At 63.9% G+C, this 52,453-nt stretch carries 49 protein-coding genes; 15 read left to right on the top strand and 34 right to left on the bottom strand.

The genetic code is table 11. The features are described 5' to 3' along the window. Positions 1-126: 126 nt before the first annotated feature. The 5 genes from ACK4TE_RS09870 to ACK4TE_RS09890 form a co-directional block, all read right to left on the bottom strand. Positions 127-897, bottom strand: a complete 771-nt coding sequence (locus ACK4TE_RS09870; protein ID WP_409911339.1) for a hypothetical protein — start codon at positions 895-897, stop codon at positions 127-129. 80 nt (positions 898-977) lie between these two features. Continuing rightward, positions 978-2,561, bottom strand: coding sequence for a bifunctional phosphoribosylaminoimidazolecarboxamide formyltransferase/IMP cyclohydrolase (gene purH / locus ACK4TE_RS09875; RefSeq protein WP_409911340.1), 1,584 nt, complete (start codon positions 2,559-2,561; stop codon positions 978-980). Between the two features lie 53 nt (positions 2,562-2,614). After that, on the bottom strand, positions 2,615-4,360 hold the full coding sequence (locus ACK4TE_RS09880; RefSeq protein WP_409911341.1) for a heparinase II/III family protein: 1,746 nt from the start codon (positions 4,358-4,360) through the stop codon (positions 2,615-2,617). A 6-nt stretch (positions 4,361-4,366) separates the two neighbouring features. Next, entirely contained in the window at positions 4,367-5,035 is a 669-nt protein-coding gene (gene rpe, locus ACK4TE_RS09885; protein WP_409911342.1) for a ribulose-phosphate 3-epimerase, read from the bottom strand. A gap of 67 nt (positions 5,036-5,102) precedes the next feature. After that, positions 5,103-6,011: an AraC family transcriptional regulator gene (locus ACK4TE_RS09890; RefSeq protein WP_409911343.1), complete on the bottom strand. Its 909-nt coding sequence runs from the start codon at positions 6,009-6,011 to the stop codon at positions 5,103-5,105. Positions 6,012-6,112: 101 nt separating this feature from the next. Between ACK4TE_RS09890 and ACK4TE_RS09895 the strand changes: the two genes are divergently transcribed. Then, positions 6,113-6,856 carry an SDR family oxidoreductase gene (locus ACK4TE_RS09895; protein ID WP_409911344.1) on the top strand — a complete coding sequence of 248 codons (744 nt, stop codon included), beginning with the start codon at positions 6,113-6,115 and terminating at the stop codon, positions 6,854-6,856. A 66-nt stretch (positions 6,857-6,922) separates the two neighbouring features. Here the strand turns inward: ACK4TE_RS09895 and ACK4TE_RS09900 are convergent, their stop codons facing one another. The 3 genes from ACK4TE_RS09900 to htpX all read right to left on the bottom strand — a co-directional run bounded on the left by ACK4TE_RS09900 (position 6,923) and on the right by htpX (position 9,717). Beyond that, complete coding sequence (locus ACK4TE_RS09900) at positions 6,923-7,411, bottom strand: glycine zipper 2TM domain-containing protein (protein WP_409911345.1); 489 nt, start codon at positions 7,409-7,411, stop codon at positions 6,923-6,925. A 97-nt stretch (positions 7,412-7,508) separates the two neighbouring features. After that, a complete protein-coding gene (locus ACK4TE_RS09905; RefSeq protein ID WP_409911346.1) occupies positions 7,509-8,789 on the bottom strand; it encodes an RsmB/NOP family class I SAM-dependent RNA methyltransferase in 1,281 nt (426 codons plus the stop codon). Positions 8,790-8,805: 16 nt separating this feature from the next. After that, positions 8,806-9,717 carry a zinc metalloprotease HtpX gene (htpX, locus tag ACK4TE_RS09910; protein ID WP_409911347.1) on the bottom strand — a complete coding sequence of 304 codons (912 nt, stop codon included), beginning with the start codon at positions 9,715-9,717 and terminating at the stop codon, positions 8,806-8,808. Positions 9,718-9,819: 102 nt separating this feature from the next. Here htpX and ACK4TE_RS09915 point away from each other — a divergent pair, with 102 nt between their 5' ends. Continuing rightward, on the top strand, positions 9,820-10,035 hold the full coding sequence (locus tag ACK4TE_RS09915; RefSeq protein ID WP_409911348.1) for a DUF1674 domain-containing protein: 216 nt from the start codon (positions 9,820-9,822) through the stop codon (positions 10,033-10,035). A gap of 64 nt (positions 10,036-10,099) precedes the next feature. Here the strand turns inward: ACK4TE_RS09915 and ACK4TE_RS09920 are convergent, their stop codons facing one another. After that, entirely contained in the window at positions 10,100-10,930 is an 831-nt protein-coding gene (locus tag ACK4TE_RS09920; RefSeq protein ID WP_409911384.1) for an alpha/beta fold hydrolase, read from the bottom strand. Between the two features lie 252 nt (positions 10,931-11,182). Between ACK4TE_RS09920 and ACK4TE_RS09925 the strand changes: the two genes are divergently transcribed. Beyond that, the gene (locus ACK4TE_RS09925; protein ID WP_409911349.1) at positions 11,183-11,653 is read left to right on the top strand and encodes a MarR family winged helix-turn-helix transcriptional regulator; all 471 of its coding nucleotides are present in this window, start codon (positions 11,183-11,185) and stop codon (positions 11,651-11,653) included. A 4-nt stretch (positions 11,654-11,657) separates the two neighbouring features. Here the strand turns inward: ACK4TE_RS09925 and ACK4TE_RS09930 are convergent, their stop codons facing one another. Then, complete coding sequence (locus ACK4TE_RS09930) at positions 11,658-12,680, bottom strand: SDR family oxidoreductase (protein WP_409911350.1); 1,023 nt, start codon at positions 12,678-12,680, stop codon at positions 11,658-11,660. A gap of 553 nt (positions 12,681-13,233) precedes the next feature. Beyond that, positions 13,234-14,190 carry a DMT family transporter gene (locus ACK4TE_RS09935; protein WP_409911351.1) on the bottom strand — a complete coding sequence of 319 codons (957 nt, stop codon included), beginning with the start codon at positions 14,188-14,190 and terminating at the stop codon, positions 13,234-13,236. Here ACK4TE_RS09935 and ACK4TE_RS09940 point away from each other — a divergent pair. Beyond that, complete coding sequence (locus ACK4TE_RS09940) at positions 14,189-14,473, top strand: hypothetical protein (RefSeq protein ID WP_409911385.1); 285 nt, start codon at positions 14,189-14,191, stop codon at positions 14,471-14,473. The genes ACK4TE_RS09935 and ACK4TE_RS09940 overlap by 2 nt on opposite strands. Here ACK4TE_RS09940 and ACK4TE_RS09945 read toward each other — a convergent pair. The 8 genes from ACK4TE_RS09945 to ykgO form a co-directional block, all read right to left on the bottom strand. Then, positions 14,470-15,354: an SDR family NAD(P)-dependent oxidoreductase gene (locus tag ACK4TE_RS09945; RefSeq protein ID WP_409911352.1), complete on the bottom strand. Its 885-nt coding sequence runs from the start codon at positions 15,352-15,354 to the stop codon at positions 14,470-14,472. The genes ACK4TE_RS09940 and ACK4TE_RS09945 overlap by 4 nt on opposite strands. 75 nt (positions 15,355-15,429) lie before the next feature. Continuing rightward, entirely contained in the window at positions 15,430-16,314 is an 885-nt protein-coding gene (locus ACK4TE_RS09950) for an SDR family NAD(P)-dependent oxidoreductase (protein WP_409911353.1), read from the bottom strand. A gap of 26 nt (positions 16,315-16,340) precedes the next feature. After that, positions 16,341-16,826: a hypothetical protein gene (locus tag ACK4TE_RS09955; protein ID WP_409911354.1), complete on the bottom strand. Its 486-nt coding sequence runs from the start codon at positions 16,824-16,826 to the stop codon at positions 16,341-16,343. Between the two features lie 38 nt (positions 16,827-16,864). Beyond that, complete coding sequence (locus tag ACK4TE_RS09960; protein WP_409911355.1) at positions 16,865-17,128, bottom strand: DUF2312 domain-containing protein; 264 nt, start codon at positions 17,126-17,128, stop codon at positions 16,865-16,867. 42 nt (positions 17,129-17,170) lie between these two features. After that, the gene (locus tag ACK4TE_RS09965; RefSeq protein ID WP_409911356.1) at positions 17,171-18,112 is read right to left on the bottom strand and encodes an alpha/beta fold hydrolase; all 942 of its coding nucleotides are present in this window, start codon (positions 18,110-18,112) and stop codon (positions 17,171-17,173) included. Positions 18,113-18,117: 5 nt separating this feature from the next. Further along, positions 18,118-18,651 (bottom strand): hypothetical protein, encoded by a 534-nt coding sequence (locus ACK4TE_RS09970; RefSeq protein ID WP_409911357.1) that lies wholly within the window; start codon positions 18,649-18,651, stop codon positions 18,118-18,120. Positions 18,652-18,698: 47 nt separating this feature from the next. Continuing rightward, entirely contained in the window at positions 18,699-19,307 is a 609-nt protein-coding gene (locus tag ACK4TE_RS09975; protein ID WP_409911358.1) for an HAD family hydrolase, read from the bottom strand. A 31-nt stretch (positions 19,308-19,338) separates the two neighbouring features. Then, positions 19,339-19,464 carry a type B 50S ribosomal protein L36 gene (gene ykgO, locus ACK4TE_RS09980; protein ID WP_011648318.1) on the bottom strand — a complete coding sequence of 42 codons (126 nt, stop codon included), beginning with the start codon at positions 19,462-19,464 and terminating at the stop codon, positions 19,339-19,341. 111 nt (positions 19,465-19,575) lie between these two features. Here ykgO and ACK4TE_RS09985 point away from each other — a divergent pair, with 111 nt between their 5' ends. Both ACK4TE_RS09985 and ACK4TE_RS09990 read left to right on the top strand, forming a co-directional pair. Beyond that, on the top strand, positions 19,576-20,913 hold the full coding sequence (locus ACK4TE_RS09985) for a lytic murein transglycosylase (protein WP_409911359.1): 1,338 nt from the start codon (positions 19,576-19,578) through the stop codon (positions 20,911-20,913). Positions 20,914-21,039: 126 nt separating this feature from the next. After that, positions 21,040-21,573: a DUF1232 domain-containing protein gene (locus tag ACK4TE_RS09990; protein ID WP_409911360.1), complete on the top strand. Its 534-nt coding sequence runs from the start codon at positions 21,040-21,042 to the stop codon at positions 21,571-21,573. A gap of 16 nt (positions 21,574-21,589) precedes the next feature. Here the strand turns inward: ACK4TE_RS09990 and ACK4TE_RS09995 are convergent, their stop codons facing one another. Next, on the bottom strand, positions 21,590-22,864 hold the full coding sequence (locus ACK4TE_RS09995; RefSeq protein ID WP_409911361.1) for an MFS transporter: 1,275 nt from the start codon (positions 22,862-22,864) through the stop codon (positions 21,590-21,592). A 245-nt stretch (positions 22,865-23,109) separates the two neighbouring features. Between ACK4TE_RS09995 and ACK4TE_RS10000 the strand changes: the two genes are divergently transcribed. Genes ACK4TE_RS10000 through ACK4TE_RS10010 form a run of 3 tightly spaced genes read left to right on the top strand, consistent with a single transcriptional unit; the run spans position 23,110 to position 25,045 of the window. Next, the gene (locus ACK4TE_RS10000) at positions 23,110-23,970 is read left to right on the top strand and encodes a motility-associated protein (protein WP_409911362.1); all 861 of its coding nucleotides are present in this window, start codon (positions 23,110-23,112) and stop codon (positions 23,968-23,970) included. Positions 23,971-24,027: 57 nt separating this feature from the next. Beyond that, positions 24,028-24,429, top strand: coding sequence for a hypothetical protein (locus tag ACK4TE_RS10005; RefSeq protein ID WP_409911363.1), 402 nt, complete (start codon positions 24,028-24,030; stop codon positions 24,427-24,429). A gap of 58 nt (positions 24,430-24,487) precedes the next feature. Beyond that, positions 24,488-25,045 carry a hypothetical protein gene (locus ACK4TE_RS10010; protein ID WP_409911364.1) on the top strand — a complete coding sequence of 186 codons (558 nt, stop codon included), beginning with the start codon at positions 24,488-24,490 and terminating at the stop codon, positions 25,043-25,045. A 90-nt stretch (positions 25,046-25,135) separates the two neighbouring features. On the opposite strand, the gene ACK4TE_RS10015 is transcribed toward ACK4TE_RS10010, so the two are convergent. Then, a complete protein-coding gene (locus ACK4TE_RS10015; RefSeq protein WP_409911365.1) occupies positions 25,136-25,855 on the bottom strand; it encodes a M48 family metallopeptidase in 720 nt (239 codons plus the stop codon). Positions 25,856-25,906: 51 nt separating this feature from the next. Here ACK4TE_RS10015 and ACK4TE_RS10020 point away from each other — a divergent pair, with 51 nt between their 5' ends. Next, the gene (locus ACK4TE_RS10020) at positions 25,907-27,670 is read left to right on the top strand and encodes a hypothetical protein (protein WP_409911366.1); all 1,764 of its coding nucleotides are present in this window, start codon (positions 25,907-25,909) and stop codon (positions 27,668-27,670) included. Positions 27,671-27,760: 90 nt separating this feature from the next. After that, positions 27,761-28,579, top strand: a complete 819-nt coding sequence (locus ACK4TE_RS10025) for a YmdB family metallophosphoesterase (RefSeq protein ID WP_409911367.1) — start codon at positions 27,761-27,763, stop codon at positions 28,577-28,579. Between the two features lie 95 nt (positions 28,580-28,674). On the opposite strand, the gene ACK4TE_RS10030 is transcribed toward ACK4TE_RS10025, so the two are convergent. Continuing rightward, the gene (locus tag ACK4TE_RS10030) at positions 28,675-29,388 is read right to left on the bottom strand and encodes a hypothetical protein (RefSeq protein ID WP_409911368.1); all 714 of its coding nucleotides are present in this window, start codon (positions 29,386-29,388) and stop codon (positions 28,675-28,677) included. Between the two features lie 301 nt (positions 29,389-29,689). Beyond that, on the bottom strand, positions 29,690-31,609 hold the full coding sequence (locus tag ACK4TE_RS10035; protein WP_409911369.1) for a flavin-containing monooxygenase: 1,920 nt from the start codon (positions 31,607-31,609) through the stop codon (positions 29,690-29,692). 181 nt (positions 31,610-31,790) lie between these two features. On the opposite strand from ACK4TE_RS10035, the gene ACK4TE_RS10040 reads away from it, so the two are divergent. The 3 genes from ACK4TE_RS10040 (at position 31,791) to ACK4TE_RS10050 (ending at position 33,767) form a co-directional block, all read left to right on the top strand. Continuing rightward, positions 31,791-32,546 carry a YebC/PmpR family DNA-binding transcriptional regulator gene (locus ACK4TE_RS10040; protein ID WP_409911370.1) on the top strand — a complete coding sequence of 252 codons (756 nt, stop codon included), beginning with the start codon at positions 31,791-31,793 and terminating at the stop codon, positions 32,544-32,546. A 146-nt stretch (positions 32,547-32,692) separates the two neighbouring features. Beyond that, positions 32,693-33,130, top strand: coding sequence for a ribose 5-phosphate isomerase B (gene rpiB, locus ACK4TE_RS10045; RefSeq protein WP_409911371.1), 438 nt, complete (start codon positions 32,693-32,695; stop codon positions 33,128-33,130). Positions 33,131-33,464: 334 nt separating this feature from the next. Then, complete coding sequence (locus tag ACK4TE_RS10050) at positions 33,465-33,767, top strand: HNH endonuclease (RefSeq protein ID WP_409911386.1); 303 nt, start codon at positions 33,465-33,467, stop codon at positions 33,765-33,767. 85 nt (positions 33,768-33,852) lie between these two features. Here the strand turns inward: ACK4TE_RS10050 and ACK4TE_RS10055 are convergent, their stop codons facing one another. Then, positions 33,853-35,022: a CaiB/BaiF CoA transferase family protein gene (locus tag ACK4TE_RS10055; RefSeq protein ID WP_409911372.1), complete on the bottom strand. Its 1,170-nt coding sequence runs from the start codon at positions 35,020-35,022 to the stop codon at positions 33,853-33,855. Positions 35,023-35,091: 69 nt separating this feature from the next. Continuing rightward, positions 35,092-36,528, bottom strand: coding sequence for a protein adenylyltransferase SelO family protein (locus tag ACK4TE_RS10060; RefSeq protein ID WP_409911373.1), 1,437 nt, complete (start codon positions 36,526-36,528; stop codon positions 35,092-35,094). 177 nt (positions 36,529-36,705) lie between these two features. On the opposite strand from ACK4TE_RS10060, the gene ACK4TE_RS10065 reads away from it, so the two are divergent. Beyond that, the gene (locus ACK4TE_RS10065; RefSeq protein WP_409911374.1) at positions 36,706-39,663 is read left to right on the top strand and encodes a TonB-dependent receptor domain-containing protein; all 2,958 of its coding nucleotides are present in this window, start codon (positions 36,706-36,708) and stop codon (positions 39,661-39,663) included. A 127-nt stretch (positions 39,664-39,790) separates the two neighbouring features. Here ACK4TE_RS10065 and ACK4TE_RS10070 read toward each other — a convergent pair whose 3' ends face one another. The 9 genes from ACK4TE_RS10070 to ACK4TE_RS10110 all read right to left on the bottom strand — a co-directional run bounded on the left by ACK4TE_RS10070 (position 39,791) and on the right by ACK4TE_RS10110 (position 52,364). Continuing rightward, positions 39,791-42,130: a TonB-dependent receptor gene (locus ACK4TE_RS10070; RefSeq protein WP_409911375.1), complete on the bottom strand. Its 2,340-nt coding sequence runs from the start codon at positions 42,128-42,130 to the stop codon at positions 39,791-39,793. Positions 42,131-42,324: 194 nt separating this feature from the next. Beyond that, entirely contained in the window at positions 42,325-43,284 is a 960-nt protein-coding gene (locus ACK4TE_RS10075; protein ID WP_409911376.1) for an alpha/beta hydrolase, read from the bottom strand. An 80-nt stretch (positions 43,285-43,364) separates the two neighbouring features. Then, complete coding sequence (locus ACK4TE_RS10080) at positions 43,365-45,224, bottom strand: AMP-binding protein (protein ID WP_409911377.1); 1,860 nt, start codon at positions 45,222-45,224, stop codon at positions 43,365-43,367. An 84-nt stretch (positions 45,225-45,308) separates the two neighbouring features. After that, the gene (glmM, locus tag ACK4TE_RS10085) at positions 45,309-46,649 is read right to left on the bottom strand and encodes a phosphoglucosamine mutase (protein WP_409911378.1); all 1,341 of its coding nucleotides are present in this window, start codon (positions 46,647-46,649) and stop codon (positions 45,309-45,311) included. Between the two features lie 17 nt (positions 46,650-46,666). Then, positions 46,667-47,455, bottom strand: a complete 789-nt coding sequence (gene cysQ, locus ACK4TE_RS10090; RefSeq protein ID WP_409911379.1) for a 3'(2'),5'-bisphosphate nucleotidase CysQ — start codon at positions 47,453-47,455, stop codon at positions 46,667-46,669. A 5-nt stretch (positions 47,456-47,460) separates the two neighbouring features. Next, positions 47,461-48,423, bottom strand: a complete 963-nt coding sequence (locus ACK4TE_RS10095; protein ID WP_409911380.1) for an FKBP-type peptidyl-prolyl cis-trans isomerase — start codon at positions 48,421-48,423, stop codon at positions 47,461-47,463. A 29-nt stretch (positions 48,424-48,452) separates the two neighbouring features. Further along, complete coding sequence (locus ACK4TE_RS10100) at positions 48,453-49,679, bottom strand: threonine ammonia-lyase (protein WP_409911381.1); 1,227 nt, start codon at positions 49,677-49,679, stop codon at positions 48,453-48,455. A 48-nt stretch (positions 49,680-49,727) separates the two neighbouring features. Further along, a complete protein-coding gene (locus tag ACK4TE_RS10105; protein WP_409911382.1) occupies positions 49,728-51,563 on the bottom strand; it encodes a dipeptide ABC transporter ATP-binding protein in 1,836 nt (611 codons plus the stop codon). 120 nt (positions 51,564-51,683) lie between these two features. Next, positions 51,684-52,364 carry an OmpW/AlkL family protein gene (locus ACK4TE_RS10110; RefSeq protein ID WP_409911383.1) on the bottom strand — a complete coding sequence of 227 codons (681 nt, stop codon included), beginning with the start codon at positions 52,362-52,364 and terminating at the stop codon, positions 51,684-51,686. Positions 52,365-52,453 lie beyond the last annotated feature (89 nt).

Below are 52,453 nucleotides of genomic sequence, written 5' to 3' on the forward strand. Positions count from 1 at the left end.
GAGGTGGATCGCTGCGAAGCAGCGAGACGGAGGGGGCTTGGTCTACACTGCGCACCCGATCCCTGTAGGGCGGTATTTATCCCGCCATCAAACCCGTGCGGCCTGAATGGCGGGATAAATCCCGCCCTACGAATCCGCTAATTTCTCTTGCGCGATTGGCGAGGGCTGGTCCCAATCGTCCTCAAACTCAAACTCCATTCCTGGCACCCGCTCGATTAGGAGAGCTCCCAGAATACAAGCCCAACAGACTATTTTCATTATCCAGCCCACGATGTCCGTGGGGATAAACACGATGGTGAGGTAAAGTTCGGCTGCATAAATCGCCAAGAACAATAACGCCCAAATCGAAACTACATATTGGAGCGTGTATTTTGTCACTGCCTCACCAAACTTTTTGAAGCGAAGCGTGTCTTTGTCGTAAATGTTGAACCGATCACGGAGCGTTTTGAGAAACAGAAATTGCGTCTGATGGGCAGCCTTAAGAAGGTCGGGATCGACGGATTTCTGATTTGATCTTTCAATGATGAATTGATCGATCAAGCCATCATATGCTTGCTCCGTATCTAGAAGAACGAAAACTTGGAGCAACGACACACAAGATAGACATGTTAGAAGTCCGATGAGGTGGTTCTTATACTCGATATTGATCTGGAAGCTTGGAATCGAAACCGAAAACCCTAGAGCCAGCGCATAAGCGAAGAGCAGGGGAATGATGGTGCTGCGTGTCATTACATCGCGCTGCTTTGAAGCGTCTGACTTTCGTTCAACCAGCTTCTTCAACACTTCGTCGTCGAACAAGCGAGGCTGGCTTCCAGAATCAACCATAAGCTCGCGTGCAAACAAAAGCCTTGCTTTGACGTGCGCAGAAATCTTTGGCTTTTTGAGAGGTTTCAACACGAAGAACTCCTCGGCGGCAATCATCAACCGCCGGTAGAGTAACTGATTCTCCAAAGCATGCCGACAGCTTACTAAGACACCTAATGCCTGAAATGCCTCATCCCCGTGAACACCATGGCCAATCCTGCTTCGTCCGCCGCCGCGATCACTTCGTCGTCGCGGATGGAGCCGCCGGGTTGGATGATGGCGGTGGCGCCGGCGCTGGCGGCCTGGATTAGTCCGTCTGCGAACGGAAAGAAGGCGTCGGAGGCGGCGACGCAGCCGCGCGTTTTCGGCTCCGGCCAGCCGGCGGTTTCGGCGGCGTCTTCGGCCTTGCGGGCAGCGATGCGGGCGCTGTCGATGCGGCTCATCTGGCCGGCGCCGATGCCCACGGTGACGCCGTCTTTCGCGTAGAGGATCGTGTTGGATTTCACGTGCTTGGCGACGCGCCAGGCGAAGAGGAGATCGGCGAGTTCCTGTTCGGTGGGCGCGCGTCTGGTGACCACTTTCAGATCCGCGCGCGTGATGCGGCCGGCGTCGCGGTCCTGCAGCAGGAAGCCGCCCGCCACGGTTTTCAGGAACAGGCCGGGCGCGGCAGGGTCCGGCAGGCCGTCGGTGATCAGCAGGCGGAGGTTTTTCTTCTTCGCGAACACGGCCTCGGCGGCGGCGTCTGCGCCCGGCGCGATGACGACTTCGGTGAAGATGTCGGTGATCACTTTCGCCGTCTCTTCATCCAGCTTGCGGTTCAGCGCGACGATGCCGCCGAAGGCGGAGGTCGGGTCGCACGCGAGCGCGGCGCGGTAGGCGTCGATAATGGTTGCGCCGAGGGCGACGCCGCAGGGGTTAGCATGCTTGATGATGGCGACGGCGGGCGTTTCGCTGCCGAGCTCGCCGATCAGCTCATAGGCGGCGTCGGTGTCGTTGATGTTGTTGTAGGACAGCTCCTTGCCCTGCAGCTGGCGCGCGGTGGCAACGCCCGGGCGTTTCTCGCCGGTGACATAGAAGGCGGCTTTCTGGTGCGGGTTTTCGCCATAGCGCAGCGGCTGGGCAAGGCGTCCGCCGAGGGCCGCCCAGTCCGGCGCGTCCTCGCCGTTCTGCCGGGCGTACCAGCTGGAGATGGCGGCGTCATAGGCGGCGGTGCGCGCATAGGTTTTCGCGGCGAGGCGGCGCAGCAGGGCGTGGCTGACCTCGCCATTGGCGTCCAGTTCGGCGAGCACGGCCTCGACATCGGACGTGTCGGTGCACACCGCCACGAAGGCATAGTTCTTGGCCGCAGCGCGCAGCATGGCGGGGCCGCCGATGTCGATATTCTCGATACAGGTTTCGAAGTCGGCGCCGGAGGCGACGGTGGCCTCGAAGGGGTAGAGGTTCACATAGATCAGGTCGATCGGGGCGATGCCGTGGGTGCGCGCATCGGCGACATGCTGGTCATTGTCGCGCAGGAAGAGGAGGCCGCCATGCACCATCGGGTGCAGCGTCTTCACGCGCCCGTCCATCATTTCGGGAAAGCCGGTCAGCTCGGCCACGTCCATCACGGGGATGGCCGCGTCTTTCAGTGCCTTGGCCGTGCCGCCGGTGGAGATCAGGTCTGCCCCGTGGCTGCGCAGGCGGGTGGCCTGATCGATCAGCCCGGTCTTGTCGGACACGGAAATCAGCGCGCGGCGGATTTTCAGGGGGGCGGACATGGCGGTTCTCCTCGCGGGCTGTCGCGCGCGGGGTATCACCTCCTAGAACAGGGTCAAGACTCGCGGATGAACGCCCAGCGTACGCAGTTGGGCGGCTGGCTGCCATCGCCGTTGGGGTCGGCAAAGCCGGAGAGCACGATCTGCTCCGGCTGCTCGACGATGCCGCGCGCGAGGTAGACCGTCTTTTCGAGGCGCGCGCCCTCATGGCTCGTGCGGAAGCGCCAGACATGGCCGTTGTCCAGCATCAGGCGGATCGCGTCCTTGCCCATCATCGCGGTCACGGTGGGGTGGAGATGGAAGCGGATCTCGAAGGGGATATGTTTCTTCTCCTCCGCCTCGGCCTGCGCGACGGGGCGGACGAGCGAGTCCTCGCCCGTCAGCCGGTCGCCCTCACCGGAGATGAAGATGCGCCGGCGGTGCAGCAGGCCGTAGGCGGCCTTGTAGCCGGCATGCTGCGCGTCGAGCCAGATTTCGGCGGCCTCCTCCAGCCGCTTCGCCGCAATGCCTTCCGGCCCGATCAGCGCGCGCAGGCGGGTTGCGTCGTTCAGCTCGAAGCTGGCGGAATCGCGCCCGGCGATGATCAGCGTCGAATGCGCGCTGGTGCGCCGCACGGCGGCTTGCCAGTCGACATTCACTTCCGGGCTGTAGCCGCAGGAGGTGATGATGCGCGCGGGCCCGTCGGAGAGTTCGAAGCTGAGCGCGCCGGCGCGGGCATGGTCGCCGAACGGGCGGGGCGGGGCCTCGCCGCAATCCAGCACCAGGCGGATGGAGCCTTTCTCCACTTTCTGGAAGCCCGACTTCGGCGCAAACATGAACTTGCGCGGCGGCGCCGGCAGGCGCGCGAGGGCGGCGTTGATCACTTCGGCGCGCGACTCGTCGCCGTCATTGAACGTGTTGAGCGCGCCGTCCGCGGTCTGGAAAAATGCCAGCATCGCGCCCATGCGCGGAATCCATTTCTCCATCCAGTCCGGCACGGGCCGTCCGGCCGCCGCAATGGCACGCGCCAGCGTCTGCAGGTGGATGAGGGAGGAGAGCACATGCGCCGGGCTGCGCGAGACATGCCCGCCATCCGGCAATATCTGCGCGGTCGTCTCCGCTTCCAGCCGTTCCAGCGCGTCGCCAAGCCCGGCGCCGGCGCGCAGGCACAGCGCTTTGGCCACCAGCACGACCGCGCCGAGCCAGCGCGATTTCGGATCATGCGCAGACCCGATGGTTTCCTGAATATAACGCAGCTGGCGCGCGAGCGCGTCGATGCGCGCATGGCGCACTGCGTCGTCGCCCGCTTCCAGGAGGGCAGGGCCGCAGCGCAGCCAGTTCCAGCACCGGCTCGCCGTCGGCTCCAGCCGCCAGGCAAAGCCGTGGAACTTGCCGAACTTGGCAACCCAGTCATCTGTCAGCGCCACCGCTTTCGCCGTGCCTTCCGGCCCCTGCGCCATCAGGTCGGCGAGCCAGCCGAAACGGTGCACGCGGTCGGCAAAATGGCGCGAGGGCATTTCGATGGACCAGGGCGACTGGCCGGGTTGCAGCACGATGCGCTGCTGTCCGATGCGCCAGATGTCGCGCATCAGCGCGTCGCCGCGCCGATCATCCGGGGGCAGAAGATTTTCAAGGTGCAGGCTGAACGTATCGGGGCCGTGGCCGGTGAGTTTCAGTTTTTGAAGTGCGGAGACTTTTGCGTCTTCCCCGGCGATACCGCGAAACCGGCGCCACAGGGCGGCGTCATCGCTGCTCGTCCGTGTACGGTCAGCCTGAAACGCATCGCCGGTTTCGTCTGGCAGATTCCGGTCTTCCCCGCTCACGCCGGATCACACCCTGACTTTCGGGCGCAGCGCCAGGATATTCTCCGCATAGGCCGAAGGCCCGCCCTGGAACACCGCCGAGCCTGCGACGATGGCTGTCACGCCGGCGGCAATCGCCTTCGGCGCCGTCTCGGCATTCAGGCCGCCATCGATTTCGAGAATGATGTCGCGCCCGGTTGCATCGATCATGCGGCGGAGTTCTTCCACCTTGCGCAGCTGGCTGGTGATGAAACTCTGCCCGCCGAAACCGGGGTTCACCGACATGACGAGGACGAGATCGATATCGTCGATCACGGGCTCGATCACGCTCGCCGGCGTGCCGGGGTTCAGCGCCACGCCGGGGCGCATGCCGGCGGCGCGGATTGCCTGCAGTGTGCGGTGAAGGTGCGGGCCCGCTTCCGGGTGCACGGTCAGGATATCGGCGCCCGCCTTGGCGAAAGCGGCAATGAACGGGTCCACCGGCGCGATCATCAGGTGCACGTCGAACGGCTTCTTCGTATGCGGACGAAGCTTCTCGATCACCGGCGGGCCGAAGGTGAGGTTCGGCACAAAATGGCCATCCATGACATCGACATGGATCATGTCGGCGCCGGCCTTGTCGATGGCGCGGATTTCCTCGCCAAGGCTTGCAAAGTCAGCGGACAGAATCGAAGGGGAAATCAGGACCGGGGGCATGAGCAGTTCCTAGAGGCAAACGGGAGCTTTGTGAAACGTCATTTTCCCGCAGGGGGGGAGGGATTTGTCACAGGCCCGTATGGGCCAGACGGGCGAATCGTCCGGGCGCCAGCCCGGCATGCCGGCTGAAAGCGGTGCTGAACGTGCTGGCGGAGCCATATCCGACACGTTCGGCTACCTCATCAAGGGACAGGTTGCCCCGGCGCAGGAGATCCTTGGCGAGAGCCATGCGCCAGGCGGCAACATACTCCATAGGCCGAAGACCTACGACGCGGGTAAACCGGTCAAAGAAGGCGGAACGCGACATACCGGTATTGCGGCCAAGTTCTTCAGCGGTCCAGCCATGCCCGGGGTCGCTGTGAATCTGGCGCAGAGCGCCGGAGATGCGCTCATCGGCGAGGCCGCGCAGGAGACCGGGCGGCGCGTTGCTCACATCGGCGGAGCGCAGGGATTCCACCAGCAACACCTCCGCCAGGCGTGCGAGGATGAGATCTCGGCCCGAGCGCTGAGCGCGCGCTTCCTCGCCAAACAGGCTGACCAGCGCTGCGAGGCGGGCATCTCCCTGAATGTGCAGGAGGGTGGGCAGCAGGGACAAAATCAGCGCGGCGTCCGGCGAATCCAACACGAAATAGCCGCCCTGCAGGCGGACGTCCGGCGGCCCTTCCTTGCGCCCATGCCGGACCTCTGCGGCCGTGGCAGCGCCCGGCTGCGGGACGAGGCGTTTGGGTGTGGCCGGTTCCAGTCCCGACATCGTGAAAGCCGGCGTGGCAGGCAGGAGGACGAAATCGCCAGCGCTGAGCAGGGTGGGGGCTGTCCCATCAACCGAGAGCCGGCATTGTCCTTCCAGAACCGCGCAGAAGCCGGGATGGCCGAAGGCGGAATAGCTGACGGCCCAGCGCCCGGCGCCGGTAATGCCTTTTGAGAACAGCGCCTTCGGGCGGAGGAGTTCGATCACCTGGGCGAGCGGGTCTGCCATTTTCCGGACTCTCGCAAACAAAAACAGGACTTCAAGTCGATGATCGTCCAGTCTCGCGCCCTTATTCTCTCCCTGTCAATCGAAAAGGAAAGGCTAAGGCAATGAGCACTGTGATGATTACCGGCAGTTCGTCCGGGTACGGACTGGAGACGGCAAGGCATTTTCTGGCGCAGGGTTGGAAGGTGATTGCGACGATGCGCACCCCGCGCGCGGATATTCTGCCGAAGTCAGAGGCGCTGCGTGTGATTGCGTTGGATGTGACGTGTGCGGACAGTATTGCAGCGGCGCTGGAGGCGGCAGGTCCGGTGGATGTGCTGGTCAACAATGCGGGGATCGGTGTGGTCGGCGCCTTTGAGGCTACCCCGATGGCGCATGTCCGAAAGGTATTCGAGACCAACACGTTCGGCGTGATGGCGATGACGCAGGCGGTGATCCCGCAGATGCGGATTCGGCGCACGGGTGTTATCATCAACGTCACATCCAGCGTGACCCTGGCGCCGATGCCTCTGGCGGCGGCCTACACGGCGAGCAAGCAGGCGATTGAAGGCTTCACCGGGTCATTGGCGCATGAGCTGGCCTGTTTCGGCGTGCGGGCGAAACTGGTGGAGCCAGGCTACGCGCCGACAACCCGGTTTGCGCAGAATACGGAAGTTAAAGTCGAAGACCTGATCCCGCCAACGTATGCCGGATTTGCTTCGCCGATTTTCGAAGGCTTTGCCCAACCCGCACTGACGACGAAGGAGACCGATGTGGCCACTGCAGTCTGGCGCGCGGCGAATGATACCAGCGGGCAGCTTCGCTTTCCGGCAGGGGCAGACGCCGAGGCGCTGGCGCAGGCCGTTTGAGGCCCAAAAGAAACAGCCGGCTACACAAGGCAGCCGGCTGTCTGATCTGGGGCAGATTCCGCCGCGTTAGCGGGGGATCAGCTTCCATCCATCGGCGCCCGCAATCGCGTTCACCGGGGTGCCGGGCTGGATATAGAGGTCCGCGCCCTGGATGATCTCTTTCACTTCGCCATTGTCGAAGCGCACGATGTAGGCATAGCCGCGCTGGGTGCCGACCGCCTTGCCGGCTGCGTTACCGGCGATACCGCCGATCACCGCGCCGCCGATGGCGCCGGCCGTCTGGGCCTTGTCGCCGCCGCCGAGTTCCGAACCGGCAATGCCGCCGAGAACCGCGCCAGTGGCCGTGCCGATGACCGAACGGTCGGGCCGGATCACAACTTCACGAGCCGAGGTGACGACGCCGGTGTAAACTGTCGAAGCCTGCCCCATGGAGCGGGTCGAAGCCTGGCCGACCCCGCCGGAGCTGGCGCAGCCTGCGACCGCCAGGGTCAGGGCCGCGAGGGCGCCGGCAAGGGCCTTCCGCGAGGCCGAGTGAGCAGAAAGCTGCATGAACATAGAATTCTTCCTTTCGCATTGCATACCTGCGATGGGGCCATATAGCCGGGTTCGGCCTGAATAGGACATGAATTTCAGGTAGGAAAACTGTTCAGGATCAGGCCGCAGGCCCGGCCGGGGCCAGCCGGGCGATATAGAAGGCATCACAAGCCTGTGAGGGCCCCGGCAGGGTCAGGAGATCGCCGGAAGTTGTCAGCGCATGTTCGAATCCGGGACATTCCGCCGCCGCGACCGGCCGGCGCACATAATCGCCCCGGGCAATCGCCGCTTCGACGATCTCACGCCCTTCCGAGGGCAGGGGCGTGCAGACGCAGTAAATCAGCGTTCCGCCGGGGGCCAGCATCTGCCGGGCGGCGGCAAGGATGCGCGCCTGCACCGCCGGAAAACGCCCGACATCGGCAATCGACTTGATCCACGCCCCTTCCGGATGGCGCGCCAGCGTGCCCAGCGCGGAACAGGGCGCATCCACCAGAATCTTTCCGAACTTCTCAGGCGGCTGCCAGGTTTCGGCATCCGCGACGATGATCTCGGCGGAAAGCCGCGTGCGCTCCAGATTCTCCTGCAGCCGTTTCAGACGGTTGGCGGAGCGGTCAATGGCCGTCACCCGCGCCCCGCTGGCCGCAAGTTGCAGTGTCTTGCCTCCGGGCGCCGCGCAGAGGTCGAGCACCCGTTCGTCCGCCTGCGGATCAAGCAGCTTTGCCGGTAGCGCTGCGGCGGCATCCTGCACCCACCAGTCGCCGGTCTCGTATCCGGGCAGGGTTTCGACTGCGCCTGTGCTGAGCGTAATCGTGCCAGAAGGCTGCAAGGCCCCGCCCGTCATCGCTGCCACAGCTGCCGGATCGCTCCGCGCCGTCAGGTGCAGTTCGGGCTCAACCAGTTGCGCGCTTGCAAGCTGCCGTGCCCGCGCATCACCAAGGCCGCCGGCAAAGGCAAGGCGCAGCCAGTCCGGCCAGATGTCCTCCGGCGGCAGAGTGGTTGCGGGCGAGGGCGTCTCGCTCACCCGGCGCAGCGCCGCGTTGAGAAAACTGCCGCCCGAGCGTGCGCCCGGCCACAGCCTCGCTGCGTCAACCGTTTCGGAAACTGCCGCATGCGGTGCCACATCCATGAACCAGATCTGCGCCGCGCCTGCCCGGATCAGCGCGCGGATTTCCGGGCTCGTTGCCGCCAGTGGGCGCGAGATCAGCGGCTGCACGGTGCGGTCAATCCAGCCGAGATGGCGCAGCGCCGCCGAGGCAATTGCCCGAGCAAAGCTTCGGTCCGAGCCTTCAAGCGCGCGGAACGGGTCTGATGCCGCCATGGCCTCGTCCAGCGTCCGTTTCCGGTCGAGTGTCAGATGCAGGAGGTCGCCGGCGGCGCGCCGGGCGGCTGCGCCGCTCATCGGAAGAAGCCTGTGCTCAACCCCACGGGCCGGCCGTGCGGCGGGGTGTTTCGGCAGGGCGGATCGACGACACGCCCATCTCGCCGGCCATCCGGCGCAGCGCCTCGACCCGGTTGGCGGTCGACGGGTGGGTGGAGAAGAGGTTGTCCGGCCCGCGCCCGTTCAGCGGGTTGGAGATATACATATGCGCCATCGCAGGGGCACGCTCCGCATACGGATTGATCTGCGCGCGCGCGCCGCGCTCGATCTTCTCCAGCGCTGACGCCAGCCAGAGCGGGTTGCCGCAGATTTCCGCGCCGCGCGCATCTGCCTCATACTCGCGCGAGCGGCTGATCGCCATCTGCACGAGGCCGGCAGCCAGCGGCGCCAGGATCATGATCGCAATTCCGAGGATCGGATTGGACCGCCCCTCCGAATCGCGCGGCCCGAAGAACAGCGCAAAGTTCGCCAGCATGCCGATGGCACCGGCCAGTGTCGCGGTCACTGTCATGGTCAGCGTGTCGCGGTTCTGCACATGCGCCAGCTCGTGCGCCATCACGCCCGCCGTTTCCTCGCGCGTCAGCACGTTGAGCAGGCCCGTCGTTGCGGCCACGGCGGCGTTCTGCGGATTGCGCCCGGTGGCGAAGGCGTTCGGCTGCGGCGTGTCGATGATATAGACTTTCGGCTGCGGCAGGCCTGCGCGGTCAGCCAGGCGCGCCACATCCTGCCGGAAGGCGCGCAGCATCGGGTTCGTCGTATCCTCCGGCACTTCCTTCGCGCCCTGCATGCGCAGCACGATCTTGTCGGAGTTCCACCAGGCAAACACGTTCATGCCGGCGGCCACGACAAAGGCGATGATCATGCCGGCGCTGCCGCCGACAAGGTATCCAATGGCGACAAACATCGCGGTCATCGCCGCGAGAAGGATAAAGGTCTTGGCTGTGCCCATCAGTGGGGAAACTCCGGTCACGCAAAGAAATCAACAGGCGGGCGGACAATCCGCCTCGCGCAGCCTATATGGGGGAAGGTAAACACAACGGGAAGACCGCGAATGACCGCAGAGCCTGCAGAATCGCACCTGCTCTCCGAAGAAGAGCGCGCCCGGCGCGCCGCATTGCCGGAAGCCGCCCGCCGCGCGCTGGAAGAGGCCGACGCCCGCAAGCGCGCCGACGCGGCCCTCCCGCCAGACGAACGCGGCGGTCCCAAGACTATCGAACCCACCCGCTACGGCGACTGGGAACGCAAAGGCATCACCTACGATTTCTGATCGGAACAAATAAGCCGGGCCGCCTTTCGGGGCGGCCCGGCGAGTTTGAAGGTCTGGTATCTGCTTACTTCCGGACGAAGGCCAGGAGGTCGGCGTTGATCAGGTCCGGATGCGTGGCGAACAGGCCGTGCGAGAGGCCGTCATAGACCTTCAGCGATCCGTTCGGCAGCAGGGCGGCTGCCCGGCGTGCTGTCTCGTCCACCGGAACGATCTGATCGTCGCCGCCATGCATCACCAGCACAGGAACAGTGATCGATTTCAGGTCTTCCGTGAAATCCGTTTCGGCGAAGGCCTTGATCGTGTCGAGCTGGGCTTTCGCACTGCCGGTCATGCCCTGGCGCCACCAGTTCTCGATCAGGCCCTGGCTGACCTCGGCGCCTTCACGGTTGAAGCCATAGAAGGGACCCGAGGGGATTTCGCGGTAGAACTCGGCGCGGTTTTTCGCTAGGGCGACCTTGAAGCCTTCGAACACTTCCAGCGGCACGCCGGTCGGGTTGCTCTCCGTCTGGCCAAGGATCGGCGTGATGGCGCCGATCAGCACGGCTTTCGACACACGGCCGGGTTCAGCGCCGGCCACATAGCGGGCGACAACACCGCCACCGGTGGAGTGGCCGATATGCACGGCGTTCTTCAGGTCCAGTGCGGCGACAAGGTCAGCCGTGTCGGAGGCGAACGTGTCCATGTCGTGGCCGATATCCGTCTGGGTGGAGCGGCCCTGGCCGCGGCGATCGAAGGCGACGACGCGGTAGCCTTCGGACAGGAAGAACAGCATCTGCGCGTCCCAGTCGTCGGCGGTCAGCGGCCAGCCATGGTGGAACACGATAGGCTGGGCGTCTTTCGGGCCCCAGTCCTTGTAGTAGATCTGGGCGCCGTCTTTGGTGGTGATGGTCGACATCTGAATTTCTCCTTGAGCAGTGGTCTTGAGGGCAGGGTTGGTTGCGGGAATCTGGCAGGCCGCGAGCGTGGTGAGGGCGACCGCAGAAAGAAGGGACTTGATCACGGGTGTTCTCCTATTTGCTATCGCCATAATCATTATCGCGATAGGTATCAGATAGGGGATTGCGATTATTCCGTCAAGCACTATTTTTATCGCGATAGGTAATTTCGCGATAAGTAACCCGGTTGCCCCTGAATCATGGAGAGAGAGATGTCCGACACAGACCCGAAGCTGGATTTTCCCCCGCCGCTCAGCGAGCATCTCTGCCATTGGATCTACGGCACCAACCTCGCGATCCAGCGTATCCACAAGACCGTGCTGGACGAGCTTGGCATCACCTATCCGCAATACTTGGTGCTCAATCTACTATGGGAGTGTGACAACCAGCCCGTCGGCGAACTTGCGAGCCAGCTCCGGCTGGAGGCGAGCACGCTGACGCCCCTGCTGAAACGGCTTGAGGCCGGCGGCTTCGTCACCCGTGTCCGCAATCCGAAGGATGAACGTCAGGTGCTGATTGGCCTGCTCGACAAGGGAAGGGATCTGCGCAGCTGCGCCGGCCGCCTCGGCGTCAATCTTGGTGCACGGATCAAAATGTCTGTAGACGAACTAAAGCAGCTGAGCGACGGCATCCGAAAGCTGCATGAACAGCTGGTTGAAGCAGCGCCGGAACAAGAGGCCTAAAGCCTCACACCACCTTGAAGTCGATCAGGCTCTTCGCGCCGGAGGTGATGGCTTCTTCCGCGCTGCGGTGTTGCCATCCGAGAACACGCTTCGCCTTCTCGCTGGAGATATGCCGCTCGCGGCCGATCTCGGGGATGATCTGCTTGGCGGGCGGATTGACCATCGCGATCAGTTTCACCATCCAGCCGGGCAGCTCTTTTGCGGGCACCTTCTTCCGGTAGTCCGGGAACTGCTCGCGCAGCACGGCGGCGACTTCCGAGAACCACATGAACCGGTCGCCGACAAGGAAGCGCTCGCCCGCGGCGGCCGGGTTCGTCATCGCCAGCACATGCGCAGCGGCGACATCGCGCACATCCACGATCACGAAGCCGACCCGCGGCGTACCCGGCAGCTTGCCGGACATCAGCTGCGTCAGGATCTCGACGGACGCCGAAAAATCTCCGCTCATCACAGGGCCGAGCACGGCCGACGGATTGACCGTTGCTAGTTCGAGGCCCTTGCCCTCACCACTCACATAATCCCAGGCGGCGCGCTCCGCGATCGTCTTGGAGCGGGTATAAGGCGTCGTGTCATTCACCGCGCCTTCCTGCGACCAGTGTTCCTCGGTCACCGGGTTCGGCCGCTTGTCGCCCCAGCCATAGGCGCAGGCCGCCATGGAGGAGGTCATCACCACTCGCTTCACGCCCGCCGCCTTCGCCGCCTTCAGCACGCGCAGAGCGCCGTCGCGGGCGGGGATGATCAGCTCATCGGCATCCTTGGGAACGTTGCTGGGAATGGGGGAGGCGATGTGCTGGATGAAGTCCATGCCCTGCGCCGCCTCGGTCCAGCCTTTGTCGGAGGAAAGGTCCGCCTCGCGGATCGGGATCGACACGGGCCGGCCGGCATAGGCGCTGATCGTCTGGCTGAGCACGGCGCCCTTGGAGGCGGAACGCGCCGTTCCGGTAACCTCGTGCCCGGCCTCCAGCAGCTGATGGATCACATGCCCGGCAATGAAGCCGGTCGCCCCTGTCACGAGAACTTTCGCCATTCTGCCCTCCAAGCATTGGTCTTGAATAATGAACGATTCATTTGTTATTCACAAGCAGAATCTTATCGCCGGGGAAAGTTATGTGGGGCTGGTCTGCGCTGTGGCGAGGCCAAGCGCTCAATTCTCCTACCCCCTCCATCTGCTGCAGATGCCTGCGAAGGCAGGTATCCAGCGCAAGAAAGAACTGGAGCCCTGCCTGCGCAGGGGTCTGCGATCAACGACAGATGGGACATATGAGGCCCGATCTCCTGCACTATCCTGATGCACGGCCTCCAATTCTCCGCTCACCCCGGCGAAAGCCGGGGCCCAGTTTCAACGGGCGTTTCTGGATCCAGGCTTTCGCCGGGAAGAGCGGATGGTGGGGTCGTGGATGGGGAGCGGGCAGGAGATGGGCCCTCAAATCACCTCCGGTGATCGAGGGTGACGCAAGAAGGGAGAGCTGAGGTAAGAGGAAAGGAAGCAGATGCAGCCCCTCAGGCCTGATGCCCCTACGAGCACAGCGAAGGCGCAGGCGCCGCGGGCGACAGCCCGCGAACAGCGCCGAGCAAAAAACCTAAAACGGCTTCGGCGGCACCACCGGCTTCCTCTGGTTCCGGCGGTGTTCGCGCCAGGTGATGTAGAGGGTGGAGACGACAATGATGCCTGCGCCCGCCCAGACGAACAGGCCCGGCAGCGCGCGGATCATCACCCAGTCGGCAACCGCGCCCATCGGCAGGCGCAGATAGTCCATCGGCGAGAGGAACGAGGCGTCTCCGACCGACATGCCCTTGATGAAGCAGAACTGCGCGACGAAACCGGCAAACGCCATGCAGAAGATCAGCAGCCAGGTCGCCGGCTCCGGCGAGCCCCAAACTGCCAGCGCAGCGGGCAGGATGAATATGGAGGACAAAAGGTTCGCCCAGATCAGCAGCGCCATCGGAGAGTGCACGCCGGTCAGCGATTTCACCAGCACGATGGTGAAGGCAAAGCACAGCGAGGAGAGGATCGCGAAAATGCTGCCGACATTGAAATGCGCCCCGCCTTCCGCGCCGAGAAGGGCAGGCACGACGGTCATCACCAGCACGCCGATGAAGCCCACGATCACGGCCGTGGTGCGGTGAATGCCCACCTTCTCGTGCAGAAGCAGCACCGCGAACAGGGTCACGAACAGCGGCCGGGTGAAGCTCAGCGCATTGAATTCCGCCAGCGGCAGGCCGAACACCGGCCAGATCGCGATCAGCCCGAAGACAAAGCCCATCGACCCGATCAGGCTGCGCGTCACCAGCGCCCCGAAGCGCGCGAAATGGATCTTCACGCCAAACAGGATGAAGGGCGAGGCAATCAGGAAGGCAAGGAAGCTGCGCCAGAAGGCGAGGAAAACCGGGTGGATGTCGGCGGTGATTTCCTTCGCGAGCGCCAGGTGGAGCGTATAGCCGACCCCGGAGATGATCATCCACAGCGCGCCCTGCAGATTGCCGGAAAGCCCGGGCCGGCCTAGAGATTTGGCTGAAGATTGATCCGTGTCCGCCATGCCCAGCTTCTCACCCGAGGATATCGACGAGATCGACCGGCTCTGGCGCGGCCTGCCGGCCGATCACATGTGGACCGGCTGGGCAGCAGCGGGCGAGCGCCCGGAGGTCGTCTGGATATTCCGTACACTGACGCATTGGCGCCGCTTTCCTCTCCGCCGCACCGAAACAGGCTACGCCCTCAGCGATGACCGGGGCAACCCGTTTCGCGAAGCCGCCACCCTTGAAGACCTGCTGCAGGCGGTCGAAGCCGTACCGCAGCTCGGGGTGCGGCCCACGGGTTAGCCTTTCGCTGCCGCCTGCTGGGCGAGGCGCATCTGCTCGGCCTGTTCCGGCGAAATGCCGAGCGATTCCAGAACCGGGCTCGCCGCGGTCTCGTCCCAGCTATGGCGCGGGCCAACCGTCATGCCGCCATCGACAAGGAACTCCCCGCCAGTGATGAAGCCTGCGGCATCGGAGGCTAGGAAGGCCGCCATCTCGGCAATGTCTGATCCGCGCCCGACACGTCCGATGGGCTGCATCTTGCCGCCGGCCTGTGCCAGCATCTCGGCCATCTGGTCGGCCACTTCGCGCGGCAGGCCGAGCGAGGCGCCAAAGATCGAGGTGGCAATAAAGCCCGGCAGGATGGCGTTGACGCGGATCTTGTATTTCGACAGCTCCGCCGCGGCGAGCTTCGAGAAATGCGCCACGCCTTTTTTCGCCACCGAATAGGTGATTGGTGCATAGCCGGCCGAGACCGCGCTGATCGATGACGTGTTGATGATCGATCCGCCCTTCGCCTTCATGTGCGGAATGGCAAACTTGGTGCCGGCGAAGACCTGCTTCAGCAGCAGATTGATCGTGGCGTCGAAGCCGTCGAGATCAAGCTCCTCCACCGAAGTCGGCGTGCCGCCATGGCCGGCATTGTTCCACACGATATCGAGCGATCCGAACGCCGCCGGCGCGGCGTCCATGATCGCCTTCAGCTCGTCCATGTTGGTCACGTCGCAGTGCACGAAGCGCAGCTTGTCTTTGCCGAAGCGGGTCTCCAGTGCGCGGCCCTTCTCGTCCTGGATATCGCCCGCAATCACCTTTGCGCCAGCGGCGATGAAGGTCTCGACGCCCGCAAGCCCGATGCCGCTTGCCGCGCCTGTGATCACCGCCACCTTGCCCTTGAGATCCGCCATGTCTGTTCCTCCCGTTTGCCGGGCACATGCCGCGCCTTTCCGCAACGGGCGTCAAGGGCAAAGCTGACGGAGGCGTCAGGTTTTCTTTTTCAGGCCAAACCGCGAGATGAAAATCCCGTCCAGCACCCGTTTCGGCAGCCGCGTGGGAATCGTGAAATTTGTCAGCTTCTGAGGCACCGGCGCATAGCGCGCCTTCGGTTTCGGATCGCTCAGCGCCCGTTCGATCACGCGCGCGATTTCCTCCGGCGGCAATCCCGTGCGCCCGCCGCCCAACATGATCCGCTCGAACGCCTTCAGCGGCTCCGCCCAGTCGCTCTTCGCATATGGCCCTTCGGAATTGTCCTTCTCGGCCTTGTCCCAGATCGGCGTGCGCACCGATCCCGGACCGACCGCAATCGCGTCGATCCCGTAGATCGACAGCTCCCGGCGCAGCGTATCGGTCATCGCCTCGTTCGCATGTTTGGTGGCCGTGTAGGCGCCAAGGAACGGCGCCGCGATCCGCCCGCCCACCGAAGTGATCGTCACGATCCGCCCCGGGGGGCCCACGCGCGCCGGATCCGCGCCGAGAAGGGGCACCGCCGCCTGCGTCATCCGCAGCATGCCAAACACGTTCACCGCAAAGTGTGCCTCGAAATCCTTCATCGGCTGCAGCGCCAGCGGACCCATCTTCGCGATCCCGGCATTGTTGACGAGGCCGGTGAGGCGGCGATTGCCAAGCGCGGCCGCAATCACGCCTGCCGCCGCGCGCACATCCTCATCTTTCGTCACATCCAGGATCAGCGGGCGCAGGTCGCCGGCCGCGCCGTCCACCAGTGCCGCGCTGTCCTTCGCAGAACGCACGCCCGCAAACACGGCCCAGCCGTTGGAAGCAAAGTGGCGGGCGGCGGCAAAGCCGATGCCGGTCGAGGCGCCGGTGATCAGCACGCTGCGGGCGAGGGCAGGGGATGAAAGCTCGGTCATGCCTCCTTATACGCCACAATGTCCGATCAGTTTTCGGTTTTTTTCCCGCCGCCTTCGATCACCGTCAGGCGCGGTTTCGCCTTGCGCAGCGGCGTGACATTGCTGGCGCTCGGCAGTCCCGCCGCGGGCACCAGTGCCGGCTTCGCCCTCGCGGGCGGCGGCGCAGGCGGCGGCGCCTCATCTTCCACCTCGGGCAGAGATTCGCGCACCGGGCGCCGCTTCATGCCCATCGGTTTGCGCGCCTTCAGCCCCTTCGGCTCCTTACCCCGGGCCTTCTTGTCGATCTGCCTCAGCTTGGCCTGCTGCAGGCCGGAGAGCGCCTCGCCCTCCGCGCCCTTGGAAGGGTCCGCAAAGGCAGAGCCATATTTCTCTACCCGCGCCTCGACCTCTTCGAGGAAGGCTGCCTCCCAATCCGTCAGCGGCGGCCCGAGGCCCTGCGCAGCGAGATCCGCCGCCCGGCGCAGCTTTCGCAGCGCGGCGCGCTTCTTGCGCTCGTCAACCTCTCTCGGCATGGCGCGGAGTTAAGGCGAATTTGCCCCGCGGGGCAATCTCAGGCTTCGCCGAGGGCGATGAGATAGGTTTCGAGGATCATTTCCTGCTCCTCGCGCTCGGCCCGTTCGATCTTCCGCAGACGGATCACTGCGCGCAGCGCCTTTGTGTCAAAGCCGATGGCCTTGGCCTCGGCATAGACTTCCTTGATCTGCTCGGCGACCTCTTTCTTCTCTTCCTCCAGCCGCTCGATCTTGGCGACCGTCTGGCGCAGCTTCTCCCGGGTGGTTTCATCGATCTTGGTGATCTCGGCATTGTCCGCCATGACAGGTCCTTTCCGGAATTCTGGGAAGCAAAGGCGAGGCTCTTAGCGGGTCTCGGCCCCGAACGCCAGCCGCCGGATGGCGTCAGCAACAGCGTCGCCTTCGCCGTGATGCGGCATGTGGCCTTCATGCTTCAGGATCACCAGGTCCACCGCCACCTGCTTCTTCAGCCGCCCGACATGCTTGGCCGGGCTCAGCACCGTGTCGCCGCTGCCGGAAAACACCGTCACCGGCACCTGCAGCTCGCCATAGCGCGCCGATTGCGCCGCCAGTTCTGTCTCCAGCGCGGTCATGTCGCGCGCATTGGCGCGGAAGTTCGGCGGGCGGAACAGGAGGCCGATCCCGGCATTCTCGAAATAGCCCTGAGGGGCAGGGGCCGGATCAAACACGCTGGTGATGCCGCCTTTCACCTGCGCCGGGCCGACAATGGGGAGCAGCTGGCTGAACGCATGCCCGACCACCGGCGGCGCCGCCGCGCGGTTATACCAGGCCGTGCCGCTGCCGCCCCAGTCATGCGTCACCGGCGCCAGCAGCACGAGGCCCGAAACCAGTTCCGGCCGGTCGAGCGCCACGCGCAGCGCGACGGCCCCGCCAAAGGAATGGCCGACGATCACAGCCTTCTCGCCCGGCGCCAGCGCGTCCAGCACACCGGCCATCTGCCGCGCCTGCAGTTCCAGCGTCTCGGCGCCGGCAAAGCGCTGCGAATAGCCGTGCCCCGGCCGGTCGGCCATCAACACGCGCACGCTGCCTTCCAGCCGCGGCGCCAGCGTCCAGGAAAACTCGCGTGCATTGGCGCTCGCCCCGTGGATCATCAGCACCGGCGGACCAGTCTCGCCGCGCCGCAGCACATGCACATCATGGCCCGCCACCGGCACAAGATCGCCCTCGGCCGGCAGGGCCTTCTCGACCTTCGACGTGTAAGCGAGGCTCGTCACACACGCGCCAAGCCCCAGCGCGGACACCGACGCCGCAATAACCGTCAGCATACGTCTCAAAGCTCCGTGCCTTCAGCCTTCTTCGCGAGGCGGGCAGCGGCCGATTGTGCCTGTGGCAGCAGCGGATAGATCTTCAGCGCCTCGCGGTAGCTCGCCAGCGCTTCGGTCTCGCCGCCCAGCGTTTCCAGCATTACGCCCATGCCGATCCACGCCCCGAAATGGCGCGGCTCCAGTTTCAGCGCCTCGTTGAGATCGCGGAAGGCTTCCGGAAAATTCTCCTCGGCAAGGAACAGGCCCGCGCGCCGGTGCCAGGCTTCCGGATAGTCAGGCTTGATGACGATGACCCGGTCGAGCAGTTCATGCGCGGTCTCCGCTTCATCTGCTGCAATTGCCAGCATCGCGCGCTGCATCAGCACATCGACAGTGGGCGACCCGGATTCCAGCCATGTCGCCCAGATGTCCTCGGCCACATCGGCGGCCTCGGCCTCGTCCTGCGCCGCCTTCAGACGGTCGAACATCTGGTCCGTCGGTGCGGCAAACGCCGCAGGCGCGATCAGCATCAGCAGGGAGAGGAGGAAAGCGCGCAGCATCACCTCCAACTATATGGCGCGAACCCCGCACCCGGCAATCGCGAGGCTCAGAGCAGGCCTTCGAGGATCAGCGTGCGCTCGAGGCCTGCCGAATCCCGGAACAGGTGCGTGCGGAAACCAAGCGCATCCGCCGTCGCGATGTTGCGCGGGGCATCGTCAATGAAGAGAACCTCGTCAGGGGAGGGCCCGCCCATCCGCGCCAGCGTCAGCTGGAAGATGGCCGGGTCCGGTTTCACGAGGCCCGTCTCGCCGGATACGACGATCTGACGGAACCGGGCCAGGATCGGATAGGCGCCGTAGACCTCGTCCCAGGTCTCCGCCGGCATGTTTGACAGCGCATAGAGCGGCGTGCCGCGCCCGGCGAGGCTTTCCACGAGGCGTTCGGAGCCGGCAATCGTGCCGTCGAACATCTCCATCCAGCGCCCGCGCCAGGCCTTGATCTGGTTTTCATACTGAGGGTAGGTGGCAATCAGCGGCGCGGCATTCTCGGCAAAGCTGACGCCGGCATCATGCCGCGTATGCCAGTCCATCGTGCAGATGGAGGACAAGAACCGGTCCATTTCGGCCCGGTCCGAAAAAATCTTGCTGTAGAGACGGGCCGGTGACCAATCGATGATCACCCCGCCAAGATCGAAAAGGGCGATCCGGGCTGCCATTCTGGCGCCTCAAAGCCCATTCATCTTGGGCTCAGCCTTGCTTTGCTTTGAAGCGGGGGTCAGTCTTGTTGATGACGTAGACCCGGCCTTTACGGCGCACAATCTTGCAGTCGCGGTGGCGCGACTTGAGGGATTTGAGGGACGAACGGACTTTCATGGGTCTGGCCTGGAACGATTAGGAATTGGGAAAGCGGAGCGCGTAATGAATCCGGCAAGCCGAGTCAAGGACAGTCGCTGCCACGGGCAGCCTTCAAGGGGAATGCGTAAAATGTTGCTTGCCGGTTGGAACCGCTCGAAATGGATGGCGACGGCCGCGATCTGCGGTCTTCTGGCCTCCTGCGCCAATGGCCCGCCCTTGCCGCCCTCGCCGAAGCCCGGCCCGGTGGTTACCGCGCCTGTGCCCGAAACCGGCCCGATCCAGTATGCATCCTCCGGCCATGCCGCCATGGATACCTGGCGCAAGGATTTCTCTGCACGCGCCATCGCCGCCGGGCATGACCGGGCGCTGGTGAAATCGATGCTGAAGGATATCCGCCCTTTGCCGCTCTGGCTCGGCACCGAAGTGCAGGCCGCCACCGCGCCCAGCGCGCAGGCCGAGTTTGCTAAGCCGATCTGGGAATACCTGCGCGTGCCGCTTGGCACCACCCGCATCAATACCGGACAAGCCAAGCTCGCCGAGCTTTCCGGCACACTTGCACAGATCGAGGCGCGCTACGGCGTCGACCGTCAGGTGCTGCTCGCCATCTGGGGCATGGAGACGAGCTATGGCGGCTTCATGGGCACCGATGACGCGCCTAACGCGCTGGCCAACATGGCGGTCGAAGGCCGCCGCCAGAAATTCGCGGAAGACGAACTCTACGCCCTGATGACCATTGTCGAGAAGGGCTATGCCAAGCGCGAGGATCTCGGCTCCGGCTGGGCCGGCGCCATGGGCCACACCCAGTTCATGCCCTCCACCTACATCGCCCACGCGGTCGATTTCGACGGCGACGGCAAGCGCGATGTCTGGAAAAGCCAGGCCGACGCGCTCGCCTCGGCTGCCAATTATCTCGCCCGCTCCGGCTATGTGAAGGGCCAGCCCTGGGGCCTCGAAGTCACGCTGCCCGCAGACTTCGACTACAGCCTTGCCGATGGTAGCGAGCGCCGCATGGAAACCTGGGTCGCGGCCGGCCTAAGCCCGATCACCGGCGGCGCGTTCGACACAAATGGCGCCGAGTTCGCAGAGCTCTGGGTGCCCGCCGGCCATCAGGGCCCGAAATACCTGCTGTTCAAGAATTTCAACGTCTTCAAGACCTATAACCGCGCCGATTCCTACGCCTTCGCCGTCGGCCTCTCCGGCGACGCGATCATGGGCAAGCGCGGCCCGCTCACCGCCTGGCCGACGCATCTCACCCCGCTGACCGTGGCCGAGATCAAGGACCTGCAGACAGCGCTCAACGAACGCGGCTTCGATGCCGGCGCCGCCGACGGCATTGCCGGGCGCCGCACCAAGCTCGCCCTCGCCGCCTTCCAGAAAACGCAAGGCCAGATCGCCGACGGCTACCCGACGAAACAGGTGCTGGCGTCGCTCACGTCGCCGCAAGTCTCCGGCGCGGGCACGAACTAGGCCAGAGGCGAAACAGCGTCCCTCTCATCCATCTGCGCCTGAAGTGACTTTCTGGCTTTCAGGGAGATTGACGCGCCGCAGAAAAAGTCTTCAGCGTAGACGCTGAACCTCTGGGAGAAAGTCACCGTGCCAAATACGACGATCCACATTGATTTCGAGCTGACCGGGTCGGACATCGACTTCTTCCGCGAGCGGCTGAAGTCTGCGCAGAAGAAGTTCGGATCCTCAGGCGAGGACAAGATCATCAACGGGGCAGAAGCCCTGATCAAGCGCATCGAAAGCGGGAAGTTCCCGGATTTCATCGCGCCGCGCCTGGCAAGGCTTCGGGAAATGCTCGCCATGCTTAAGGACCGGGACTGGCGCCTTGAAGGCGAAGATCGCCAGCATGTCCTGAATGCCCTGTCCTACTTCGCAGATCCCAAGGACCTCGTGCCGGACTCGATCCCGGGCATTGGCCTCCTGGATGATGCGATCATGATCGACCTCTCGGTGATTGAACTCGCACCGGAACTTGGGGGCTACGCAGAATTCTGTGCCAACCGGGATGAGTTGCAGCGGGGCATGCCCGATGCCGAACCCCTGAGCGTGGCGCGGGATATTCTGCAGAACCGCATGCGCCGCCAACGCCGCCGCAGCGTTCGTCTCGGAGACTGGGGCTGAGGCCCACCGGCCGCCCCTACTCTTCCCCCTCGCGGATTTCCCCAAGCCCGTCCTTCATTCCGAAGCGGGAATACAGGAACATGCCCGCCAGCATCAGCGCGCAGAGGATGAAGGGCAGGTCGCGGCTGACATATTCGTACACGAACAATCCGAACAGCGGCGTCACGATATAGCCCATGCCGTTGGCCGAGATCACGAGGCCCGCGACATTGCCCTGCAGCTGCGGCGGCACGGCCAGCGAGGCGCCGCTGGAAAAGCCCGGCCGCGCGAGGCCCTGTCCCAGCCCGATCAGGAATTGCGACAGGATCAGCGTCGCGTAATTGCTGGCAAAGATCATCATCACCGCGCCCATCAGCAGCGGCAGGCAGCCGACCCACATTAGCGTCTTGTTCTTAAGGTGCAGGCGCGGGATCAGCACCAGCTGCGCCAGTAGCACCGCCACGGCGCCAACCGTGAAGGCCGGGCCGGTATATGCCGCCGCCTCGCGCCCCGACACGTTCAGCGTGTCCATCACCGAGAACACGAATACCTGTGTCAGCACGCCGGTCACCAGCGACAGGCACACGGCATAGATCAGGAAGGGCAGCACGCGCTCGGTGCGCCACAGATCCTTGGCGTCGGCCTCGGCCTGGATACGCACCGCATCGGCCACCGGCGCGCGCGTCTCCGGCAGGTGGAACCAGATCAGGTAAGCCATGATCGCCGCCAGCACGGCGGTGAACAGGGCAGGGGAGAGGATGCCGGCCACCGCCGCCAGCGCCGCGGCAAAGGCCGGGCCGATGACGGTGCCGACGCTGAATCCGGAAGAGAGGAAGGCGATCTCGCTCTGGCGCTCGGCCTTGCTCGTGCGGTCGGCGACATAGGCCTGCGCCGCCGGGTTGGTTGCCGAGCCGATCGCTCCGAACAGGCTGCGCGCCAGCGCCAGGCAGACGAACACTGCCACAAGGTTCGTCAGGATGCCCGCGAGGGCCAGCGAGCCCGTCACCCAGATCAGGAACATCGAGGCCGCATAGCCGAACATGCCGGCCGCCGCGACGCGCCGCCGCCCCCAGATATTCGACCGCTTGCCCCAGAAGGGTGAGCACAGCGACCAGAGCAGCGCCGACAGCGAGAACACCGCCCCCGCCATCCAGTCCGGCATCGCCATTTCGCGCGTCAGCTGCGGCAGCACGGCGGCCAGCAGCATCGTGTTCCCCGCGCCGACCGACATCAGCGCGAAGAACAGCAGGATGAAGGCATTGCGCCTGTCCGGCCTCGGTTGATCGGGTAGGCGTTCAGTCTCACCAGCCATCAGGGTCTCTTCCCGCCAGCCGCAGGAAAAGTCCAGTGTTGCCATTGCGCCATGTGCCCTCGGTTTTGTCATCCCGGCGAAAGCCGGGACCCAGAAATCCGGACAAGGGCAACATCTGTGACCCCTGGGTCCCGGCTTTCGCCAGAATGACAAGGAGAGCGAACGCTACGTCGGCGGGCATGAACCTGAATTTAAGAGGAGCGGGTCAGGATAAGCGGACCTATCGTTTTGGACCGCCCCGCCCCATGCTGCAGATTGCCGGCCTGATCATCGTCCTCCTGCTTGTCGGCGGGGGCCTTGTGCTGACGGCCGGGCCGGCCGCGATGGAGGCCTTGCCTTTCGAACTCGCGCTGATCGGCGGCGCGGCGTTCGGCACGGTGCTGATCGGCAACTCGCCGGATGTCGCCCGCGAGGCCTTCGCCGGGTTTGCCCGCGTCTTTCGCGGCTCGAAATGGCACCGCAGCGATTACGGCGACCTCTTCACCCTCCTCGGCACGCTGATGCGCAAGGCCAAGCGCGGCGGCTTCGTCGCCATCGAGGCCGACATCGAAAGCCCGGAAGAGTCCGAAGCCTTCCGCGCCGCCCCGCGCATCCTCGAAGACACTGCCGCCCGCACCCTCATCTGCGACGCCTTCCGCCTGATGGCGCTCGACCTTGCCGACCCCGCCCGCGCCGACCAGCGCATGGAACAGGCGATCAATGCCCAGCTCGACCGCCGCCTGAAAGCCGTCGGCGCGCTCAACACGCTCGCGGACGCATTGCCCGCGCTCGGCATCGTTGCCGCCGTGCTCGGCATCATCCGCACCATGGGCGCCATTGACCAGGACCCCGCCATCCTTGGCGCGATGATCGGCGCGGCGCTGCTTGGCACCTTCCTCGGCGTCTTCCTCGCCTATGGGCTCGTCGGCCCGATCGCGGCGCGCTATGCGCAGATCGTCGAGGAGGAAGCCGGTTTCCTCGACACGATCCGCGCCGTCATCCGCAGCTTCGGCGAAGGGGTCGCGCCCGCGCTTGCGCTCGAGCTTGCCCGCACCGGCCTGCCGCCCGGCCTGCAGCCGGAGGTGGGCGCCGTCGCCCAGCCGATAAAATTGCACAGAGTCGCTTAAGCCCGCCGAAAAGACGGTCATGCTAAGGTTCCTGCTGCAATGCGGGGAGTAACGCCCATGACCGGCGAGAGGCAGCAAGAAACGGTTAACCGTGCCGGCTGGTTCGGGCCGAACCTGCGCGCCCTGTCCTCGGTATGCGCCGGCGGCATGGTCGTGCTGATCGCGATTTCCGCCCTGTCTCACGACACCGGCGTCTTTGCGACGATGGAAGACCGCAGCCTGCGGCTCATCGCCTTTGCTGCGCTCACGGTCTGGCTGGCGCTCGGCCTCGGCCTTCACCGGCGCGGTGTGGCGGCCATGGTCGTGCTGGGCTTTGCCAGCTTCCTTGAAGTCTTCGTCCACCCGATCCGCGGCGAAGCGGTCGGCACCCTGCCGGCAGCCAATCTCGGCATCGTGCTCGCCTGGTGCAGCCTGCAGGTCTACGCCTGGCGCGTGGAGAAGCGCAGCGCCGAGGTTTGAAGCCTCTGCCGATCCGGTCTAGCCTCTCCGGCGATACATGCTTGCGAGGCCCGGCCCCATGTCCCGCTTTGAAGAACTGATCGCGACGGTCGAGACCTATCAGGCGCTCGTCGAGGAGAATTACAGCCGCATCCGGCGCCTCGCCGAAGAAGTGCGCGGCGGCCTCTGCGATTATATCGGCGCGCCGGACGGCATCTGCGTCCACCTCGTGCCGCCTACCGGCCCGTTCGAGCCGCGCGCTTACGGCGACCTTGCTTTCTCCATCCCGCCGCGCGGTTTCCGCCCGCTCGGGCCGGTCGCCTTCGGTCTCGCCTTCCGGGTGTCGAAACAGGCCGACTGGCTGCGCCTGCGCTTTGAATGCCGCAAGGCCGGTGACGAGTTCATCGTCGGCATCGAGGACGGCGCCGAATACACGTTCCACCTGCCCATGCAGGAGGGCGATTCAGGGCCCTTCTACGCGCATATCTACCAGTACATCCTCGGCTGGTTCCGCGAGAATATCGAAAGCTACCAGGACGGAAGCTATGGCACCCGGTCCATCGGCTTCGATTTCTTTGGTGAACCCAGGCGTGTGCCCGAGGCCGCAATCGCGCCGGGTCCGGACTTCAAACTCTGAACCCTGTTGTCAGAGTGTGAATATCGTACTCTCGTAGAACGCGAGAAAAATATTTTTGCGGCCAGCCCCGCAGAATCGTCTTGACACGGATTATCCGCCGGCGGCCTGGAGCTCTGCTCCGTGGATGCGCAGCCAGGCCCGCTGGCGCTTCCAGTCCGGGCAGCACCGGGCCACATGGGCCCAGAATTTTGCAGAATGGTTCATTTCCCTGAGATGGGCACATTCATGCGCTGCAACATAGTCCAAAACCTCCGGCGGGGCCATGATCAGGCGCCAGGAAAAGGCCAGTTGCCCGTCCGCGGTGCAAGATCCCCAACGCGAGCGAGTGTCCTTGACGCTCATCCCCTCACAGGTGACTTTCAGCGTCGCGCAATGGCGCTCCACAGCCTTCTGGAACTCGGCCTTGGCCTGCTTCTTGAGGAAGCGCACAACCCGGGCCTGGGTCGTGTCCGGATCGCCGGGAACCGAGAGAATATGGGGGTTTCCGGGGTAAAGGCGCGCCACGCGGCCTTCTCCCTCGAGGGTGATCTGGCAATCCTTGCCCCGGTATTTGATGGTCTCGCCATCCTCGAACAGGGTGATCTCGGGCAGGTGCTGCAGACGCGACGAAATCCAGTCCACACGCTCCGCGGCAAAGGCCGCTGCGGCCTCGATCTGGCGCGGCGTCGGCGCCACGGCCACAGCCTCCCGGCGGCGCTCGTCCAGCCGGATGATCAGCCGGCGTGCCTTTGCGTTAACCTCAAGCCGCACCTTCACCCGGCCACCGCCGGGGGCACGCAGAGTCATGGTATGGCCATCATTGAAACGCATATATACAACACCTGTGGGTCGCACGCGGCCGAACCAGTTAAGGAAACAAATATGAAATATCTGCTCACGGGCATGATCGCGCTTACTTTGCTTACGGCATGTGGGCAGAAAGACAACCCGGCTGGCGGCGGTTCTCGCGCGTCAGTTGTATTCGCCGAAGCCGATTTGCCGGATGTCAAGGTCCGAAAAGGAGACGCAGCTACCGCCGGTGCAGCCCTTTCAGCGCTCTCCCTGGCTGAGTCCGGCGCTGGCCGTCTCTCCTTCGATGGCAGCGACGTCAAGGGCGACACGGCGGTGTTCACCAATGTCACCCTGACCATGCCGGAAGACGCCATGCCTGAGCCTTTCGAAGGCCTCAGCGAGGAGGAGCTGCAAGGCATCTTCGCCTACATGGACATGGACGGCGACGGCATTGCCGATGACGGCTCGGAAATGACCATCGAGGACCTGCGCGCCGAGATGAACGCCGTCTACGGTCCCGGCGTCCCATCCGTCCCACCCGTCATCAAGGCGGCGAAGCTCGAATTCGACGGCCTCGGCATGTTTGATGGCCAGGCCAATTTCGGCCGCATGACGCTCACCGACATAACCATCACGCCCGGTGAAGGCTCGGAAGACAACAATACCGGCAAGATCAAATCGGTCGAGCTCATCAACCCGTCGCCGGAAACGGCCGCCTGGGTCGCCAGCCTGTTCGGGCAGGGCGGCGCTGCTGACTTCCCGGAAGGCAAGGCTCTCTCCTTCGACCGCTGGGCCGTCAACGGTGTCAGCTTCAACCTCGATGATGCCAGCGGCACGGGCACGTTCACGCTCGACTCGGTCCACCTCTCCGATCTGAAAGAAGAAAAAGCCGGACTGTTCGGCATCTCGAACCTGAAGTTCGATTTCTCCGAAGCGGCCGGTTCGGACACCAGGCTCTCGCTGGAAGGCTTCGGCGTGCGCGGCATCAATTACGGACTCTTCAGCCAGGCCGTTCAGGCCGGTGCAGGCGCCGCGACCGATCCGGGCGCCCTCGCTTCCGCGATCCAGACAGATCCGGCAAACCCCGGCTATGACGTGCTCAGCCTCAAGGCGCTGAAAGCCGACATCGTCGGTGTCAGCCTCGACATGCCGGGGCTCGACTCCAATGTCAGCCGCGACAATCAGGGCCGCGCCACGAAAATCGTCACCAAACCCTTCAGCCTGACCGTTGCGCCGCGTGACAATGCCGATGGCGAAGAGTTTGCCGGCATGCTGGCCTCGGTCGGCTATGAGAAGCTTTCCTTCTCCGGCGCGGGCGAGTCGCTCTATGATCCGGATGCGGACATTGTCACCCTGCCGAAGGGCAAGAATTTCTGGCAGCTCGAGAACGGCTTCAAGCTCGACTTCTCGGCCAAGTATGAAGGCACCAAGGCGATTGCCGCCGCCTCCGTGCAGCAGGATGCGCTTGCCGCCGATCCGGAAGCGATGCTCGACTCGCTGATGCAGGCGGTTGCCGTGCACCAGGTCGAACTGGCCTATGCCGATGCAGGCTTCTTCAACAAGGCCCTCAACGCCTACGCCACGCAGGCCGGTGAAGATCCGGAAGCTGTGCGCAAGAGCCTGCTCCTGCCGCTCGCCATGCTGCCGATGTTTGCCCCGCAGGCCGGCGTTGATGCAGCGGTGGCCACGGAGTTCGCCACGGCGCTGTCCGGCTTCATCCAGGACCCGAAGAAGCTGACCATCACGCTGGCCCCGAAAACCCCGCTGAAGGCGCAGGCCTTCATGGAAGCAGGCACCGATCCGGCGAAGAAGCTGACGAAGGAATCGCTCGGCTTCTCGGCCAGCAACAAGTAAGGCCCCTGGCCTGACGAAAGGAGAGGGCGCGGCGGCTTTAGGCTTCCGCGCCCTTTTCATGAAGGCCAGACAGGCGCATAGGCTTTTGACATGAAGATTGCCTTTTTCGGAGATGTTGTCGGAAAGCCGGGCCGCGTGGCAGTGCAGCAGCACCTGCCAGGCCTGAAGGCGCGCCTGCGCCTCGACTTCGTGATCGTCAATGGCGAGAACGCTGCCGGGGGCTTCGGCCTCACCAGTCAGATTGCGGAGGAATTCTTCGCCGCCGGTGCCGACTGCCTCACCCTCGGCGACCATGCCTGGGACCAGCGCGAGGCGCTGACCTATATCGAGCGCGAGCCGCGCCTGCTGCGCCCGCTGAACTATCCCGCCCATGCCCGCGCGCCGGGGAAGGGGGCTGAACTCTACACCCTGGCCGATGGCCGCCGTGTCGGTGTCGTCCAGCTGCAGGGCAATGTCTTCATGCGCCAGTCGCTTGCCTGTCCGTTCGAAGCTGCCGACCGCGCGCTCGACCAGATGCCGCTGGGCACGGTGGCCGATGCCGTCATCGTCGACATGCACTGCGAGGCGACGTCCGAGAAAATGGCGATGGGCCATCACTGCGATGGCCGCGCCAGCCTCGTCGTCGGCAGCCATACGCATGTGCCCACCGCCGACACGATGATCCTGACCGGCGGCACGGCTTACCAGACCGATGCCGGCATGTGCGGCGATTACGACTCGGTGATTGGCATGCAGAAGGAAGGCTCGCTCTACCGCTTCCAGTCGCAACTCCCCGGCGAGCGCTACCAGCCCGCTCTCGGCGAAGGCACCCTCTGCGGCACCTATATCGAAACCGACGACCGCACCGGCCTTGCCACCCGCATCGAACCCATCCGCCTCGGCGGCCGCCTCAGTCCGCAGGTGCCCTGAGACAGACCGGGTGCAGAGCCGCAACGCGTCCAGCGCCTTCTCCGAAGGGAGAAGAGATTGAGACGGTTTTGCGGGGGGTTAGGGGGAGGGGAAGCCTAGGACGTATTCCATGCGCCGTCGAAGAGGGCGGCCTGCGCCGCCTGCGCGGTGTAGAGAAGCCGGCTGTGGGTCAGCGCATCAAGCGCATCGGAGCCGGCACCCGGCATCAGGCCCCAGGGACGCAGCGGGACGGTTCGGACATTCCGTGTACGGAGTATATCTGCGCGCCGCCGCGCCATCCAGAGCGCGACGCGCCGGGCCTGCATCTCCGGATCGGCGAGCACGGCCTCGAGCTTGTCGAGGCGGGCGAAGAGGCTCGCGGCGGAGACGAGCGGGTTTACTTCCGGCTCCGGCGGCACGTAGCGCGTCATGCCGGGCATCCAGAAGCCGGGACAGGCGGGCGGTCCGCGGCGGCGCGAAATGGAAAAACTGACAGGGAAGGGTTCGGCGGGGCTGAGGGCGCAGAGCCGGTGTGCAGGCGTCTCGCCCTGTGACGCGGCCCGGTCCTCTGCGGACTGACGGGGCTTCGCCGGGGATGTCCCGGTGCCTGCGCTGGGGAGGGAAATTTCGATCCGCGCCGCCATAATGACGACCAGACGGCGGATGAGGCTTTCGGCCGGGCGCAGGATGCGGCGGATTTCGAGGACGAGGATTTTCGGCAGGGTTTCAGCGCCGGCGCCTGCCAGCGCGCGGGCCCAGCCCACGAGCCGGGCGGCGGCCGGCCAGTTGGCGGCGAGGATGCCTTCGAGATGAGCGCGGGTGAAAATCATGCACCCGAGGATAAGCAGCGTGCGGAACCAGCCGGATTGGGGCGGCGGTATTCTTTCAGAGCGCGTTGTCTTATCGGGAAATTTTATCTGCGGAACCGGGCGGGCGTGTTGCATTGAGGATCGCGAGTGCAACACTTTGGGGGCCTCCTCTCCGCCGACCCCTGCGAAGGCAGGGGTCCAGAGCCACGGGCGCGGCGCTGATCTCTCTGGATACCTGCCTTCGCAGGTATCTGCGGCAGACGGAAAACCCAGAACCAATGCCCCGGCCGCGAATCCCCGCGCCCGGGCTATCGTGCTGCGCTCACCTGAAGCCGTAATCTGCCGGGTTCGGCGTGCGTGTCATGGTCCAGTAGTCGATCAGCCGGTAAGGCCAGTTCTGGGCGACGCGGCCATGCTTGTTGCGATACCAGGTATTGGCTGTGGCATAGCCCCAGGGCATCTCGGCATTGGCCGCATCGATCGCGGTGTTGAAAGCATCGAACACGTCTGGCTTTACCTCAAGCGTCTTCGCCTTCTGGTCCTGCAGCATCTTCACGCAGCCGACAATGTAATGCGCCTCGCATTCGGAGAAGAAGATGATCGAGCCATTGACGACAATGTTCGTGTTCGGACCATACATGATGAAGAAGTTCGGAAAGCCCGGCAGGGTCAGGCCGAGATAGGCGCGCGCATCACCGCCCCATGTGTCGTGGAGTGACTTGCCGCCGATGCCGCGAACCTCCATCGGCACAAGGAAATCCGATGCCTTGAAGCCCGTGCCATAGATCAGCACGTCGAAGTCGAGCTGGCGGCCATCCTTCATGCGGATACCGCCGGCATTGATCGCTTCGATCGGGCTGGTGTCCATCGTCACATTGTCGCGCTTCAGCGTCTCGGCCCAGATGCCATTGTCGCGGATCGAGCGTTTGCCGGAGATGTGGAAGTTGGGTGTCAGCGCCGCGGTCAGATCCGGCCGGCCTTCCGTCTGTTCACGGATATATTGCTCGATGCCTTCGCGCAGCTTCGCGGCTTCGGCGTTCGGCGCATAGTCAAGCCGGTTGTAGGACGGATCCTTGACGAGATAGGCGAGGGGGCCATCCGCCATCGCGATGAACAGGAAGAAGCGGTACCAGACCTGATAGAAGGGCACATCTGCCAAGAGGATATGTTTCCCGTCGCTGATGCGCTCGTGATAGTCCGGCGTCGGGGCGAGCCAGCCGGCGGTGCGCTGGAAGACGGAGGTGTGCGCAGTCCTGGGCGCAATCTCCGGAATGAACTGGATGGCTGAGCAGCCCGTGCCGATCACGCCGACGCGTTTGCCATTGAGGTCGACCGAGTGGTCCCACCGCGCCGAATGGAAGGCCGGGCCTTTGAACGAGCCCAGGCCGGGAATATCCGGCAGCTTGGGCTGGTTGAGCTGGCCCACGGCGCTGACGACCGCGTTGGAGGTGAGGCGCTCTTCCTTGCCGTCCTTTGTCCGGGTGCGGACAGTCCATGTGGCGGTGTCCTCATTCCAGTCCATGCCGAGCACTTCGGTGTTGAAGCGGATATGTTTGTAGAGGTCATGCTTCTTCGCGACGCCCCGGAAATAGGCGAGCAACTGGTCCTGCGTCGAGAAATGCTGCGGCCAGGCATGGTCGGCTTCGAAGGAATAGGAATAGAGATGGTTCGGATTGTCCACCCGGCAGCCGGGATAGGTATTGTCATACCAGGTCCCGCCGACTTCCGGGTTCTTCTCCAGAATCTCGAACGGCACGCCCGCCTCCTTCAGCGCGATGCCGGTGCAGAGGCCGGACATGCCCGCGCCGATGATCAGCACCTTGAAGGCGGCGGCCTGTTTGCGGTCGATCTCGATGCCCTTGCCGGGGCGCAGCTTGTCGCGGCCATCGAGGGCGAGCTCATGCATGGCGAAGTCGGCATACTCGTCCGGGATGGGCTGCGTTGCGCAATAATCCATCATCCGCTTGATCGTCGCCCGGTCCGGCTTGGCGACGATCTTGCCGGTCTTCCAGTAATCGAGCATCGCCTTGAAAACCGCCTCGCGCAGCTCGGCCTTCGCCTCTTCCGAAAGCCCGCCATTCGGGTCGCCGCCAATCGCCTCATAGACCGGCTGGTAGCGCGCCGAGAGGAAAGACGTGTCGCCCGTCAGATGCACCAGCACGAGGGCGAGGGTCGGGTGATGCGCATGCTCGAGGGCGGCCCGAAGCTGCGCCTCGTCATGTCCGGAATGGGTGTCGGCCATGCTGAATTCCTCCCGATAGGCGTGATCTTCTGTTTGACCGGATCGTCTCACCGCCGCGCGCCCTGTCAAGCGCTTGCGCCGGGGCAGGGGGCGCAGGGTGAACCCGGAGCTTCCCATTTGCCGGGCTGCGGGTTAGGAGAGCCGCCGCACCGGAAACCGAACGAGAACAAGAGGGTCCCCCATGGCCGGCCATAGCAAATGGGCGAATATCCAGCACCGCAAGGGCAAGCAGGACAAGAAGCGCGCGGTCCTGTTCGCGCGCCTCGCGAAAGAGATCACGGTCGCCTCCAAGATGGGCGGGCCGGACCCGGCGATGAACCCGCGCCTGCGCCTCGCCATCACCAACGCCAAGGGCGTCTCGGTGCCGAAGGACAATATCCAGCGCGCCATCGACAAGGGCCAGAGCGCCGGCGGCGCCGACTATGCCGACATCCGCTATGAAGGCGTCGGCCCCGGCGGCGTCGGCATCATCATCGAGGCCTCCACCGACAACAAGAACCGCACCGCCACCGATGTCCGCTCCGCCTTCACCAAGAGCGGCGGCGCCCTCGGCACCACCGGCTCGGTCTCGTTCAATTTCGACCAACTCGGCGAGATCGAATATCCGGTCAGCGTCGGCACGCCGGACGAAGTGATGGAAGCGGCGATCATGGCCGGCGCGCAGGATGTGGTGTCGGACGAGGAAGGTCACTGGATCTATACGGCGCGCGAAGATTTCGCCGCCGTCACCACCGCGCTCGCCGAAGCCTTCGGCAGCAAGGTCGAGCCGAGATCGGCGAAGATCATGTGGAAGCCGAAGGTCAATGTTGCCGTCTCCGGCGACAATGCCGACGCGCTGATGAAGCTGCTCGATGTGCTCGACGAGCTGGATGACGTGCAGAACGTCTATGACAATTCGGAACTCTCGGAAGAAGAAATGGCAAGGCTCGCCGGCTGAACCACACTGGCTACACCCACCAACTCATCCTGAGCGAAGTCGATGGTTGGGCCACACCGCGCGCGGGCCCCGTTTGGCCCATCCTTCGACTTCGCTCAGGATGAGCTTTGTTCTGCTTTGCGGGCCAACGACGAAGAGGATCTTTCATGCGCATCGCCATCGCCTCCGACCATGCCGCCGTGGCCCTCAAGACGGCCCTCGCCGACTGGCTGCGCGGGCAGGGGCATGAGGTCGATGATCTGGGTACGGACGGTGACGCCAGCGTCGACTATCCGGATTTCGGCTACAAGCTCGCCGCCCATGTCGCCGCCGGAAAGGCGGCGCGCGGCATCGCCCTCTGCGGCACAGGCATCGGCATTTCCATCGCCGTCAACCGCAACCCGGCCGTGCGCTGCGCCCTCGTCTCGGAGCCGCTCTCGGCCGCGCTCTCGCGCGAGCACAACGACGCCAACATCCTCGCCATGGGCGCCCGCGTCATCGGCATCGAGATGGCCAAAGCCTGCCTCACCGCTTTCCTGACGACGCCCTTCGGCGGCGAGCGCCATGCCAAGCGCGTAGCCAAGCTCGGCATCGCACAGGCCTGAAGGAGGTGCGATGATGCGGACCAGGCAGTGCTTCTTGGAGCCCCCACCTGAAGTATGGACCGCCGCTGAGCATCTGTTGGAAGCAGTTCGTATGCACCACGCTGGAGATTGGGACGGAGCGGTGCGTAATTTTCGGCAGGCAAACTCCCAGGCAATTGGTAGTTGGTTCAATTCAGTTGTTGGTGCGCACAGAGATGAAATTCATGGACCGCGACCAATACAATTGGAACCTCCCAGGTTGCCACTAAACGAACGTAGCCGTCCACGGATGCTGAACGTTGTTGGCAAAAGGCAGCTCTTAGATCGAGATGGTTTCCATTGCCGGTTCTGTGGGATGCCGGTGATCCTAAAGGATACTATCAAAAGTATCGCGAAGGCTTATCCTGCCGACGCGCCTTGGTCCGGCAAAGCAGCTGAGCAACACTGCTTTTTTAAGGCTGCGAATCTTCAATTCGACCACATTCTTCCGCACTCGCGCGGCGGTGAAACCAATCTGAGCAACATGGTTGTCACGTGTGCCGTATGCAATTACGGGCGCAGCTCCAATACACTGGAGGAATCGTTCCTGCTCGATCCCAGACAAATTCCTGTCAGGCGCTCTCACTGGGACGGCCTTCAAAACTTTGTAAGACGTTGATTTCGGAAGCGAACTACTGGGCTGTTACGATCATTCGCAAACTTTCCCTCGCAGGTGCCCAGCTTCAGGACCGCGCAAAGTTGCCTCAAGCCCCCAAGCCCAAGCTCTCGAGGATCGTCTCATTGTCCGCACCCGGACGGGGCGGGGGCAGGTGCAGGCTCGCCGGCGTGTCCGCGAAATGGACCGGGTGTTTCATGGTGCGGTAGCGGCCCGCCTCCGGGTGTTCGGCCTCGGCGAAGAAGCCGGTGGCGACGAGGTGCGCGTCAGTCAACACTTCCGGCAGCGTGTTGTAGCGCATCGCGGGGATGTTCGCCTTGTCGAGCAGCTCCAGCCATTCCTCCGTCGATCGCGTGGCCGTCACATCCTCGATCAGGGCATAGAGCGCGCCGGTATTCTCGGTGCGGGCGGCATAGGTCGAGAAGCGCGGGTCCTTGAAGACTTCCGGCAGGCCGCCTATCTCGAAGAATTTCTCCCATTGCTGGTCCGAGTACGGAACAAGTCCGATAAAGCCGTCCAGCGTCGGGTAGGGGCGCCGGTTCGGATTGACCGAGCGCGTATAGGCGAGCTTGCCGTTGCCGGGCATGAAAGTTTCGCCGTACAGGTTCTCCACCATGTTGAAGAAGGTGAAGCATTCCAGCATCGGCACCTGCACGAACTGGCCCTTGCCGGTCGTCGCCTTGTGGAACATCGCGGCCAGTGTCGCATAGGTTGCGAACAGGCCGGCGGTCTTGTCGGCGACGAGGGACGGCGCGTATTCCGGCCGCCCGCCGGAGCGGATGGCGTTGAGGTCGGCAAAGCCGGAGGCGCCCTGGATCAGGTCGTCATAGGCCTGGCGCTTTTCGTAGGGCCCGCCCTGACCGAAGCCGGCGCAGTGGACATAGACGATGTCCTCTTTCAGCGCTTTCACCTGCTCATAGCCGAATCCGAGCCGTTCCATGCCGGCGAGGCGGACATTGTGGAAGAAGACGTCCGCGGTCTTCAGCAGTTCCGTCAGCGCCGCCTTGCCTTTGGGCGTCTTGGCGTCGAGCGTCATCGACTTCTTGTTGCGGTTCAGCGCCATGTAGATCGGGCCGAGATCGCCGGTCGGTGAGGCGCCGGCATAGCGCATCGTGTCGCCCTTTCCGGGGGGCTCGATCTTGATCACCTCGGCGCCGAGATCAGCCAGGATCAGCGTCGCGAAGGGGCCGAGCACGACGGTGCTCATGTCGACGATGCGAAGGCCGGAAAGCGGGCCGGAACGGGGTGTTTCAGTCATGCGCAGGTCCTTCGGGCGTGAGGCGGGTATTGCCCGTCGAGGTCCGGGTAGATCAAGGCCGCCGTCGGGTCAAAGTGCCAGCGCGAGGCGGGCTTCCTCGACATGGTCCGTCTTGACCTTGAGCGCCGACCAGTCATCCGCCTCGGCAATCGGCGCCCAGAGCGCTTCGACCTCCTCGATCAGCAGGCTGACGGGTGCGGCGCGCTGGAAATAGGGGAGGGTGAGACGTTCGGGCCTGACGGGCACGCGGGCGTAGAGGGCCTCCCGTACGGGCCGGAATTCCGATGCGGCATAGAGTGCGGCTTGCGGCGAAGCGGCGGCGCGCGCCGCGCTCGCTTCGCCGCCGAGCCAGTCGAAGAAGGTTTGCGGCCAGGAGGCGCCGGTGTCGGTCATCCAGCCATAGAAGAGTTGCAGGAAGCCGATATCCGCATCCGCATCGCCCCGCGGCGCAAGGCCGAGCAGGGCGTGCGTGTGGGCGATGAAGCTTTCGCGGTAGGCGGCTTCATAGGGCTGCAATGCCTTCGCAAGATCGTCCGCTTCGGCGAGCAGCAGCATGGCCGAGGCGAGCTGCTGAAGGGCCCAGTCGCCCTGAACGGGCTGCCGGCCGAAGCGGTAGAGGCCCTGGCTGTCGAAATAGGCGGCCGTGAAGTTCGGGTCGGAGGCCGGCAGGAAGCGCCAGGGGCCGAAGTCGAAGGTCTCGCCGGTGAGATTGAAATTGTCGGTGTTCATCACGCTGTGCACGAAACCGGCGGCCATCCACTGGCCGATCATCTTGCCCGTGGAAACAGCCATCCGCTCGAGAAGGGCAGGCACCTGCCGGCCCATCTCGGCATCGGTGGCTTCGGGGAAGAATTCGGCGACGCAGTAGTGCACTAGCTCTGCCATGCTCTCGCGGTCCTCGAACCAGGCGCAGCGCTGGAAAGTGCCGAAGCGGATGTGGCTGTGCGACAGGCGCACGAGGACGGAGGAGCGGGTGGGTGAGGGCTCGTCGCCGCGTTCCAGCGCTTCGCCGGTCTCGATCAGGCTGAAGGCCTTGGATGTGTTGACGCCGAGCGCTTCGAGATAGCTGGCGGCCAGGATCTCGCGCACGCCGCCCTTGAGCGTCAGCCGGCCATCGCCGCGGCGCGACCAGGGCGTCTGGCCGGAGCCCTTGGTGCCGAGATCGAGCAGGCGGCCGCTTGTGTCCCGCAGCTGAGCAAAGAGAAAGCCGCGCCCGTCACCGAGGTCCGGATTGTAGGTGCCGAACTGGTGGCCGTGATAGCGCATCGCCAGGGGCTGTGGGAGGTTTCCGGGCAAGGGTTCGAACCGGCCGAAATGGCGAATCCAGTCTTCTGGAGTAAGCGCGCCGAGCCCGACCGCTTCGGCCCAGCGCTGGTTGCGCCAGCGCAACACTGTTTGCGGAAACGAAGTTGCCGCGACGGCATCTGCAAAGCGATCCGCAAGCTTCAGGAAGGGAGGCGAGACAGTTCCGTTTTTGGATGCATCAGTATTTTCAGTGGAGTTCAACAGAAAATCCAATCTGGCATAATCGATGCCAATTCAATTCGTTCCGATTTCATATGCAGCGGCGCAGCATAAGACCCCTCTTTGCGGGCCAAACGCCGCTCATAGAGTGGTTTTTGGTCAAAGACATGACAAGCGGCAAAAGCTTGCGCTCGGCCACCATTATTCGGGAGGAAACGAATGAAAACTTTCAAGGGAATGCTTCTTTGCGCCTCGGCAGTTGCGCTGGGCGGAACAATGGCCGCACAGGCACAGGAAGACGGCGAGCGGAAACTGGAACGGGTAACGGTCACCGGCTCGTTTATCCAGGGCACGCCGGAAGACGCCGCGCTGCCGGTGGACGTGATCACCGCGAATGACCTCCGACTGCAGGGCAACCCCTCTGCGTTGGACATGATCAAGGCCCTGCCCATCTCTCACGGCGTCCTGGGCGACACCAACCAGTTCGACGGCCGCGCGCAGGGCTCTGAGGGCTCCGGCACGGTCAACCTTCGCGGCCTTGGCGCTTCGCGGACCCTTGTGCTGCTCGATGGCAAACGCCTCGCGCCCAACCCGTTTGCCTTCGCCGGCAACGGCTCAGTCGACACCAACATCCTGCCGATGGCAGCTGTCGGCCGGATCGAGATCCTGAAAGACGGCGCGGCTGCAACCTACGGCTCTGACGCGGTTGCGGGCGTCGTGAACTTCATCACCCGGACAGATTTCGAAGGGTTTGAAGTCGGCGGCGACTACAAGTTCGTAGACGGTTCGGATGGCGATTACACGCTGAAAGCCGTCGGCGGCATCACCACCGATTTCGGCAACTTCATGCTGGCCGCAGGCTATCAGCACCGCTCCGAACTCGCTTCGACCGAACGGGATTGGGCTCTGCGTGACTTCCTCGGCAACCCGCAGGGCGGGTGGTCACTGGTCGGCAACCCGGGCGCCTTCCTGCCGGTAAGTGCCGGGCTCGCGCCTACCGGAGCGGTTCGCCGCGACCCGGCATGCGGAACCCTCGCCGGCGTGCCGCTTCTTTCGGGGGCCACACCGGTTTGCGGCTTCCAGTTCACGCCGTTCGACAACATCGTTGAAGAAGAAAAGCGCTATCAAATTCTCGGCAAGGCCGACTTCGAACTCAGCGACAAACATAACCTTTCGCTGCAAGCGTTCTATGCTTCGACCGAAGTGCCGAAAATCGCCTTCTCGCCTTCCTTCCCGCCGGTTGGCGGAGCAAGCGCGCCGACCAGTGATGCCACCGGCATCCCGGATGCCGCGCCCGCAGCCTTCGGCCGCTTCTTCGTGCCGGTGACGAACCCTGGCCTCGCATTGCTTGGGGCACAGAACCCTGGACTGGTTCCGGCCGGTACGGCCGGCGTATTCCTTATCGCGACGCGCCCGCTAGGGTATGCGGGTAACGCGCTGGCCGGCGGCCGCGGTTCCGAGCGCTCGATGCGGGAGTATGAGCATTATCGCCTGTCAGCAGAGCTGAAAGGCGAACTGACGGAGTCGATCAACTACACGGCCTCGTTCACAACCGGCTCGCAAGTCGGCCGGCGGACCAACGAGGATACGGTCATGAACCGGTATGCCCTGGCCCTGCGCGGCCTCGGGGGCACGAACTGTAACGTTGCGGCCAACACGCCGGGTCTCAACGGCTGCCTCTGGTTCAACCCGTTCTCGACGGGCATTCCTGCAAACATTGTGACCGGGCAGACGAATCCGAACTTCAGCTCTGCGGTGGCGAACTCGAATGAAGTTCTCGACTTCATCCTCGAAGACACATTCACCGAACAGGAAATGAAACTGACCGTGATCGAGGGCATCCTTGACGGGCAGCTCCCGATCGCACTCGGCGGCGGGAATGTCGGCTGGGCCTTTGGTGGTCAGTACCGTGAGGAAGAGTTTGACCGTCAGTACAATGACATTGCCAACCTGAACGTGACACCGTGCATCGCGACGGTCACGACGGGTACGACAACCTGTGCCCAGCCGGTTGGCGCCCTCGGCTTCCTTGCCGGTTCACGTCCGCTCAATGCGACGCGGGACGTGACCGCCCTCTTCGGAGAGCTCAGCTTGCCGTTTACGGACAACTTCAACGCGCAGCTCGCTGCGCGCTATGAAGACTATGGCAGCGGCGTCGGTTCGACCTTCGATCCGAAACTGTCGCTGCGCTGGCAGGTGGCTGATCCGTTCGCGCTGCGTGCGTCGGTCGGCACCACTTTCCGCGGTCCGGCACTGACGCAAACGGCGACCGGTTCAGTGACCTCACTACAGAACGTTGGCGGCACGTTCCGCGCGGTCGATATTGCGGGTAATCCAGGCCTCGCACCGGAATCGGCGCTGACCTACAATATTGGCGCCATCTTCAAGCCGGGGAACCTTAACTTCATCATCGACTATTGGAACTTTGACTTCGACGATTCCGTCATTGTCGAGCCGGTGGCCAACATGGTCGCGGCCATGTTCCCGGGTGGCTCGTCCGTGAACTGCGGAAATCCGGCCTTTGCCGCCCTTGAAGCCCGCTTCACGTTCACCGGACCATGCTCGGTCGGCAACGTGTCACGTCTGTCTACCCAGTACATCAACGGCCCGAACGTCAAAACTTCCGGTATTGACGTTCAGACCGACTATACGTTCGAGGACGTTCTTCGTGACGGTCTTGACCTGAAGCTCGGTTTCAGCGGCAGCCATGTTCTGGAATATGAAGTCGGCGAAGTTTCCGTTGCGGGCATCACCGTCGGCGCGCCGTTCTCGGCAGTCGGCTTCCTGAACTTCCAGACCGTGGCGACCCCGCTTCCGGAGCTCAAGTTCGAAGCCTATGCAAACGCATCGACCGAGAACCTGAATGCCCGCCTGACGGCGCGCTATATCGGCGAGTATGAAGACCAGCGCACGGCCCTGTTCACGGCGCCCAACCCGAACTGGCCGACGCCGGGCATCGTTCTGCCGCAGGGCCAGACGATCAAGTCGTTCGTCAGCTATGACGCGACCGTGGTCTGGCAGCTGCCGGCGGAGACGACGGTGTCGTTCTCGGTCGACAACATCCTCGACACGAAGCCGCCCTTTGCCCGCCTCGAGCTGAACTATGATCCGTTCACCGGCGACGCCATTGGCCGGACCTTCAAGATCGGCATCACCAAGCGCTTCGGCGCCCAGTGATCCGTTGACGGATGAAATAATGCGGACGGCCCCTGAAACGGGCCCGTTTTGCTTTGCGGGGCAGGCGGCAAGAAAAAGGGGCGGACCTTGCGGCCCGCCCCTTCCGTTTTTATCACTCCGGCAGCAATCAGCCGCGGATCTTGAACTCGATGCCGACCGTGCGGCCGGGTTGCAGAGGCTGGAACGTACCTGCAGCCGGGAACGGATCGTATGGCGCGTTAACGCCGTTCGACAGGTTCTGGCCACCCGGCACCAGCGGCGCAAGCGCGCCGCCAAACGGCACCTGCGTGTCGCCGCCGGCAACCACTTCGTCCAGAAGGTTCTTGCCGAACAGCGAAACCGAGACGCCCTCGAACGGTGTGTTCCAGGTCAGGTTCGCATCCAGCATGTCGGCCGGGTTGATCCAGCCCCAGTTATTGTCCGTGTACGCAAACTTGTCCCGGTGCTGATAGTTCGAGCGCAGGACCAGCGAGCCGCGGTCACCCATGTCCATGTCATAGATGAAACCGAACCCATAGGTTGTTTCCGGCACGCGGGGCAGGTCGAGCGCGAGGTCTTCCGGACCGATCGTGCCATTGCCCGAGATGTCGAATATCACCTTGGAGTATTCGGCATCGATCACGCCGAGGTTCGCCATCACGAGGAAGTTGTCCGTGAGGGCGTAACGGCCGTCGACCTCGAAGCCGAGGATTTCGGCGTCGGCGGTGTTGACGATCGTCTGGGCAACGCCCGAGGTCGGCGAAGACAGGTTCAGTTCGCGCTGCATGTCCGTGATGTCGTTGAAGAACACAGCTGCGTTGAGCTGGCCGCGGCGGTTTTCCGTCTCGTACTTGAAGCCGAGTTCGTAGGCGTTCACTTCCTCTTCATCGAACGCGCGGCTGCCGCCAGGCGGGAACAGCGCTTCGAAGGCGAGGGCGTTGGTGATGCGGAAGTTGTAGCCGCCCGAGCGGACGCCTTGCGTGTAGTGGCCATAGATCTGCATCAGGTCGTTCGGCGTGTACTGGAAGCCGATCTTGGGGTTCAGGTTGTCCCACTTCTGGGAGTCAGCAAAGCCGTTCGGCTCGCCTGGAACGAAGGGGTTCGTGCCGGTGATCGGGCAGGTGTTTGTGACCATCGAACAGAAGGGGCGCGGACGAACGTAGGTGATCTCCGCGTCTTTTTCTTCCGAGCCGTAGCGGAGGCCGAAGATGCCGGTCCATTTGTCCGTGAACGCATAATCGACCTGGCCGAAGATGCCCCAAACGGTGTGATCCTGGCGACCGCCGCCATTGAACTGCGCTGCCGAAAGGGTCGGCAGGTTGCGGCGTTCCGTGTAGGCGACTTCCTGATTGAACCAGAACACGCCAGTGGTCACATCAGCCTTGCCGAAAGTGCCGGCATAGCGCAGCTCGTTGGAGAACTGTTCCTGGGTCAGCTCGGTGTCGGAGTGGAACAGGAAGAGCGGCAGAGCGTCGATGTCGCCATTGGTCGTGCCCTCGACATCGCGGTAGCCGAAGATGTTGGTGATGCGGCCATTGCCGAAGTCGACGTCATAATCGGCGCGCAGGGTGCCGAAGAGCGTGTCATTCGAATAGCGGCCGATATTGTCGACAGCGAGGTCGAAATTATCGCGGTCGTAGACACCAGAGTTCTTGGCTGCCGGGCCGTCGGTGCGCGTCGAGGAGGTCTCGAGCTTGCCGAGCAGCGTCAGGCGGTCGGTTGCCAGGAATTCGAGCGCGCCGCGCACGATGTAGGACTGGGCTTCGCCGATATTGTCGTTGTTGAACTTGTTGCGGAAATAGCCTTCGTCATAGTTCCAGTAGGCGCCGAGCTTGCCGTTCAGCTTGTCTTCGATCAGCGGACCGGAGACGGCCGCCTGCAGGGTCGTGGCATTGCCGCCGCGGCCGCTGTCGATCGGGCCTTCATAAGTCGCCTTGGCCTTGTACTGGAAGGTGTCAGTCGGGTTGCCGGTGTTGATCAGCACTGCGCCGCCGGTCGTGTTGCGGCCGAACAGGAGGCCTTGCGGGCCGCGAAGGACTTCGACGCTGTCGAGATCGAACAGGTCGAGCACGACGCCGTTGTTGATACCGAGATAGACGCCGTCCACGAAGACGCCGACGGTCGGGTCGATCGACGGGATCGAAGAGTTGATGCCGAGGCCGCGGATCGAGAAGTTCGCGGTGCCCTTGGCAGTGCCGATGTCTTCCAGCTGCACGTTGGGGGCGGAGTAGGACAGGCTCGCGATGTCACGCACCTGCAGGGCTTCGAGCGTGTCGGAATTGAATGCGGTCATGGCGACCGGAACATCCTGGACGTTCTCGACGTTTGCTTTCTTGGTGGCGGTGACGGTGACGGTGCCGAGCACGCGCTCGATGGCGGATTCGCGCTCTGCAGTGGCTTCCGGCGTTTCGCCTTCCTGGGCGATGGCCGGCATACAAGCGATGAGTGCCGCCGAAGCCGACGACATCAGGACTTTGCTGAATTTCATATCTGGGAGTTTCCTCTACTCTTGTTTGCGGGACGGTGGATCCCGGTAGGTGTCTTAGAGGAAATCAGTCCTTATTGAATATTAATAAGGCCGCTGGGGCCGATAACTCTGGTGAAGTGTGGCTTCAGAGTCACGTTTGGCGCTGACAAACGCTTGATAACGTTGTCTTTATTCACGCCTGTGTGAGGATCAGCTCAGATCGCGCCCAGGGCGCGCCCGACCACTTCGCCGGCTTCGCGCAAGGCGGTGCGGGCAGCGGGGAAGAAGGGGGTCAGGTTCATGAAGCCGTGGACCATGGAAGTGTATTCGCGCTCGGTTGTCTGCACCCCGACGGCATTGAGCTTGGCGGCATAGGCAAGGCCTTCGTCATGCAACGGGTCCCAGCCGCAGACGATGACGTGGGCGGGCGGCAGGCCTTTCAGGTCCTCCGGCGGAGCGAACAGCGGCGACATGCGCGGGTCCATCGCCGAAGCGAGTTCCGGCAGGTAGTGGCGGCGGAAGAACTCGAACAGGTTGGCCGAAATGAAGAAGCCGCTTTCCTGCGGGGTCATCTTCTTGGTGCGGATGTCAGCGAACTGGAGCAGGGGGTAGAGCAGCAGCTGGAAGGCCGGGACGGGGCCTTTGGCGCGCACCATCTGCTGGCAGAGATAGGCCGCGAGATTGCCGCCGGCGCTGTCGCCGGCAACGGCGCAGCGGGCAGGATCGATACCGGCTATCTCTGCGCCTTTCTCCTGCACCCAGGCCCAGGCGGCGAGGGCATCATCGTGCGCACAAGGAAAGCAATGCTCCGGGGCCAGACGATAATCGATGGCCAGCACGCGGCAGCGCGAGCCGTCGGCAAGGCGGCGGCAGAGCATGTCATGGCTGTCGAGATCGCCGAGAACGAAGCCGCCGCCGTGGAAGAAAAGGATTCCGGGGCCGGGCGGAATGCCGGCGCCGAGCGGAACATAGAGGCGTGCGCGAATGAGGCCGGCGGCGCCGGGGATGGTCATCGGACGGATTTCGGCAAGCTCGGGCGCATCCGGTTCGCTGCTGTAATCGAGACGGAGGAATTCGCGGCGCAGGCGGTCGATCGGCAGCCTGAGGTCAAGCGGCTTCGGCTCCGGCAGCTGGAACCGGTCCTTGAGGTTGCGGATGGCATCATCGAACGTCATGGGCCTGCATCTGCCTGACAATTCCGGCCATGTGATGGCGCGGGTCAGGCGATGCAAGCGCCGCGCCAGTCAATTTCGTGTCAGAGCTGCAAGACGCCCTGCGCGAGGGGCTCGGCGAACAGGGCTTGCACAAGGTTTGCGCGGCGGCTCTGAACGAGGCGCTGGTTGACATAGCCCTTGTCGGTGATTTCACCGGCATCGATGCTTGGTGGTTCTGTCATCACGATCAGGCGTTTGATGCGGCGGGAGGAGCCCTGTTCACCTGCATTGAAGGCGGCGGCCTTGCGCGCGAGATCTGCAACGAGCGCGGCGAAGCCTTTGGCGGGGTCGCCTGCGGCTTTGACATACTGCTCGGCGGCTGCGGGCGAAGGCCAGATGAGGGCGCCGGCGAAGTCCTTGTCCTGGCCACAGATCACCGCGTCGAAGATCAGCGGTGAGCAGGCGGCGACGAAATCCGGGCGCAATGTGCCGACAGAGACCCAGGTGCCGGAGGAAAGTTTGAAATCCTCGCCGACGCGGCCATCGAAGATGAGGCCTTTGTTCGGATCGTTCTCGTCCACGAACTTCACGGCGTCGCCGAGGCAGTAGAAGCCTTCCTCGTCGAAGACTTCGGCATTCTTCTTCGGATCGTTGAGATAGCCAGGCATCACGGTCGGGCCCTTGGCGCGCACTTCCAGTTTCTCTCCGTTGGGCACCAGTTTCAGCGTGGTGCCCGGCAGGGGCAGGCCGATGAGGCCGACGCGCTCGACTTCCCAGTGCACCATGGTGACGCCCTGCGTTTCGGTGGCGCCGTACATCGTCGTGATCGGGATGCGGCGGCCGGTGGCCTTGATGGCGAGGGCCTGCAGGCGGTCATAGAGATCATCCGACAGCGTGGCGCCGCCATAGCCGACGGAGCGCATGTTCTTGAAGAAGGCTTTCAGCAGCGTGTCATCCTGCTCCATCGCCTCGGCAAGCATGGCGAGAGCGATGGGCGCTGTTCCGAATACGGACGGATTGGCATCGCGGATATTGCGGATGGTTTCGGGGAACAGGGCAGGGGTCGGCTTGCCGCCGTCGATCCAGAAGGTCGAGCCATTCCAGAGCGCCCCGTTAAAGTTCACGTTGGAGCCGGAGATGTGGTTCCAGGGCAGCCAGTCGAGGAAATTGTCGATACGGTCCGGATCATAGTCCGGGTCGCGGGCGTTGTCGCGAATGCCTTCCTGTCCGGCGATGAGGGAGCACATGGCGCCCTGCGTCTGTGGCACAGGCTTCGGCATGCCGGTGGAGCCGGAGGTGAACAGGTACTTGCCGATGCTGGCATCGGTCAGCGTGTCGCGCGCTGCCGTGACAGCGGGGGTTGGGGCGGTCGCCGCGAGGGAGTCGTAGGCGAGCACCGAATTGTCGCCGCCGGTTTCGGCCGAGACGACCTTGAACGCACCGGCGGGCAGCGCGGCGATGGCCTTTGCAAACGGCGCGAGCTGTTCGGCGAAGACGATGGCGGGCTTCACGGTGTTGAAGCAGTGCTTCAGCTTGTCGAAGTCTGTCGACATGGTGGAATAGGGCACGGAAATCGGTGCAGCGGGCGCGCCGATCTTCTGGGCGGCGAGGATGACCATCGCAGCGCGGATGGAGTTGCCAGAAAGCAGCATGACGGGCGCATCCGGGCCGGCGCCGAGATCGAGGAAAGCCTGCGCGAGGCCGTCAGTGATGCGTTTAGCGTCGCCATAGGTCAGCGTCACCCAATCGTCCGTCTGCGGATCACGCTCGCGCAGGAAGGGGCGGTCCGGATGCATCTCGGCCCGCCCGTCCAGCGCATGCGGAATGGTCTTCGGGCGTGGGCCGGGGGCTGCGCGCGGCGTAATGTAGATGGCATCGCCCTTGCGCGTCATGATGACGTCCGGCGCCTTCTGCGGCAGCAGGCGGAACGGGGGAAGGGCCTGTCCCTCGGGCATGATCATTTCCTCCGATTTGAGCGTGGTTTTGACGGAGGATTAGCGCGGCGGCGCGGGCGCGCAACCGGTAACGCGGCGACAAGCGCTGTGTCAGGCTTCGGCTTTCACCGCATCGGCAACAAGCGCGAGCGCTTTCAGCATGTGCGCTTCGTCGAGCGCTTCGGCCATCACGCGGATAAGTGGCTCCGTGCCGGACTTGCGCACAACCATCCGCCCACGGTTTCCAAGCAGGGATTCTGCTTCAGCAAGTGCGGCCTTGACCCTATCAGATTCGAGAGGGTTCGCGCCGGAATAGCGTATGTTAACCAGCTTCTGAGGCGCAGGCGTGAACACACGCAGCATCTCCGATGACTTGCCGCCGCGCGCGGCGAGCACGGACAGAACTTGCAGGCCGGCGAGCAAGCCGTCGCCGGTTGTCGAGACATCCGACAATATGATGTGCCCGGACTGTTCGCCGCCGAGATTGAATCCGTGCTGGCGCATATGCTCGCCGACATAGCGGTCGCCGACCTTCGTGCGTGCGAGTTTCAGGCCGCTCGATCTCAGGTATTCGTCGAGCCCCATGTTGGACATGACGGTGGCAACCATACCGCCGCCCTTGAGGCGCCTTTTGCGGTGCATGTCTGCGGCGATCAGTGCCATCACCTGATCGCCGTCTGCTTCCTCGCCGGTTTCGTCGACGACGATGAGGCGGTCCGCATCACCGTCGAGCGCGATGCCGATGTCTGCGCCGGATTCCAGAACAGCAGCCTTCAGCGCGCCGGTTGCTGTGGATCCAACGCCGGCATTGATGTTCACGCCGTCCGGCTCTGCGCCGATCACGGTGAGCCGGGCGCCGAGACGCCGCAACGCTTCAGGCGCGACGTCGAAGCCGGCACCATGAGCGCAGTCGAGCACGATCTTCAGTTTCGAGAAATCCTGACCCTTGCCGATCGTTTCTAGGCAGCGGCCGAGATAGCGCTGGCCGGCGCCGGTCATCTCTTCCGGCTCGGCGATAGCGGCGGGCACGGCATAGTCGCCGTCAAAGGCGGCGGCCATCGCGGCTTCAAGTGTTTCCTCGACTTCGTCCGTGAACTTCACTCCTTCGGGGCTGAACAGCTTGAGGCCGTTATCCTCATACTTGTTATGGCTCGCCGAAACCATGAATCCGAGCGCAGCGCCGGTCTCGCGCGCGATCAGGGCGACAGCAGGCGTCGGCACTACGCCCAGGCGGACAGGCTTGACGCCCATCGAGGTGAGGCCGGCGACGAGCGCAGCTTCGATCATTTCGCCGGAGCGGCGCGTGTCGCGGCCGATGACGACTTCGCGTCCGCCATCCGGGGCGAAGGTGCGTGCTGCCGCGATGGCGAGACGCAGCGCAGTTTCTGCCGTCATCGGACGTTTGTTGACGCGTCCGCGGATGCCGTCCGTGCCGAAATATTGCCGGGCCATTGTCCTGCCTCTTGCCGTCAGAGCGGGGTCACGTCGCCGTAAACCACAAAGTCTGGATTATCATATCCACGCTCGCGCTTGCCATAGAGCAGCGGCATGTGATCGAGCGTGAGTACACGGCCGCCTGCGGCCTCGACAACGGCCTGTCCGGCGGCAGTGTCCCACTCCATCGTGCGGCCAAGGCGCGGGTAGACATCCGCTTCGCCCGCCGCAACGAGGCAGAACTTGAGGGCGGAGCCTGCGCCCGTAATCTCTGCGACCTTGTATTTCGAAAGCCAGGTATCAGTCTCCGGCGAACGGTGGGATTTCGAGGCGACTGCTGTGAGGCCGGCTTGGGGCGCGGGGCGGATTTTCAGCGGGTTGCGTTTGGCGGGCGGCGGGCCGTCTGATGCTGCCTTTGCCTGCCAGGCGTAAGACGGGCTTTCGGCAACGAACAGGCGATGCAGGGCCGGGGCGTAGACGACCCCCATCACCGGACGGCCATGTTCGATGATCGCGATATTGACCGTGAACTCGCCATTCTTGGCGACGAATTCCTTCGTACCGTCGAGCGGGTCGACAAGGGCGAAGCGGGAGCCATGCTCCGGCATGTGCCCGCCTGAGACGGCTTCTTCCGCAATCACCTTCAGGTCAGGCTCCGCCTCGGCGAGGCCTTTCAGGATGATCGCCTCGGCAAGGCCGTCCGCTTCGGTCAGAACCGAATTGTCGTGCTTGCGCTCGACAGAGAAATCCGTGCGGTAGACCCGCATGATCTCCTTGCCCGCCGCAAGCGCGATGCGGGCGAGCGTGTCCGGCGTGATCGCCATGGTGGCTACTGCATCACGCTGAGAAGTTCGACTTCGAACTGGAGGTCAGCGTCCGGCGGGATCGGGCCGCCGGGCGTGCCTTGCTTGCCATAGGCGAGTTCGGACGGGATCCATACCATCCAGCGGTCGCCCGGCTTCATCAGGGCGAGGGCCTCGACCCAGCCGGGGATCAGGCCGTTTGACGGGAAGGCTTCCGGATCGCCGCGATCATAGGAGGAGTCGAACAGCTGGCCGCTTTGCGCGAGACGGCCTTCATAATGCACCAGCACGAATTGTCCGTTCACGGGCGATTGGCCGGAGGCGTCGCCGCTGGCGAGCACAACATACTGAAGACCGGATTCGGTTTTTACGACTTCAGGTGCATCGGGGTTCCATGGGAAGTACTTTTGCCATGCACCCTTGTCGGAGGTCTTCGGAATCTCGATTTCGAGCAGCTCGACAAGGAAGACGAGATCGTCGCCGGCCTTGATCACATTGCCGCGCGCCTGTTCGCCGTACGCGAGAGCGTTGGGGATGTAGAACAGGTATTCTCCGCCTTCAGACATTTCCTGCAGGCCGAGTGTCCAGCCGGGGATCACCTGGTCGAGACGGAAGGTTGCGGGTGTACCGCGGTCGTAGGAGGAGTCGAACTTCTCGCCAGTTGCGAGGCGGCCTTCATAGTGGACCTTCACACGGTCGGTGGCGACCGGCTTGCGGCCGTCCTTTTTGCCTTCCTTCAGTACGACATATTGCAGGCCCATCTGGCCGTCCTGCACGTCCTTGCCTTCCGGTTTCCAGGGGAGATGATTCTTGAATGCAGCGGGCATGACGTCTTCCGTACTTGAGCTTGCGAGGGAAGGTCCTGCCGGGGAGGGATTGGACCGGACGAAATAGGCGGCGGCAAACAGGGCCGCAATCAGTACGATGACGAGTGGCAGCGGTGAGCCACTGCTGGCTTCAGGTTTGCTGGAGGGCGTATTGTTCGACATGGGATCCTGTATGTCTGCGGAGTTTCTGATCAGATGGCGCGTGGCGGATAGCCGGCCTGGGCAAGGGCGTCGATGACTTCCTGGGTGTGCTGGCTGTCGCGCGTCTCCATCAGGATGTCGAATTCGGCGCCCTTGGCAGGCACATCTAGCGCGATGCGGTTATGGGCCACTTCCATGATGTTGGCACCATTGTCGCCGATGATCTTGGAGACGAGGGCCAGGAGGCCGGGGCGGTCGTCGCCGACGATGCGGATGCGGGCGAGACGGTTCTCGCGAACCAGCGCGCGTGTCAGCACCGAGGCGAGAAGGCGCGTGTCGATATTGCCGCCGCAAAGGACAAGCCCGACCTTGCGGCCGTAGAATCGTGACGGGTGGGCGAGCAGCGCGGCGAGTCCGGCCGCACCCGCGCCCTCCGCGATTGTCTTCTCGACTTCCGTATACAGAGTGATCGCGCGCTCGAGGTGTTCTTCCTCAACCAGAAGCACATCATCCAGAAGCTGCTCGCAGATGCGGCGCGTGATCAGGCCGACTTCTTTGACGGCGATGCCTTCCGCAATCGTGGCGCCGCCCATCTTTGGGGACTTTCCGCGCAGCGCTGCGTGCATGCAGGGGTACATCGCCGCCTCGACGCCGATCACCTTGATGTCGGGCTTCAGTGCCTTGGCCGCTGTAGCAATGCCGGAGATCAGGCCGCCGCCGCCGATTGGCACGACAAGCGTGTCGAGGTCCGGATTGTCGGCCAGCATCTCCAGCGCGATCGTGCCCTGGCCAGCGATGATGTCGGCATCGTCGAACGGGTGGATGAAGACGAGGCCTTCCTTCTCGCCGAGCTTCAGCGCGTAGTCCTTGGCCTCATCGAAGATCATGCCTTCGAGGATGACGCGGGCGCCGTGATCGCGGGTGTGCTCGACCTTGTTGAAAGGCGTGGTCTCCGCCATCACGATGGTGGCCGGGATGCCGAGCCGGCGGGCATGGTAGGCGACGCCCTGGGCATGGTTGCCGGCGGAAGCGGCGATGACGCCGCGGCGTTTCTCATCGGGCGTGAGCTTGGAGAGCTTGTTCAGCGCCCCGCGCTCCTTGAAGGCGGCAGTGTATTGCCGGTTCTCGAACTTGATCCAGACCTCCGCACCGGTGATGGCCGACAGGGTTTTCGAGTGGGCCAGCTCCGTGCGCTCGATATTGCCTTCGAGCACTCTGGCAGCCGCCTGCACGTCGGCAAGCGTCACGGGAAGGTCTGGGGGCAGGGTGTCGGGCATGGGCGCAGGTCCGGGGTCAAAAGCGCGCGTACCCTATGCGGGCGGGGGTTAATTTACAAGCAAACCCGCTGTTCCCGGTGCCGGGTCGTGCTCGGCGACCCAGTGGGCGGGGCCGATGGCGACAAGCTGGGGCTGGTATTGTTCCGCTTCGGGGTCGTCCACGACCTTGGACTTGAGGAAGCGCAGGGCCGCCCGGCTGTCGAGCGGGCTCGGCAGGTCGCCTGTCAGACGCAGGCGCTCGCGGGTGCGCTCGCTCTTCGGGTCGGCGTTCGGCACAGCGGCAATCAGGGCCTTGGTGTAAGGATGGCGGGCCTCGGTATAGATCGTGTCCCGTCCGGCCAGTTCGACCACCCGGCCGAGATACAGCACCATCACCCGGTGGCTGACCTGACGGACCACGGCGAGGTCGTGGCTGATGAAGATCATCGCGAGCCCGAATTCCTTCTGCAGCTCGATCAGCAGGTCAACAACCTGCGCTTGCACCGAAACATCGAGGGCCGAAACGGCCTCATCGCAGATCACAAGCTTGGGCTGCAGGATCATTGCGCGGGCGATGCCGACGCGCTGGTTCTGGCCGCCGGACAGCTCGTGCGGGTAGCGGTTGATGAGGTTCGGGTCGAGGCCCATGCGCGGAAGGATCGCGCGCACGCGCGCTTCGCGTCCGGGCTTGTCGAGCTGGGGTTCGTGAACAAGCAGCGGCTCCGCAATCGAGGCGCCGATGGTCATGCGCGGGTCGAGGCTGGCGAGCGGGTCCTGGAAGACGATCTGAAGGTCGCTGCGCAGGGCGTTCATTTCCGTGCGGCTTGCATCCGTCAGGCTCTTGCCGAGCCAGGCGACAGCGCCGGCGGTCGGCGGGATGAGGCGCAGCACGCCGCGGGCCAGGGTCGATTTCCCGCACCCGGATTCTCCGACCACGCCCAATGTCTCGCCTGCGCGCAGATCAAAGCTGACGCCATTGACCGCCTTCAGCGGTTTGCGCTTGCCGAAGAGGCCGCCTTTCACCTGGATCGGGAAGTGGATCTTCATATCGTCCACTTTCAGCACCGGCTCGGAGTCCTGGGCGGGGGCGGGGGCGAGCGCCGGACGGCCGGGCGGGTCGGGCTGGTCGATGCGCGGCACCGCGGCCAGCAACATCTTCGTGTACTCATGCTTGGGCGCGTAGAAAATTTCGTCCGTCGTGCCTTGTTCCACGATCTCGCCATGGCGCATGACGATCACGCGGTCGCACATGCGGGCGACGACGCCCATGTTGTGGGTGATCAGAACAATGCCGGTGCCGGTCTCGCGCTTCAACTCGTCCATCAGTTCGAGCACCTGCGCCTGAACCGTCACATCAAGTGCTGTAGTGGGTTCGTCGGCAATCAGCAGTTTCGGGCCGCAGAGCATGGCGATGGCGATCATCACCCGCTGGCGCATGCCGCCGGACAGCTCGTGCGGGAACTGGTCGAGCCGGCGGGCGGCTTCCGGGATGCGCACATGTTCAAGCCACTCGACGCAGCGCGCGGTCGCTTCATCGCCCTTGATACCCTGATGCAGGGCGAGGATTTCGCGCATCTGTGCGCCGACCGTCATGTGCGGCGTCAGGCTGGTCAGCGGGTCCTGGAAGATCATCGACATCTGGGCGCCGCGAATGCGGCGGAGCTCGGCGGTCGAGGCGGTCAAGGTGTTGGTGCCGTTGAACAGAATTTCGCCTGTGGCGCGACCATTCTCGGCCAGAAGCCCCATCGCGGCGAGCGCTGACTGGCTCTTGCCGGAGCCGCTTTCGCCGACAATGCCGAGGCATTCGCCGGCCGCGACATGGAAGGAAACGCCACGCACCGCGTTGACGGTGCCATCAGGCGTGTCGAAATCGACCGCGAGGTCTTTGACAGTCAGAATGGTCATGCCCCGAGGAGTAGCGCCGCAGGGCCGGGGCGCAAGAGGCGGGGCGCAGAAAAGGACCGCGCCGCAGTCCCGGTGTGAGGGAATGCAGCGCGGCGGGCCGGAACCGACGGGGGAACTCGCCTAGTACTTGTATGCGAGGCCGATGCCGACCACGAGCGGGTTGATGTCGACATCCGCGTTCACCCTGGCGCCGAGCGCTGTGGTGAAGTCAACCGTAACGTCCGAGTTGATCCAGATCTTCTTGATGTCGGCATTGATGGCCCAGCCGCCTTCCTTGCCATCGAGATCATAGTCGAAGCCTGCCTGCAGGGCGGGGCCGAAGCTTGGGTCGTACTCGATACCATCCGCGACCGGGCCTTCATCCTCGTTGAAGAAGAAGGTCGCGTTCACGCCGGCGCCGACATAGGGTTTGAACTTCGAGCCGTTCTTGAAGTGGTATTGCAGTGTCAGAGTCGGCGGCAGCAGCCAGACATCGCCGAGATCGATGGTGGCATTCGTCAGGGCGCCGGGGACGGTCACGTTTGTGGCCTTCACATCATGCGGCGTGACGCCAAGGATCAGCTCAGCTGCGATCTTGTCGGTGAAGAAATACGTGATGTCGAACTCGGGCACGTAGGACTGGTTGATGCTGGCACTGCCTGCAAGGGCGGTGCTGCCGACCGACAGCGATGCGGACTCGTCCGGCGTGACATTGATCACGCGGGCGCGCAGCATCCAGGGATTGCCTTCGGCCGATGCGGTGCCGGTAATGCCGATGATCGCGCTTGAGGCCAGGAGGGCGGCGGAGAGGAGCTTTTTCATGCGGGGTTTCCTTCTGTTTACGGGGGAATCTGGTTCCAGCTAAGCCTCTGAAATCTGTGATGAAATTGCCCAGTTTGACGCGCGTCTGC

It is taken from the genome of Hyphomonas sp., assembly GCF_046313975.1.
Classification (GTDB): domain Bacteria; phylum Pseudomonadota; class Alphaproteobacteria; order Caulobacterales; family Hyphomonadaceae; genus Hyphomonas.

Coding starts and splice junctions, on each gene's coding strand:
- ACK4TE_RS10095 (WP_409911380.1), bottom strand. CDS start 48,423: ATGTCGAACAATACGCCCTCCAGCAAACCTGAAGCCAGCAGTGGCTCA.
- ACK4TE_RS09930 (WP_409911350.1), bottom strand. CDS start 12,680: ATGGCGAAAGTTCTCGTGACAGGGGCGACCGGCTTCATTGCCGGGCAT.
- ACK4TE_RS10005 (WP_409911363.1), top strand. CDS start 24,028: ATGACCGGCGAGAGGCAGCAAGAAACGGTTAACCGTGCCGGCTGGTTC.
- ACK4TE_RS10010 (WP_409911364.1), top strand. CDS start 24,488: ATGTCCCGCTTTGAAGAACTGATCGCGACGGTCGAGACCTATCAGGCG.
- ACK4TE_RS09965 (WP_409911356.1), bottom strand. CDS start 18,112: ATGCTGACGGTTATTGCGGCGTCGGTGTCCGCGCTGGGGCTTGGCGCG.
- ACK4TE_RS09985 (WP_409911359.1), top strand. CDS start 19,576: ATGTTGCTTGCCGGTTGGAACCGCTCGAAATGGATGGCGACGGCCGCG.
- ACK4TE_RS10000 (WP_409911362.1), top strand. CDS start 23,110: ATGCTGCAGATTGCCGGCCTGATCATCGTCCTCCTGCTTGTCGGCGGG.
- ACK4TE_RS10100 (WP_409911381.1), bottom strand. CDS start 49,679: ATGCCCGACACCCTGCCCCCAGACCTTCCCGTGACGCTTGCCGACGTG.
- ACK4TE_RS10015 (WP_409911365.1), bottom strand. CDS start 25,855: ATGCGTTTCAATGATGGCCATACCATGACTCTGCGTGCCCCCGGCGGT.
- ACK4TE_RS10025 (WP_409911367.1), top strand. CDS start 27,761: ATGAAGATTGCCTTTTTCGGAGATGTTGTCGGAAAGCCGGGCCGCGTG.
- ACK4TE_RS10040 (WP_409911370.1), top strand. CDS start 31,791: ATGGCCGGCCATAGCAAATGGGCGAATATCCAGCACCGCAAGGGCAAG.
- ACK4TE_RS09940 (WP_409911385.1), top strand. CDS start 14,189: ATGCCCAGCTTCTCACCCGAGGATATCGACGAGATCGACCGGCTCTGG.
- ACK4TE_RS09890 (WP_409911343.1), bottom strand. CDS start 6,011: ATGGCAGACCCGCTCGCCCAGGTGATCGAACTCCTCCGCCCGAAGGCG.
- ACK4TE_RS09905 (WP_409911346.1), bottom strand. CDS start 8,789: ATGAGCGGCGCAGCCGCCCGGCGCGCCGCCGGCGACCTCCTGCATCTG.
- ACK4TE_RS09935 (WP_409911351.1), bottom strand. CDS start 14,190: ATGGCGGACACGGATCAATCTTCAGCCAAATCTCTAGGCCGGCCCGGG.
- ACK4TE_RS10035 (WP_409911369.1), bottom strand. CDS start 31,609: ATGGCCGACACCCATTCCGGACATGACGAGGCGCAGCTTCGGGCCGCC.
- ACK4TE_RS09945 (WP_409911352.1), bottom strand. CDS start 15,354: ATGGCGGATCTCAAGGGCAAGGTGGCGGTGATCACAGGCGCGGCAAGC.
- ACK4TE_RS09970 (WP_409911357.1), bottom strand. CDS start 18,651: ATGCTGCGCGCTTTCCTCCTCTCCCTGCTGATGCTGATCGCGCCTGCG.
- ACK4TE_RS09920 (WP_409911384.1), bottom strand. CDS start 10,930: ATGTCGACCATCACCACCAAAGACGGCGCCCAGATCTACTACAAGGAC.
- ACK4TE_RS10080 (WP_409911377.1), bottom strand. CDS start 45,224: ATGATCATGCCCGAGGGACAGGCCCTTCCCCCGTTCCGCCTGCTGCCG.
- ACK4TE_RS09915 (WP_409911348.1), top strand. CDS start 9,820: ATGACCGCAGAGCCTGCAGAATCGCACCTGCTCTCCGAAGAAGAGCGC.
- ACK4TE_RS10070 (WP_409911375.1), bottom strand. CDS start 42,130: ATGAAATTCAGCAAAGTCCTGATGTCGTCGGCTTCGGCGGCACTCATC.
- htpX (WP_409911347.1), bottom strand. CDS start 9,717: ATGGGCACAGCCAAGACCTTTATCCTTCTCGCGGCGATGACCGCGATG.
- rpe (WP_409911342.1), bottom strand. CDS start 5,035: ATGCCCCCGGTCCTGATTTCCCCTTCGATTCTGTCCGCTGACTTTGCA.
- rpiB (WP_409911371.1), top strand. CDS start 32,693: ATGCGCATCGCCATCGCCTCCGACCATGCCGCCGTGGCCCTCAAGACG.
- ACK4TE_RS10105 (WP_409911382.1), bottom strand. CDS start 51,563: ATGACCATTCTGACTGTCAAAGACCTCGCGGTCGATTTCGACACGCCT.
- ACK4TE_RS10020 (WP_409911366.1), top strand. CDS start 25,907: ATGAAATATCTGCTCACGGGCATGATCGCGCTTACTTTGCTTACGGCA.
- cysQ (WP_409911379.1), bottom strand. CDS start 47,455: ATGGCGATCACGCCGGACACGCTCGCCCGCATCGCGCTTGCGGCGGGC.
- ykgO (WP_011648318.1), bottom strand. CDS start 19,464: ATGAAAGTCCGTTCGTCCCTCAAATCCCTCAAGTCGCGCCACCGCGAC.
- ACK4TE_RS09925 (WP_409911349.1), top strand. CDS start 11,183: ATGTCCGACACAGACCCGAAGCTGGATTTTCCCCCGCCGCTCAGCGAG.
- ACK4TE_RS10110 (WP_409911383.1), bottom strand. CDS start 52,364: ATGAAAAAGCTCCTCTCCGCCGCCCTCCTGGCCTCAAGCGCGATCATC.
- ACK4TE_RS10050 (WP_409911386.1), top strand. CDS start 33,465: ATGCCGGTGATCCTAAAGGATACTATCAAAAGTATCGCGAAGGCTTAT.
- ACK4TE_RS09995 (WP_409911361.1), bottom strand. CDS start 22,864: ATGGCTGGTGAGACTGAACGCCTACCCGATCAACCGAGGCCGGACAGG.
- ACK4TE_RS10030 (WP_409911368.1), bottom strand. CDS start 29,388: ATGATTTTCACCCGCGCTCATCTCGAAGGCATCCTCGCCGCCAACTGG.
- ACK4TE_RS09895 (WP_409911344.1), top strand. CDS start 6,113: ATGAGCACTGTGATGATTACCGGCAGTTCGTCCGGGTACGGACTGGAG.
- ACK4TE_RS09900 (WP_409911345.1), bottom strand. CDS start 7,411: ATGTTCATGCAGCTTTCTGCTCACTCGGCCTCGCGGAAGGCCCTTGCC.
- ACK4TE_RS10055 (WP_409911372.1), bottom strand. CDS start 35,022: ATGACTGAAACACCCCGTTCCGGCCCGCTTTCCGGCCTTCGCATCGTC.
- ACK4TE_RS09960 (WP_409911355.1), bottom strand. CDS start 17,128: ATGGCGGACAATGCCGAGATCACCAAGATCGATGAAACCACCCGGGAG.
- ACK4TE_RS10065 (WP_409911374.1), top strand. CDS start 36,706: ATGAAAACTTTCAAGGGAATGCTTCTTTGCGCCTCGGCAGTTGCGCTG.
- ACK4TE_RS09955 (WP_409911354.1), bottom strand. CDS start 16,826: ATGCCGAGAGAGGTTGACGAGCGCAAGAAGCGCGCCGCGCTGCGAAAG.
- ACK4TE_RS09950 (WP_409911353.1), bottom strand. CDS start 16,314: ATGACCGAGCTTTCATCCCCTGCCCTCGCCCGCAGCGTGCTGATCACC.
- ACK4TE_RS10075 (WP_409911376.1), bottom strand. CDS start 43,284: ATGACGTTCGATGATGCCATCCGCAACCTCAAGGACCGGTTCCAGCTG.
- ACK4TE_RS09975 (WP_409911358.1), bottom strand. CDS start 19,307: ATGGCAGCCCGGATCGCCCTTTTCGATCTTGGCGGGGTGATCATCGAT.
- glmM (WP_409911378.1), bottom strand. CDS start 46,649: ATGGCCCGGCAATATTTCGGCACGGACGGCATCCGCGGACGCGTCAAC.
- purH (WP_409911340.1), bottom strand. CDS start 2,561: ATGTCCGCCCCCCTGAAAATCCGCCGCGCGCTGATTTCCGTGTCCGAC.